46 protein-coding genes and 1 pseudogene (1 of these 47 running past the window's edge) are annotated in these 57,671 nt (G+C 48.6%); 26 read left to right on the top strand and 21 right to left on the bottom strand.

What is annotated here, in order from left to right:
* The 6 genes from CWB98_RS17215 to CWB98_RS17190 all read left to right on the top strand — a co-directional run.
* Positions 1–3,249: the 3' portion of a two-component regulator propeller domain-containing protein gene (locus CWB98_RS17215; protein WP_138545979.1), read on the top strand. The gene continues 618 nt to the left of window position 1, outside the view; only the last 3,249 of its 3,867 coding nucleotides appear in the window; the start codon falls outside the window, past its left edge; its stop codon occupies positions 3,247–3,249.
* An 82-nt stretch (positions 3,250–3,331) separates the two neighbouring features.
* Complete coding sequence (locus tag CWB98_RS17210; RefSeq protein WP_249364708.1) at positions 3,332–3,652, top strand: hypothetical protein; 321 nt, start codon at positions 3,332–3,334, stop codon at positions 3,650–3,652.
* 363 nt (positions 3,653–4,015) lie between these two features.
* Positions 4,016–4,708, top strand: coding sequence for an AzlC family ABC transporter permease (locus tag CWB98_RS17205; protein WP_138545978.1), 693 nt, complete (start codon positions 4,016–4,018; stop codon positions 4,706–4,708).
* A gap of 10 nt (positions 4,709–4,718) precedes the next feature.
* Positions 4,719–5,030 carry an AzlD domain-containing protein gene (locus CWB98_RS17200; protein ID WP_138545977.1) on the top strand — a complete coding sequence of 104 codons (312 nt, stop codon included), beginning with the start codon at positions 4,719–4,721 and terminating at the stop codon, positions 5,028–5,030.
* A gap of 53 nt (positions 5,031–5,083) precedes the next feature.
* Positions 5,084–5,335 (top strand): 2Fe-2S iron-sulfur cluster-binding protein, encoded by a 252-nt coding sequence (locus tag CWB98_RS17195; RefSeq protein ID WP_138545976.1) that lies wholly within the window; start codon positions 5,084–5,086, stop codon positions 5,333–5,335.
* 14 nt (positions 5,336–5,349) lie between these two features.
* On the top strand, positions 5,350–6,513 hold the full coding sequence (locus CWB98_RS17190; RefSeq protein WP_138545975.1) for a fatty acid desaturase: 1,164 nt from the start codon (positions 5,350–5,352) through the stop codon (positions 6,511–6,513).
* Between the two features lie 68 nt (positions 6,514–6,581).
* On the opposite strand, the gene CWB98_RS17185 is transcribed toward CWB98_RS17190, so the two are convergent.
* Complete coding sequence (locus CWB98_RS17185; protein WP_171045691.1) at positions 6,582–9,098, bottom strand: M1 family aminopeptidase; 2,517 nt, start codon at positions 9,096–9,098, stop codon at positions 6,582–6,584.
* Positions 9,099–9,363: 265 nt separating this feature from the next.
* On the opposite strand from CWB98_RS17185, the gene CWB98_RS24645 reads away from it, so the two are divergent.
* Complete coding sequence (locus CWB98_RS24645; RefSeq protein ID WP_138545973.1) at positions 9,364–11,364, top strand: S8 family serine peptidase; 2,001 nt, start codon at positions 9,364–9,366, stop codon at positions 11,362–11,364.
* 54 nt (positions 11,365–11,418) lie between these two features.
* Here CWB98_RS24645 and CWB98_RS17175 read toward each other — a convergent pair whose 3' ends face one another.
* Entirely contained in the window at positions 11,419–11,772 is a 354-nt protein-coding gene (locus CWB98_RS17175) for a winged helix-turn-helix transcriptional regulator (protein WP_138545972.1), read from the bottom strand.
* Positions 11,773–11,948: 176 nt separating this feature from the next.
* On the opposite strand from CWB98_RS17175, the gene CWB98_RS17170 reads away from it, so the two are divergent.
* Both CWB98_RS17170 and CWB98_RS17165 read left to right on the top strand, forming a co-directional pair.
* Positions 11,949–12,956, top strand: a complete 1,008-nt coding sequence (locus tag CWB98_RS17170; RefSeq protein ID WP_138545971.1) for an MBL fold metallo-hydrolase — start codon at positions 11,949–11,951, stop codon at positions 12,954–12,956.
* Between the two features lie 143 nt (positions 12,957–13,099).
* Complete coding sequence (locus CWB98_RS17165) at positions 13,100–14,527, top strand: MFS transporter (RefSeq protein WP_138545970.1); 1,428 nt, start codon at positions 13,100–13,102, stop codon at positions 14,525–14,527.
* Positions 14,528–14,573: 46 nt separating this feature from the next.
* Here the strand turns inward: CWB98_RS17165 and CWB98_RS17160 are convergent, their stop codons facing one another.
* The 3 genes from CWB98_RS17160 to CWB98_RS17150 all read right to left on the bottom strand — a co-directional run bounded on the left by CWB98_RS17160 (position 14,574) and on the right by CWB98_RS17150 (position 17,197).
* Positions 14,574–15,389 carry an MBL fold metallo-hydrolase gene (locus CWB98_RS17160; RefSeq protein ID WP_171045690.1) on the bottom strand — a complete coding sequence of 272 codons (816 nt, stop codon included), beginning with the start codon at positions 15,387–15,389 and terminating at the stop codon, positions 14,574–14,576.
* A 244-nt stretch (positions 15,390–15,633) separates the two neighbouring features.
* Positions 15,634–16,491 carry an NAD-dependent epimerase/dehydratase family protein gene (locus tag CWB98_RS17155; protein WP_138545968.1) on the bottom strand — a complete coding sequence of 286 codons (858 nt, stop codon included), beginning with the start codon at positions 16,489–16,491 and terminating at the stop codon, positions 15,634–15,636.
* 100 nt (positions 16,492–16,591) lie between these two features.
* Positions 16,592–17,197: a hypothetical protein gene (locus CWB98_RS17150; protein ID WP_138545967.1), complete on the bottom strand. Its 606-nt coding sequence runs from the start codon at positions 17,195–17,197 to the stop codon at positions 16,592–16,594.
* A 354-nt stretch (positions 17,198–17,551) separates the two neighbouring features.
* Here CWB98_RS17150 and CWB98_RS17145 point away from each other — a divergent pair, with 354 nt between their 5' ends.
* Positions 17,552–18,094, top strand: coding sequence for a nuclear transport factor 2 family protein (locus tag CWB98_RS17145; RefSeq protein WP_138545966.1), 543 nt, complete (start codon positions 17,552–17,554; stop codon positions 18,092–18,094).
* Positions 18,095–18,443: 349 nt separating this feature from the next.
* A pseudogene (locus tag CWB98_RS24735) lies at positions 18,444–18,617 on the top strand (Abi family protein); the annotation flags it as partial.
* Between the two features lie 24 nt (positions 18,618–18,641).
* Here CWB98_RS24735 and CWB98_RS17135 read toward each other — a convergent pair.
* The 5 genes from CWB98_RS17135 to CWB98_RS17115 all read right to left on the bottom strand — a co-directional run bounded on the left by CWB98_RS17135 (position 18,642) and on the right by CWB98_RS17115 (position 23,556).
* Positions 18,642–19,184, bottom strand: coding sequence for a cytochrome b (locus CWB98_RS17135; protein WP_138545965.1), 543 nt, complete (start codon positions 19,182–19,184; stop codon positions 18,642–18,644).
* A gap of 47 nt (positions 19,185–19,231) precedes the next feature.
* Positions 19,232–19,939 carry a helix-turn-helix domain-containing protein gene (locus tag CWB98_RS17130; protein WP_138545964.1) on the bottom strand — a complete coding sequence of 236 codons (708 nt, stop codon included), beginning with the start codon at positions 19,937–19,939 and terminating at the stop codon, positions 19,232–19,234.
* A 304-nt stretch (positions 19,940–20,243) separates the two neighbouring features.
* Entirely contained in the window at positions 20,244–20,423 is a 180-nt protein-coding gene (locus CWB98_RS17125; RefSeq protein ID WP_138545963.1) for a hypothetical protein, read from the bottom strand.
* Between the two features lie 510 nt (positions 20,424–20,933).
* Positions 20,934–22,754 carry a glutamine--fructose-6-phosphate transaminase (isomerizing) gene (gene glmS, locus CWB98_RS17120; RefSeq protein ID WP_054016145.1) on the bottom strand — a complete coding sequence of 607 codons (1,821 nt, stop codon included), beginning with the start codon at positions 22,752–22,754 and terminating at the stop codon, positions 20,934–20,936.
* Between the two features lie 31 nt (positions 22,755–22,785).
* Positions 22,786–23,556, bottom strand: coding sequence for a DeoR/GlpR family DNA-binding transcription regulator (locus CWB98_RS17115; protein WP_138545962.1), 771 nt, complete (start codon positions 23,554–23,556; stop codon positions 22,786–22,788).
* A 691-nt stretch (positions 23,557–24,247) separates the two neighbouring features.
* On the opposite strand from CWB98_RS17115, the gene CWB98_RS17110 reads away from it, so the two are divergent.
* The 4 genes from CWB98_RS17110 (at position 24,248) to CWB98_RS17095 (ending at position 28,737) form a co-directional block, all read left to right on the top strand.
* Positions 24,248–25,000 (top strand): LytTR family DNA-binding domain-containing protein, encoded by a 753-nt coding sequence (locus tag CWB98_RS17110; RefSeq protein ID WP_138545961.1) that lies wholly within the window; start codon positions 24,248–24,250, stop codon positions 24,998–25,000.
* A 147-nt stretch (positions 25,001–25,147) separates the two neighbouring features.
* The gene (locus CWB98_RS17105) at positions 25,148–27,115 is read left to right on the top strand and encodes a TonB-dependent receptor (protein ID WP_138545960.1); all 1,968 of its coding nucleotides are present in this window, start codon (positions 25,148–25,150) and stop codon (positions 27,113–27,115) included.
* Between the two features lie 137 nt (positions 27,116–27,252).
* Positions 27,253–28,158, top strand: a complete 906-nt coding sequence (locus CWB98_RS17100) for a retropepsin-like aspartic protease (RefSeq protein WP_138545959.1) — start codon at positions 27,253–27,255, stop codon at positions 28,156–28,158.
* A gap of 105 nt (positions 28,159–28,263) precedes the next feature.
* Positions 28,264–28,737 carry an aminoacyl-tRNA deacylase gene (locus tag CWB98_RS17095; RefSeq protein WP_138545958.1) on the top strand — a complete coding sequence of 158 codons (474 nt, stop codon included), beginning with the start codon at positions 28,264–28,266 and terminating at the stop codon, positions 28,735–28,737.
* A gap of 38 nt (positions 28,738–28,775) precedes the next feature.
* Here CWB98_RS17095 and CWB98_RS17090 read toward each other — a convergent pair whose 3' ends face one another.
* A complete protein-coding gene (locus CWB98_RS17090; RefSeq protein WP_138545957.1) occupies positions 28,776–29,081 on the bottom strand; it encodes a DUF6482 family protein in 306 nt (101 codons plus the stop codon).
* 643 nt (positions 29,082–29,724) lie between these two features.
* Between CWB98_RS17090 and CWB98_RS17085 the strand changes: the two genes are divergently transcribed.
* The 10 genes from CWB98_RS17085 to CWB98_RS17035 all read left to right on the top strand — a co-directional run bounded on the left by CWB98_RS17085 (position 29,725) and on the right by CWB98_RS17035 (position 40,922).
* A complete protein-coding gene (locus CWB98_RS17085) occupies positions 29,725–30,603 on the top strand; it encodes a 2OG-Fe dioxygenase family protein (protein WP_138545956.1) in 879 nt (292 codons plus the stop codon).
* Positions 30,604–30,619: 16 nt separating this feature from the next.
* Positions 30,620–31,018: an ACT domain-containing protein gene (locus CWB98_RS17080; protein WP_138545955.1), complete on the top strand. Its 399-nt coding sequence runs from the start codon at positions 30,620–30,622 to the stop codon at positions 31,016–31,018.
* Positions 31,019–31,031: 13 nt separating this feature from the next.
* Complete coding sequence (locus CWB98_RS17075; RefSeq protein WP_138545954.1) at positions 31,032–31,721, top strand: B3/B4 domain-containing protein; 690 nt, start codon at positions 31,032–31,034, stop codon at positions 31,719–31,721.
* A 13-nt stretch (positions 31,722–31,734) separates the two neighbouring features.
* On the top strand, positions 31,735–33,078 hold the full coding sequence (locus CWB98_RS17070; RefSeq protein ID WP_138545953.1) for an ATP-grasp domain-containing protein: 1,344 nt from the start codon (positions 31,735–31,737) through the stop codon (positions 33,076–33,078).
* Positions 33,079–33,189: 111 nt separating this feature from the next.
* Complete coding sequence (locus CWB98_RS17065) at positions 33,190–34,350, top strand: MFS transporter (protein ID WP_138545952.1); 1,161 nt, start codon at positions 33,190–33,192, stop codon at positions 34,348–34,350.
* Positions 34,314–36,578: a carbohydrate binding family 9 domain-containing protein gene (locus CWB98_RS17060; protein ID WP_138545951.1), complete on the top strand. Its 2,265-nt coding sequence runs from the start codon at positions 34,314–34,316 to the stop codon at positions 36,576–36,578. The genes CWB98_RS17065 and CWB98_RS17060 overlap by 37 nt, the downstream gene beginning before the upstream one ends.
* 539 nt (positions 36,579–37,117) lie before the next feature.
* Entirely contained in the window at positions 37,118–38,386 is a 1,269-nt protein-coding gene (locus CWB98_RS17050; RefSeq protein WP_138545950.1) for a LysM peptidoglycan-binding domain-containing protein, read from the top strand.
* Between the two features lie 24 nt (positions 38,387–38,410).
* Positions 38,411–39,202: a hypothetical protein gene (locus tag CWB98_RS17045; protein WP_212751146.1), complete on the top strand. Its 792-nt coding sequence runs from the start codon at positions 38,411–38,413 to the stop codon at positions 39,200–39,202.
* Positions 39,203–39,207: 5 nt separating this feature from the next.
* Positions 39,208–39,861 (top strand): glycoside hydrolase family protein, encoded by a 654-nt coding sequence (locus CWB98_RS17040; RefSeq protein ID WP_138545949.1) that lies wholly within the window; start codon positions 39,208–39,210, stop codon positions 39,859–39,861.
* Positions 39,852–40,922: an AraC family transcriptional regulator gene (locus CWB98_RS17035; protein WP_138545948.1), complete on the top strand. Its 1,071-nt coding sequence runs from the start codon at positions 39,852–39,854 to the stop codon at positions 40,920–40,922. The genes CWB98_RS17040 and CWB98_RS17035 overlap by 10 nt, the downstream gene beginning before the upstream one ends.
* Here the strand turns inward: CWB98_RS17035 and thpR are convergent.
* Complete coding sequence (gene thpR, locus CWB98_RS17030; RefSeq protein ID WP_138545947.1) at positions 40,889–41,410, bottom strand: RNA 2',3'-cyclic phosphodiesterase; 522 nt, start codon at positions 41,408–41,410, stop codon at positions 40,889–40,891. The two genes, CWB98_RS17035 and thpR, sit on opposite strands and share 34 nt — an antisense overlap.
* 80 nt (positions 41,411–41,490) lie before the next feature.
* A complete protein-coding gene (locus CWB98_RS17025; protein WP_171045689.1) occupies positions 41,491–42,219 on the bottom strand; it encodes a helix-turn-helix domain-containing protein in 729 nt (242 codons plus the stop codon).
* A gap of 290 nt (positions 42,220–42,509) precedes the next feature.
* On the opposite strand from CWB98_RS17025, the gene CWB98_RS17020 reads away from it, so the two are divergent.
* Positions 42,510–43,814, top strand: coding sequence for a serine hydrolase domain-containing protein (locus tag CWB98_RS17020; protein ID WP_138545945.1), 1,305 nt, complete (start codon positions 42,510–42,512; stop codon positions 43,812–43,814).
* Here CWB98_RS17020 and CWB98_RS17015 read toward each other — a convergent pair.
* The 8 genes from CWB98_RS17015 to glmU form a co-directional block, all read right to left on the bottom strand.
* Positions 43,748–45,514 carry a hypothetical protein gene (locus tag CWB98_RS17015; RefSeq protein ID WP_138545944.1) on the bottom strand — a complete coding sequence of 589 codons (1,767 nt, stop codon included), beginning with the start codon at positions 45,512–45,514 and terminating at the stop codon, positions 43,748–43,750. The genes CWB98_RS17020 and CWB98_RS17015 overlap by 67 nt on opposite strands.
* Before the next feature lie 94 nt (positions 45,515–45,608).
* Positions 45,609–46,655, bottom strand: a complete 1,047-nt coding sequence (locus tag CWB98_RS17010) for a helix-turn-helix domain-containing protein (RefSeq protein WP_138545943.1) — start codon at positions 46,653–46,655, stop codon at positions 45,609–45,611.
* A 38-nt stretch (positions 46,656–46,693) separates the two neighbouring features.
* Entirely contained in the window at positions 46,694–47,236 is a 543-nt protein-coding gene (locus tag CWB98_RS17005; RefSeq protein WP_249364707.1) for a hypothetical protein, read from the bottom strand.
* A gap of 96 nt (positions 47,237–47,332) precedes the next feature.
* The gene (locus CWB98_RS17000) at positions 47,333–50,479 is read right to left on the bottom strand and encodes a lantibiotic dehydratase (protein WP_138545942.1); all 3,147 of its coding nucleotides are present in this window, start codon (positions 50,477–50,479) and stop codon (positions 47,333–47,335) included.
* Between the two features lie 10 nt (positions 50,480–50,489).
* Positions 50,490–51,704 (bottom strand): lanthionine synthetase C family protein, encoded by a 1,215-nt coding sequence (locus CWB98_RS16995; protein WP_138545941.1) that lies wholly within the window; start codon positions 51,702–51,704, stop codon positions 50,490–50,492.
* A 182-nt stretch (positions 51,705–51,886) separates the two neighbouring features.
* Positions 51,887–54,031, bottom strand: coding sequence for a peptidase domain-containing ABC transporter (locus tag CWB98_RS16990; protein ID WP_138545940.1), 2,145 nt, complete (start codon positions 54,029–54,031; stop codon positions 51,887–51,889).
* Between the two features lie 30 nt (positions 54,032–54,061).
* Positions 54,062–55,306 (bottom strand): HlyD family secretion protein, encoded by a 1,245-nt coding sequence (locus CWB98_RS16985; RefSeq protein ID WP_138545939.1) that lies wholly within the window; start codon positions 55,304–55,306, stop codon positions 54,062–54,064.
* Between the two features lie 156 nt (positions 55,307–55,462).
* A complete protein-coding gene (gene glmU, locus CWB98_RS16980; RefSeq protein ID WP_138546046.1) occupies positions 55,463–56,824 on the bottom strand; it encodes a bifunctional UDP-N-acetylglucosamine diphosphorylase/glucosamine-1-phosphate N-acetyltransferase GlmU in 1,362 nt (453 codons plus the stop codon).
* Positions 56,825–57,671 lie beyond the last annotated feature (847 nt).

The following is a 57,671-nucleotide window of genomic DNA, read 5'->3' as shown; positions in this document are numbered from 1 at the left end:
ACCCTCTGGCTTGGCAGTAAAACCGGCTTATGCCGCATCACCTTGCCTGCTGTTAAAATCCCGGAGCAGGCAAACTGGCACCAGCCCCTTAAAGGAGAAACGCAGGCGGCGTTCAATGGTCAGAATGTGTTTCGTCTCTTTCAGGGGGCCAATCAATCCATCTGGGTGGGCACCACAGATCACGGGGCCGCCTTTTTTTCTCCAGACTCCTTAGAAGTGACGCGGATTACCCATCGCCCCAATGACCCGAACAGCCTCAGTCATCACTGGGTGAACGGCATTGTCCAACCCAGCGACAAGGAAATCTGGCTGAGTACCTCCGGAGGTGGGATCACTGTGGTAAATGCCCACAATGGCACCGTGATCCGCCACATTCGTCACGACCCGCTCAACCCCTACAGCATCAACCTTGATTCTATGGGGGCTATGCTCGTTGATGCATCGGGGTTAATCTGGGCAGGCACCTGGGGCAATGGGCTCAATCGACATAACCCACATAACAGCGCGTTCAGAACCTTTGTCAGACGTCTATCGTACCCACATTCACTCAGTCATGTGGATGTAAGAAGTTTTGCCGAGCTGAATAATGGAGAGATCTGGGTCGGAAATGCGCAAACAGGGATCGATGTCATTGACCCTGAGGTGGGTGTTATAACCAGCCACCATCCGGATCCTACCAACCCAAGTAAACTTGCCGAAGGCTATGCCAGGGTGATACGCCAAACCTATGATGGCAGCATCTGGGTTGGCACCGCCAATAAAGGGCTACACCATTTCTCCCAGAAAACTCAGCGCTTTACGCGTTACACCAGGGCCGATGGCCTGCCTGGATATCAGGTCGTCACATTACAGGAAACGCCCACAGGGCAACTCTGGGTTGGCACAGGTGAAGGGCTGGCTCTGATGGATATCAGCACACGCCAATTACAGCCACTGACCCCCTTTAACAATCACGAGATTTTGCAGGGCAAATCCGTACTGACCATGGCCTACGTCGCCCCTCAGCAGTTATGGATTGGCACACGTAATGGTTTGTTTACACTGGATTTAAAAGAAAAAACCATCACTGAGATCAGCGCTCAAAATGGTACCACGGACACGCTGTCAGACAATTATATCAGCAGTTTACTCGTCGATAGCCAGGCACGGCTTCTTGTTGCCACCCCGCATGGACTCGACAGGCTGGTTCGCTACGACCAGGGGCTTGCCGAGTTCGAGTCTCTGGATCAACTGGTGGATCGCCCCACAGGCACCGCAGGCAACCTGCTGGAAGATGCACAAGGGCGGATCTGGAATGGCTACGGCTGGCTGGACCCAGACAACCGCCGATTTGAGGACCTGGGTGTCGCCGATGACTGGGACACCGGCACCATGTGGACAGGGTCATACGCTAAGTTGCGTGACGGCACACTATTATTTGGAGGCACAAAAGGTATCCTGCTACTGCGCCCTGAACGCTGGGTACCCTGGACTTACCAGCCTCCACTGGTCATGAGTGAACTTGCCATTAACAATCAACCAGTTACCGTGACTGATAAATTAATCCTGCCTCCCGATGCCCGCAGTTTCTCTGTCGAATTTGCGGCGCTGGATTACACCGCCCCACAAAGCAACCGCTATGCCTATCAATTAACGGGATATGATGAAAACTGGATCCAGGCGGATGCCAGCAAACGCCATATCACCTACACCCGATTGCCACCCGGGCAGTATCAGCTCAGGATCAAAGGCACCAATCGCAAGGGGCAATGGAGTGAACACCAGATCAACCTGAGTGTCACTCAGTTACCAGCCTGGTATGAAACTCTGTGGTTCCGAATAGCGGGTATACTTCTGCTCGCTGTACTACTCTATCTGGCCTACCTGTGGCGGATCCGTGACCTAACGCAGCAACAGATCGCACTCGATGAGCTGGTGCACTCGCGCACTGAAAACATTTCTATGTTGGGTACTATAGGCAAAGACATCACTTCCACCTTGGATCTGTCTTCCGTCCTTGAGCGGGTTTATAAACATGTCAATGAGTTAATGGTTGCAGATGTGTTTGTAGTTGGGATCCTCGATGAGCCGAATCAGCGAATTTCTTGCCAGCTTGCCATTGAAAAAGGCCAAACACTGCCCGCCTTTGAATATGCCCTGTCCGACACCCAACGCCCGGCAGTATGGTGTATCACCCATCAAAAGGAGCTCCGGGTTAATCAGATATCGGAGCTTACTCGCTATGTTAATCACATAGCACCGCCGGTCAGCGGCGCCGAGAGTGAATCTCTGGTCTATCTGCCATTGATTATTGATACCCGGATAATAGGCTGCTTAACTGTGCAAAGTTTTCAGCCGCATGCCTTCAGCGACAACGACGTACAGATGTTACGTACCATAGCCAACTACACAGCCATCGCACTGGCCAATGCCGACTCTGTTGCCCAGCTGGAAAGCACCTTTGCGCAACTAAAAACCGCCCATGAAGACCTCAAAGTAACCCAACAACAGTTAGTCCAGCAGGAAAAAATGGCGGGACTTGGTCGACTGGTCTCTGGGGTTGCTCATGAGATCAATACGCCTTTGGGCATTGGCATTACCGCAGGTTCTTATGCCAGCAAGGCGCTCTCGGAATGCGAGCAAAAGCTGGCCTCCGGCAAACTGACCAAAGACAATCTAGAGCAGTTTATGGCTTTGCTGAAAGAAAGCCTGCAACTGCTCGAATCCAACCTGAATCGTGCGGCTCAGTTAGTTAAGAACTTCAAACAGGTGGCTGTCGACCAGTCCATTGAAGAGCTGAGCACCATTAATCTGCCAGACTACCTGAACGACGTACTGACCAGTTTGCACCCTAAATGGAAGCATACCCAGGTCTCAGTGCAAACCGACTTTCCCGGTGAGGCAAGTATATCGACCTACCCTGGCGCCATTGCCCAGATCCTGACAAACCTGGTGGATAATGCCATTAAGCATGGCTTTGATGAGGGCAGCCAACCCGGCACAGTCAGCATTTCGCTCACCGCCAGTGAGGATCAGATCACCTGGATTGTGTCCGATGACGGTGCAGGCATGAGTGAAGATACCCTCAGCAAAGTCTTCGAGCCGTTTTATACCACCCGACGCAGCAACGGTGGCACCGGACTTGGGATGCACATTGTCTTTAATATCGTCACTCAAAAGCTCAAAGGCACCATAGAGTGCCACAGTGAGGCGGGTCAAGGATGTCGCTACACCATAATCCTCCCAAACACCCTCGAAAGAGCCGAATGACACCGTTTGCACCCACTTGACGACAAAAACACGGCACGCTAAAACAGTAACAACCTACTTACCCGGATAAAAGGACTCCCCAATGAATACCAAATTGATATTAGCACTTTCGCTGTTACTGCCACTTGCACCATCGGCAATGGCGGCAAAAGGAGTGGGCATGGTTGAACGTATCTACCCCACCGAGACCAGAGTTAACTTTCGACTGAAAGGAGATGAATGCAAAAGAGACGCAAGCAATGGTAACACCTACTGGTACTACGAACTGTCTGATGGTGCTGCTGACATTAATACTGCCATGCTGCTGTCAGCTGCTGCAACCGGGACAATAATCAAAATTGGCTACCCTTCCTGCGAGCCAGACAAAAGTCAAAAAATCCATTATTTGTATCAAGACTATTAACCCCGTTGGCCAGGCAACATAACAGCTTGCTTGGCCCTCCTTTAAAGCAGCTCAGGCTCCGAATAAACGCCCCAGCAAACCACTTGTAAGTATTTATTTAAATTAAATTTTTCTTACAAACCACAAAACTAACAACACTTCAAAAAACACAATAATAAATATATTGCAACATTGAAAATATTTTGTTTTATTTCTGGGTAATTATTGTTGCACTCGGGTTCTATTCAGGGTACATTTTCCCGCAAAAAAACAGCAAAGATCATCAACCTCAGCGAAATAAAGCCGTTCAGTCATGATCGTGGTCCGCTTAGGTTGTTACATTCATAAACAAGTTAGGTAGACACCATGAGCACGGAGCGAACGATGAGTACACCGCCAGCCAGATCACTCAGGCTGGCCGCATTTTTTGATATTCTACCCCTGTCTATTGCCGTCATCCCCTGGGGCATTTTATGTGGCTCACTGGCAATACAAGTGGGGCTGAGCCCTTTACAATCCCAATTAATGTCACTGCTGGTGTTTGCCGGTGCGGCACAACTTTCCTCTTTAACCATAGTTGGTGCCAGCGGTGGGATCGCCACTATTTTGGGTAGTACAGCGGTGATCAGTTCACGCCATCTGCTGTATTCCGCCACCTTCCGTAACAGTGCCATCGCACTGCCACTGCATCACAAAATGCTTATGGCCTTTTTGCTCACCGATGAAATGTTTGCGGTCACGGAAAACAAACGCAAAGAGCTGGGTCGCTTTCCGCTGGATTATGCGCTGATTTCGGGGGCCACTTTCTATGTTATCTGGAACCTGTCTACGCTGGCGGGCATTGTGGCCGGCACCAGCATTCCCAACCTCGAAAGCCTGGGGCTGGAGTTTGCCATTGCCGCAACCTTTATCGCCATGGTGGTACCCAATATAAAATCGTCCCCCGTGTTAGTCGCAGTCCTGGTATCGGCGTTTTGCGCGGTGCTGTTTCACAAACTCGATGTACCCAATGACCTGCTGCTCTCCGCACTAATCGGCATGGTCGTGGGGTATAGCCTGGACAAAGAAGCACTGTAGGAGCGCAATAATGAGTTATGACCTGATCCTGTTAATGGCCTTGATCACCTTTTTCATGCGTTACGCCTTTTTTATGGAAAAGCTGCCCATCAAACTCGACCTGAGAGTGCAACGCTTTTTGAGCTTTACCGCGCCCTGCATTCTAACCGCCATGGCGGCACCCATTGTATTTGGCGAGGTGGCGTTCTCGACCGAGGACATCACCAACCCCTTTTTACTCGCCGGTATTATCGCTGTCGTATTAAGCCTGCTGGTAAAAAATACCTTATTCGTTGTGCTGGCCAGTATGGGGGTGTTCTTTTCTCTAAAAACCATGCTCTGACAACAACTTATTAAAGCCACTTTAAAACACAGCATTAAGCTAAAGGAGATAGTATGTTTTTTAAAAGAAGCAAAAAGTTCACGATAAAAGTGAACAATTCACAGGTGCAAGGAAAGGAAAGTAAGACCATCCTGGATACCATCTTGCGCTCCAATGAAATCAATTTCAAATACAGCTGCGGCTCGGGCGAATGTGGCCAGTGTCGCTATCACCTGGTGTCAGGTGAAGTTGAAAGCAACCCCAATGCCGGTGGTTATCTGGCATGCCAAAGCTACCCAAGATCAGACATTGAAATTATTCAGTAGAGTGAACTAAGACAATGAAACTAAATAAAGAGCAGAGTGCGTTAATCAGAGAGTCATACAACCGTACTCTTATTCCAAAATCGGTCGCCACCTGGCTTACCGGCAAGCCATGTGCCGGGCAGAAGCCACTATTTAAACTACACTGGACACTGTACGTTGCGTTTGTGCTGGCAATTTTCTTTCTTTCCTATATTGGCGGCTTTTACAATCAGGTTGCCGGTCAGAGCATTGGCATCATGTTACTGTGCTGGGCTGGTCTGGTATTTTCTACGCGCAGAATGGCGGCGGTTATTCTCCATCAGAGCGTTCACGAAAGGCTCAGTGGTAACGGCCTGTTTGATAAATTACTGGGCGACTTTGTGACGCTGCTAATGCTGACTCAGGATTATGAGACCTATAAAGTCGACCACTGTAAGATCCACCATGGTCCATTGACCTTTGCGACTAAGTATGACCCTATTGTGCAGTTTTTCTCGGTATTTGGTATAGATTTAGGTGCAAAAAAGCAGAACCTGTATCTAAATTTCTTTATCAGTATTTTTTCGCCAATCTTCCACCTGTCATTCTTTATTACCCGTCTGGGCTACAATATCAGCGCTGAGCGCAGCATCCGAAGCCTGCTGTCTATCGCCTACATTGCTGCCTTGCTGGCCGTACCTTATTATCTGACCGGTGGCTTCAGCGCTCTGTTCTTCGCCTTTATCGTGCCTGTGGTGTTCTTATATCAGATCAGTGCCTTCATAGAGATTTGCAGCGAGCACGCCTGGTTCGAAAATAATATTAAGAGCACAGAAGATCTGCTGGAAGACCCTTACTTCTACAGCGATATTTCGTGGGGACGCTTTTGTGGTTCTAAATATCCGGAAAAAGGCTTCATCAGCAAACTGAAATGGTATTTTGTGCAACTGTTTTATCATCTGCCTGTGCGTTTGTTCATTCTGGTGGGCGACTTACCTCAGCACGATTACCATCACCGCAAGCCACTCTGTTTTGACTGGGTAAATGCACGATATAACCGCGAAAAAGCGCTGTATAACCTTGCTGACGGTGAGCCTGAGTACATAGATATCTGGGGGATCCATAACGCCATCGAGCATGTGTTCGGGGTTGTGTCAGAAAAAGATCCTAATTACATCTCAGACTTCAATAGCTATTCAAAAGAGGCCCGGGGATCTTAACCTCTGGCTATCCGGAACAAGTGTGGCGGCTCTCTTTATCGCTGCACTTGCTCCAGTTAAAGAACACCTTACATAGCGGCAATATCATCCCGGGCTTTGCGGGTATCACGATGACAGCGGCGGATATGCTCCTCTACAATCGCCAGTTTCTTTTCCAGACCAGGGATCGTGAGCCAGTCAGCAAAAGTGCGTCTGAGCAGGGCGCTGTCTTGTTCGGAACATCCAGTGATAAAGTTATACGGGAACCACTGTAACTGGTCATCGGGGATCCGCGCCTGGATTTGTGCCTTGTGTTGCTGCAGATACTTGGCTGCAACGGGTCTCAGTAGCGGTTGGAATGCCGGAAACTGAAAGCGATAGTCGATCACAAAACTGCGTGTGGCCTCACTGAGCAAAAAATCATAAAACAGCGACACTTGCTGTGCATTGGCCACATACCCCAGCGAATCCAACAGATCTTCCTGTGTCGGACGGCTAAGTGTGTTGAACAGCTTTAATAAACCCTGATATTCGTCGTTACTGCTATTTTTGGCCAGTACCCGTAACACACTCGCGCGATGCCGGAGCTGATCGAGCGGCCTGCTGGCCGCATACTTACGGGCAAACCGGATCGCCTCGGGTGATTTAAGATACATCCCATAGAGCTCAAGCCAGCGACCACCTGTACTTTGCGTGAGCAGCGCCTGCCATGGGCGCTGCATGGGTAAATGCTGTGCCAGAAAACCCGCAAACTGTGGCTGCAAATGCGCGGGGACCTGGGCGACAAACGCATCTTTGAGTATATCCAGCGCTTTACTGGCCTCCAGACTATCGGCAGGCTGAGTGCATAATAACTCAATCAGCCCCTGAATATACCGGGTATAGTCCAGCAGACCCATTTTGGTCAGCGCTTCCTGGTTGTCCATATCAGCCAGCCTGTCGGCCATTGTGCGCCGCTCTATGGGAAAACGCGGGTTACCGGAGCGGTCGATATGACGAAAATATCCCACGCCTGCCGGGTCGATAAGCACGGCGTCCTGGGCGTCCGCGTCCACCTGTGGCAATAACATCGACGCTTCAGACAAGACAAGCCGCAGGGTTCTGACTTCATGACCATTCCAGAGCTTAAGCTGCAAGGGGATCGTCCAGCGTCTGTCTGCATCGACATGAAAGCTTTGCTGTGACAGCACTAACTTGTCATTTAGTTTGCTCAACGTGACCAACGGATAGCCTGATTGAGTCAGATAAGCGTCGACTATTTCAGCAACGCGCAGTGACTTGGGAAAGAGCCCGGTAAAATCGGCCGTCGTCGCATGACCGCCCTGATGTGCATCGACATATTGGCGCATCACCTGCCTGAGTGTGGCGTCACCAACGTGAGCCTCTAACATATTAAGCAGTGCCCGACCTTTGGTATAATATAACCCGCCGATACCTTCATTATCTGCCCGATCTCTGACGATGCGTTTCAGTGCCGGTGCACTGTGATTATCACCAATAAATGCGCTGTTCTGCGGAGTATAGGTACAGGCATCGTTGTCCGGGTAATAATTCGCCACCACTTTGGCGGCAAAGAACTCACTGAACGATTCATTCAGCCAGTAATCGTCGTACCATTGCATCGTGACATTATGGCCAAACCAGGTGTGAGCGACTTCATGGGCAATTAACTTACGAAAACGGCATAATTCTCCCGCACTGGCATCCGTACCGGGCAGTTGGTTGGTGTTCAGCGCAATCAGGCTGACATTTTCCATCCCCGCCAGCGTGCCTATCGGCGCGATAAAAAAATCGAGCCTGTCATAAGGAAACGGTGAATCAAGATACTCAGACAGGTAACTGATCGATTGATGGATAAGCGTACCCAGCTCAGCCGGTACGCTCTGACGCACATTTTTTGGCATATACGCCGTGGCCGGCACGCCCGCACCTTTAAGCTCAGTGGCATTAAACTCGCCGACCGCCAGTGCCAGCACATCGGTGTTGATCTTCGGTGTTGGCGCAAACCGGATCAGCTGCCTGCTGCCCTGTTGCAGCGTTTCAATCGGGCGTGTATTGTGCAATGCCTGCAAACCGGCAGGGATGTCTAAAGTCAGGGTGAACTCAGTTTTGATACCCGGATCATCGACAGCCGGAAACACTCTGCGTGCTTCCATCTCCTGAAACTGGGTAAACAAAGTAGGTGGTCCCTCGCCCCTACTCACCTCATATAATCCTTGTACCCTGCCCTGTTCCCCAACCAGACCGGTGAAGCGTATGGTCAGCTCAGCGCTTTCTTCAAGCTTAAAAGGTAAATTATGGCGCACAATATCAAACTCATCCGCGGCGATCACAGGGAGTAAAACCTGCTTGTCCTGATACGTCAGCTCAACCTGCTCAAGCGTTAGCCCAAGGGAATGATAAGCAATATAATCAACAGGTTGAGAAATTTTATATGTTAATTTTGTTTCTCCGCTAAAGGTGCGCTCGCCCGGTGTAATGGTGAGTGTTATCTGCTGTTGAGAGACTGAAAGTGCCTTTGCGATACGATAGTCCGCAGCCAGTACAGAATGCGCAAACAGCACCATCAATAGCACAAGAGATGCCACGCCTGATTTATAAGTCATTGTTATTATTTGATCCTTCCATTGTGATGTATTGATACTACGCCAAACCATATCGTCATAAAAGCACCTCAGCATGAGCGCGTACCCAAAACATTCATCATTTTTACGTATTTGTGTCATTTACATTAACAATGGGTTGCAAATGAAAACACCAAGGGGTAATTTGGTCCTTATTGGGGTACAAAATAAACAACAAGCAGGAAACCATTGCAACGGATGCAGCAAAAATAACAAGTAGCAACAACAAGAATCAGTAGGAAGTAACATGACCAAGACATTCAGACTCACCTCGTTAGCCCTTGCCTTATCGGCCCTGTCGTCAACCGCCGTCACCGCACAGGAAACCAAGCAGTACATTCTTAAACAAAGTGATTTAGCCATTTTTGCACCGCAAACAAGCCGCTTTGCCCGCGCAGCTATTGCGTATGACTTTGCCGCTGAGCCTGCAGCAGAAGTACTGTCGAACGATGATAATGGTACTGTGGTCACCATGGAGCTGACTGCTGAGCAGGTTGCGAAACTGAAAGCATCTGGCCAGTATGCCTACATTGAAGAAGATTATGAGTATGTACCTTTCTCTTCCACCAGCAGCGCGGAAGTATCACCATATGGCCTTGCTGAAGTTCAGGCACCGCTCCTGCAAGACACCAACGCAGATCTGTTTAAGGTCTGTGTGATTGACTCTGGCTATGATCTGGGCCACCCGGACCTGCCGCAAAACGCCACCGGCTTTACCGATCTGCCAGGCGGTCTGACCTGGTATCAGGATGGCTCCGGCCATGGTACCCACGTTGCTGGTACCATAGTGGCGCTGAAAAACGGCCAGGGTGTAGTGGGTGTGCTGCCCAATGATAAAATTGGCGTACATAACGTGCGCGTATTCGACAATGACGGCAAACAAGGTTTAACCTCTCGTATTGCCCGCGCCGTTGATAACTGTGTTGAAAATGGCGCTAAAGTCATCAATATGAGCTTAGGTGGTGGCAGCCCCAGCCAATATTTTCAGGAGCGTCTGCAGGCAGCCTACGACAAAGGCGTATTACTGATTGCAGCAGCCGGTAACGGCGGCGACGCGACCCTCAGCTACCCTGCCAGCTATGACACTGTGGTATCGGTGGCCAATATTGACGAAAACCGCGTTAAAAACAGCTCATCTCAGTACAATGCGCAGGTCGAGATTGCTGCACCTGGCACCAACGTTTTATCAACGGTACCGCGTGGCACCGGGGTTGCAGCAGGCGTCACCGCGAATGGGGTGTTTGTTAAAGGTGGCGGTATGACCAACTCGGTAGAAGGTAAGGTCAGTGCCGAACTCGTCGACTGTGGCCAGGGTCTGAGCGCCTGTGCGGCCACGCAAAGTGTGTGTTTAATTGAACGTGGTGGTGCATCCTTCAAAGACAAGGCGGCAAACTGCCAGGCCGGTGGTGGTGTGGCAGCCATAGTCTATAACAATGCCCCGGGTTCCTTTGGCGGTACGCTGGGTGACGGGGTACACGGTGTGACTATTCCGGTGATTTCTCTGTCTCAGGAAGACGGCACAGCCCTTCTGGCATCTGTGGGCAGCACGGTCGAAGTGCAACTTGAGGCTATTCTGGATTACGATGAAAAATCGGGTACGTCAATGGCCAGCCCGCATGTAGCCGGTGTTGCTGCTTTGGTCTGGAGCCAGCACCCAAGCTGTAGCAATGTCGATATCCGGAATGCCCTGAATGCCACTGCCATCGACTTAGGCTCGGCAGGTCGCGACCATGAATATGGCCATGGCTTGGTGCAGGCCAAGGCGGCGTCTGATTACATTACAACCAATGGCTGTAGCGGCACGCAGGAAAACCAGCTTCCGGTTGCCAGCTTTACCGCCAGCTGTACCGACCTTGCCTGTGGATTTAACGCCAGTGCCAGCCGTGATCCGGATGGACAGGTTGTTGCTTATGACTGGAATATCAACGGCTTTGCAACCACAGGTGTAAATGTGACCCATGCTTTTGCCAACGCCGGCAGCTATCAGGTATCACTGACAGTAACGGATGATACAGGTGCTACGCACACGGTCACCCAGTCAGTCTCTGTCACAGATGGCAATAACAATACTGGCTGTACCGGTCTGGAAACCTGGTCTGCCAGCAAGATTTACCGTTCAGGTAATGAAGTTGCCTACAATGGTCGCAAATATCACAGCAACTGGTGGCACCGTGGCAAAAACCCGGCACAAAACTCCAACGTGGGTAATGCCTGGAAAGTCTGGACTGATTTAGGCACTTGTAATTAAGCCTTTTCCGACAACTTATTGAGAGTAAAAAAGGCGACACTGAGATGTCGCCTTTTATGGCTTCTGCCGCCGTTGCCGCTGGCCCCACTCACATAGCATATCCAGAATTGGCCTGAGCTCATCTGACAACCCAGTACTGCTGTATTCCACTTTGGGCGGCACTTCTGCATACACCTCGCGAGAGACTAACCCATCTGCTTCCAGCTCTCGCAATTGCTGGGTCAGCATCTTTTGTGTGATTTTAGGAATGCGCTTTTTCAGCTCACCAAAACGCAGCGTATTATCGCGCAGGTGAAACAGAATGATCACCTTCCACTTGCCGCCGATCACGTTCATGACTGAGGTCATCGAACAGCCACCTAAATTAATGTCATTTTCTTCTGTGTGTAACGCCTTGTTTTTTGTCATTGGTTACCCCGGCCATACTAACTTACAAACTGGTGCTTACTTGATCTGAGTATATCTGAACTCTATAGTTTCCAAAAGATACTAAGGGCCATTTTGATACTTTTAAGTCTCGTTATAAGCACAGAGTGTGCTGACTGGCCCTGAGAAACGTAACACGATTGGATCAGGAACCCCCCATGAACACACCAAAATATGCTTTATTCGGCGCACTGGCGATGCTTTCAACCTTCACAACTCAGGCTGGTGATTTTATTTACAAGCCCGCCTCTGCCACTGAGATAGCAGTACACCATCAGAAAGTGGCTGGCAGCCACCGCGAGCGTTTTGTGAAACCTTATGAAGTGCAACGCCTGAGTCAGAACATCTACTGGATATCGGTTGCCAACTACAATGTCACCGCGGTAGTTGGTCAGCGCAGTGTATTGCTGATCGACGCCCCGCATGGCACAGGCAAACAACTGCTGGCAGCCATCAAGTCTTTCACCAACAAACCGCTGCATGGCATCGTCTATTCTCATGCCCATGCTGATCACGTGGGCGACTCACGGCTTATCCAGCAAGCACTGGCCGATACTCCCATTGAGATTTACGCCACCGCAGAGGTGCGTGATGCGCTGCATTCCCATAAGGTGACTGCGCCTGCCCCAGTCACTCAGCTCATTGGCGACACGTTTAACTTTGAAGGCCACACATTTAAAACATTTAGCAACTTTAATGGCCATACTCAGGACAACACCGCGTTATTAATTCAGGATCAGGAACGCACCATCATTCATGCCATCGATCTGGTTCACCCGGATCAACTGGAGTTTCGCAGTTTCTCGAACGTTGAAGACGCCATTGCCTACAAAAACGACATAGATACCCTGATGACACTGGACTGGGACGTGATGGTCACTGGCCACAGTAACCTGGGCTACAAAGCCGATGTCCAGTTTGTGCAGGACTATATTCGGGATGTGCAAACCTTTATCCATGCGGGACTGGCCAAAGCCCAGTTTGCCGAGCACTTTAAGGGCGAATCGCCATTCAGCTGGTACGCGGGCTACACAAATGAAATCATTGACTTTGCACACGCCAAAATGGCAGAAAAATACCGTAAAGGCAGAGAAGAAGAGTTTGATATTGTGGCCAAATCGCACGTCCGGGTGATGTTTTGGGCGATGTTTGCCCGGGCGCTGTAAGACTGTCGGTGTGTCGGGGGCCCGTGCCCCCGCACACCTTGAAATAAAGCGTCCGCACTCCCACTGCCAGCCCCAAAGTTTGCTAGTCAAAGCGCGATTCTTCATCTACTATGTGACTGTATTGACGCATAAATAATAATCAAATGAAATCATTCCCGTCGCTCTATTTTACCAATCTGTTTTTGATCGGTGGCACCGGTTTACTGACCACCTATCTGGCTTTGTACCTGGGCAAACAGGGGGTCTCCACCTTCTGGATAGGTTTACTGACCTCGTGCTATTACCTGGGCCTGTTACTGGGTTCCAAACTGGGTTATCACCTGATCAAATCAGTGGGGCATATCCGGACCTTCGCTGCCAGTACGGCCGCGGTCACAGCCTGTGTGGCTGCCCACGGGGTGAGCGATAACATTTATCTGTGGCTGGCACTGCGCTTATTTGTCGGGCTCGGGATGATGTGTAATTTCATGGTGCTGGAAAGCTGGTTAAATGAACAGGCCGCGCCGGAATCCCGTGGCCGGGTGTTCTCTTTTTACATGATCACCTCCTATCTGGGCATGGTAGCAGGACAATATGCACTGTCGCACTTTCCGGAGCTTGGCTATGCACCTTTGTTTTTGGTATGCATGGCACTGTCGGTGGGGATCATCCCGATTTCAACCACTCGCCGGATCCACCCTAAACCGCTCAAACCCATTCAGGTCAGTTTGTTTAGTTACATTCGCAAGGTGCCTCAGTCAATCACTGCGATTCTGTTTGCCGGGATCATCAATGGCAGTTTTTATGGCCTTGCCCCGACCTTCGCGCATTCATCAGGCTTTAATGCCCAGGAAATCGCCCTGTTTATGTCGATCACCATTTTTGCCGGACTCCTGGCACAGTGGCCAATGGGGGTGATCTCCGACAAAATTCGCCGCAGTATTCTGCTGCGTAGCAATGCTGTGATCATTGGCGTAGTAAGCCTGTTGTTGTTTTTGTTACCTACAACACAGCACACCGCCTATGTGTTAAGTTTTATCTTTGGCCTGTTTGCATTTACCTTATATCCGCTGTCATCTGCACTGGCAAACTCGCGCGTTGATGACGAAGATCGAGTTGGCGTTTCTTCGGCCCTGCTGGTTGCCTTTGGCGGCGGCGCCGCGCTGGGGTCGGCCATGAATGCACAGCTAATGGCGCAGTTTGGACACCAGGCACTGTATGCCTCCATAGCCCTGCTTACTGTGCTGATGTTTACTCTGCTTACTTACATCAACTCACGACAAAAAGCCGAACAGCCAGAACCCAGTGATTACGTGGTGGGTACGTCCGATGTGACTAACTCGCCGCTGGCCGCCACCATGGATCCGCGGATTGAAGAAACCACAGCCCACGAACAAATGCTGGTTGTGGATGAAGATGAGGCTGGCGACACACAACCCCGGGATTATGATCCTCAGGACCATGAAGCGGATGACGTACCTTGCGAAGACGACACGCCACCTGACAGTGCCACTGAGACACCTGACAGTGCCACTGAGACACCTGACGACATACACAGTGCACCCATTCCCTCCGTCAGCAATAAACAGTAAATTCGCGAGGCCAGTCTAACTGGCCTCATTAACTTTCCATTCTTGCTTATTTGTGGTTTTTAACCGTTTTTTCGGCGCTTTTTGCTTCATATCTCAAGGTTTTATGCTGGGGTGATAACATGGCCGCTGTCGGCAAATTTGCTGTCAGCCAGCCTGCAAAAGACGAAATGTTATCGGGCGGGATATGTAAAAACACAACCTGCCCAGCATTTAGTTTACTAAGTAATGATGCATAGTGAGGCTGTCGGCTCACCAACAGGTCGTAAATAAGCGCCACATCGATGCGCTGCTCGTCCAGTTTTAGCTCTGTAATTATGTCGTCGGTCAGCTCCCCATCTCCCACATGCAGCACTGTCCAGCCATTGATCTCGACGAGATAGGCATAATTTTGCACGGTATCGGCATGAGGTGCCATATGGGGAAAGTGCATCATAGTGACCTTAACACCATTCAATTCATAACGTTGAGACTGATATGCGGTGAGCACCCGAGTGTGCAGGCGCTCTGCATCAACTTGCCCGTTCAATGCCTCCACCACCTGTGGAGGGCCTAGCATCATAGTTGACGGGTGGCGCTGTAAATAACGCAATGCACGGGCTGGAGTAAAGTGATCGTCGTGCTGATGAGTGGCCATCGCCACTGCCGCACTGCGACTGTGCATGGCATCAAACTCCGAGTTCGACAGGGAAGTAAAAAACGTATGGGGACCAAACAATACATCTATCAGCACACTGTGCTCCCCGGATGACACCCTAACGCCGGCATTGCCCGCGTGCTCCAGCATCAGGGACGAGGCATGTCCCACCAGACTAGCAAGCAGTAAAGCACACCCCGCCACACTTTTGACTACACGACTATTCATGACTTGTTCTCCATTCAGTTGCTCGTAATATCCAGGCCACATCGGGCGCTGTCGGGCAAACTGTAGAGATCATTCAAAGCCATGTCTTAACGGCATTCTATTTTTGCCTGATAAGAAATTGAATATAAAACTTATCTATATCAAACAAAGAGAAAGACCAGGTCTCAGCTAAAGCTGAGCGGCTTTACATTGCAACCCTGTACTGTCACTGTGCGCCATAAAGCCAAACCCGGAACTAACTTGTTTAATGCGCTGGCAAAAAAGGTCTGGGTTGCCAGCCTAACTCGCGGATGGCTTTGTCGCTAGAAAACACCTGCTGCAGTGCATAGCCTTCTGTCCAGGTGCCATATATTTGCGCCCACTGCGCCGCTTGTCCGCACACAATCGGTTGCTCAGACAGTGCCTGTAATAAGCTTGCCAGCGGAGCGCTTGGCTCTGCCGATCCTATGTACTCTTCACCTTGCTTGCCGCGTTCAAGCACCAGGCGATACAGCTCAGCCAGGTTAGTGCGCTCAACCAGTGGCCAGGTTTGCGTTTCGTCCGCAGGTAACACGGGGTGGCCACAGCGCTCTATTTCCCAGCTCAGGATGGGCGGTAAATAGTGCTCTTCCTCACACACCACGTTGACCGGGCTGACAACGCGTAAGTCGATGCTTTCTTTATCCGATAACCAGGCGATGTTATCCAGCATCCACTGAAAATCGGCCACCGAATGCTTTGGCGTGGTTTCGGTGATCACCGCATCATGACTGCCATAGGCCCAGCATCCAGCGGTATAGACAAGTATAAGTGGCGCAGTGCGTGTTAAGGCATGCTCAGCCACCGCCTGCATCAGCGTCGCATCCATCTCACCCATCTTGTCATCAAAAGTACAGGCGGTATGGATAAACGCATCACAGCTCGCAAGCTCGCTGAGCCAGGATTGCGGCTCGGTCAGTGACCCCGTCACTGCCGTTGCGCCCAGTTGCACGGCTTTATCAGCGCTTGTTGCATTTCTGCATAACACCTTGACCTGATAACCGTGCGCTATCAACTCCTGAACGACGGCACTGCCGATATTACCTGTTCCGCCCGTCACAAATACCGATTTGTGTATGCTCATCTGTTTCTCCTTTCAGATTTAAAAACATACACCCACAGTAGCGCAATATGTACCCAAATTTCTACATTTTCGTATTGGTTAAAGCGCACGCGGCGCCGGTTCACGCCACCTGAGATCCGGGCGCCGTATCAGCGCGAATCACCCGGCTGGCCCACACAAACGCCAGCGCCAGTAACCCATTGGTATAAAAGTCCAGCGATAACCCTACTTCAGCCCCATACAAGATGCCCACCAGCAACATCAGGCTCCAGCATACAACGGGGATCGACAAAGCCAGGCCCAGAGCACGCGAGGCAGGGCCCCGCAGGCAGGCAATCGCATTGCAAATAAAGGCACCGACCATCGCAATCATAAATATGCCTATCAGCGCCTGCATACCAACACCTCTGCTGGCATCGCCCAGCAGCGCACTGGCGATTACCCAGCAGGCGCCAATGCTCAGCGCGACCAAAGACGACAGAGCAAACCCGGCACCCCACTTGGCCAGCCTTGGCGTATGCAACACAATACGCGGATACAGTGCATACAAGCCCAACACACTCGCGCCCAGGCCGATAATCGCCGGAATTGCGGGCCACAAAATAGAAAGCTGGTATCCGGAAAAGTGGCGTGCCCATAAACACAGGGTGTTGATCAACATGCAGCCCCCTGCCATCAGAAAAAATCGGGCGTCCCATTGTTTAGTTGTGTGGTCAGTGTTTTTCATTATCTTCCTCGTATTAGGTCCATGAACTGGTGAGGGTAAACAATGCAGGTAAAATGCGCTCATGTCGTTTGAATGGGCCCGTTCGAACTTTTTATTTCAATTATTTTCATGACGTTACACCACTTTCTTCATCCTCTTTTATCTCTGTGGCTTATTCAGCGGTGCTTGTCAGGGCGCAATACGGTGCGCCATAACGCACGCTTTAACACCCCGATTGTCACAGCCTATGTGCGACATGGGTTACCAAAAAGTGCCCAGGTAAGTAATTTGTGCCTTCTTGCAAAGGTAGTTACTAATAATTACTATGGTTACCAGATGAGACTTAAACCTGAATTTACAACTAAGGAGCACCCCATGTTGAAAACCCTAAGTGCAGCATTACTTTTACTGGTCAGTACCGTGACATTTGCCGCTGGCAAAGACGCCCCTAAAATCCAGTTTGATCAGTTAAAAAAACCAAACTGGAGCGAGCAGGAATTAAGCAACGCACGCCTGGTCACCGACTTTGTACAAAACCTGATGAACGACCACAACTTTGACTATGTATTGGAGCACTACAACGACAGCGCCTACGTGCAGCACAACCGCAACTTACCGGATAAAATTCCCGGTTTGGTCGGCTTTTTACAAGCGTTTGTAGAGGATTACCCGGACTACAGCTACGACGTAAGACACATCTACACCGACGGCGACTTCGTGATTTTTCACTCTCACGCCACGCTGGATAAAGATCACCGCGGCAATGACCAAAAAGGCATGAACATCATCGACACCTGGCGCATCGAAGATGGCCGCATTGTTGAGCACTGGGACTCAATCCAGGCCCTGGACCTGTCCATGCGCATTTACTCACTTTTCAGCGGTGGCGATATTCAAAATGATAATGGCGTGTTTTGATAGAGAGTGTTGATGGAAAGTGTTGGTGGAGAATGTTGATGGGGTGAGTGTGGAGTAAGCACTGTCGTTTTTTATGTCAGCTTTAACATTCAGAGTGAAATGACACGGTCCAACTGCAATATCGAGTCAAATTAGATCAGTATTTGGCCTTGAATCTCATGGACCCGGCGCCACAACCCATTGTAACGATACCCCTCCCGCTTCTCATTAGCACAGCGTACCGCGAGGGGTTACTCGTTTATGGGGTATAGAAATGCGCAACAGCCCGAAGGTCCGGTATAGCAAACCTCCAACAACTTACACCGCCCGGGTAAATCAGCTCCAGGTCCGAGGTATAATTGTTTAAGACATAATTGAAGCTGAGTTTTACTTATCACAGCTAAACGACTTCAGGCTTGCAGCCTGCTTTCTACTGTTTGAACAAAACCATCCAAGTCACACATTCCAAGCTCTCGCCTCATTCAGTGATCTATTAAACCTATCTATATTTGATCGGGAGCTTAGGTTGTTGATACTAGAGACAATTGAGCGATTAGCGGTGACTACGTTAGGTCATTCTTCGAAGGATGCGGTCTTTCAACCAGAATTGGTGATATACAACCGCCGCCAAATGCAAGGCAATGAAGAAAATCAATGCATAGCTTGCGTAGATGTGGACGGATGTCATCAAGACGGCAAGGTCTGAATGCGTACCAAAAACCGGTGGAATAGTGATGACAGAAAAATAGCTGAATGCCACCCCATCTAACGCCGAGCCAAGCCACCCGCTGATAGGTGTGATAAGCGCCAGCACATACAAAGACAAATGCGCAGCAAAAGCAACTTTTTTGAGTTGCGCTGTACTATCAACGCTTGCTGTGGGGCTATTTAATGCTCGCCAGATAAGTCGTGGAAGCATTAATATTATGACTGTCAGGCCAAAGTTGGCGTGCCACCCAATGAGTTGCTCGAACTGTTCCCATCCAGAGTCGGTATCAAGATCAACCCAAATCCACCAGATGCCAATAGCCATTGCTGGCATAATAAAAAAAGCACTTGCCCAGTGAAACACTTTCGCCAGTTGCCCATACCCCTGATTATCAATTTTCAATGTCGTTCGCCTTGTTAATTAGGTTGATAACCAGTCGGCGGCCGCACTTAGTGTTGTCGGCTAAGTAACCACGTTATTCTGTTCATCAACGGTCGTATCAAAAATTCCGCGAGCATGACTGCATACAGCATGCTTTGCATCGAGAACAATATGTCATTCAGGGACATTGAATTGTTGGAAGTTTGGCTCCCGTAAAAGCCAGCCTCGACCACTTCGGTCAATGTCCAGATAACGCCAGCGGTGTAGCAATACACAAGTGCACGCCTTAGTACAGGCAAATGCGCCTGAACCAGCAGCTGATCTTGTGGCTGTTTGAATATCCAAATAACCGTACCAAACGCATTCACTGTTGCTTGAAAGCCACTACTCATCATAGACAACCCAAAAACCGTCAATCCGATGAATAACGCATTCATCGGATTGATGAAAATCTCTGGGTTCTTCCATTCCCATGCGACCAGCAAACTGCACAAACCCACGATACTTAATAAACCGATCATGCCACCGTAGTTAAGCGTGCCATCACCCACTTTCTCAGGATAATCATGCAATAATTCGGATGGCGTCATGTTTAAGGCTGCCGCAATAGCCAGCTTTGACTCCACTGAACATTTGCCGTCCTTTTCAATGCGCTGAATGGTCCTCAGACTTAAACCTGTTACGGACGCTAGTTTTTCCTGAGACCAGCCATTTTCAACGCGCATTGATTTGAGCTTGGTTGGCGACAACCTCGATTTAATCGCTTCTTGCATCATAGTTACCTCACTGACCTTATTTTTATAGCTAACAAGAGTATGACAGCGTTACGACAAACATACGTCATGGGCCGTCAAATAGAACATTCAAGACACTAAATAGAAGAAAATGGGGGAGTTACATCTCAGTATGGCCAATCTACCTGGACATAATATACCGCTATAACTAATTGAAATTTCAGCACAAGTAGAGTGAAAGTGTGATGCAAATGTATTCATTGATGGAATCACTGTGAGCGCTCAATTGCAGCGAAGCATCAACTAATTCTGGCCAGAATGAATTTACCGTTGTCCTATTGAACCCTCATAAATTTATCTCGACCACTGCCTTCACCAAAAGGCACAATGCAGCAATCAATAACGATCCTCCCCGGCAAGCAGACTCTATACAACGTCCCTTAGCAATTAACTTACACGCCTCATCAGCGCCTTTTTTACTCATTACACCACTAACTTCAATCTTGCCTTTATCTCGTAATTTCATATGAGGACACCTTAAAAATTCATTTAATGGACACAAGCCACTCTAGCAGAGTCACAAAGATGAATTTGCTGTACAGCAAAACCTTAAAAGACCACACAACAAAGGGATTCCTCGGTGGAAAATACCGCTAAGAAATCCACTTACCAGCTCTTGGCTTGATGACATCATTATTCGTAATTGGAGCAGGGAAGTATTTTAACCTGGGTTAAAAAAACTAAGCAGAACTGGTATGAACGTGAAAGGTGAGATGGCAGAGGCTAACTAACTACTGGTTTACTTCTGGGGGTTAGAAATCATGTACAGCAGCCTGAAAGGAAAATTGCGGCTCCTCTTAGACACACATGAAATAAAAGTATCCGTGCGTTATGACATCTGAGAGGAAAACCGCAATATGAGTATGAAACTTTATTACCTAGGATGATACTTTAATACTTAGTATGAATCTTAATTCCTAAGCGAACTGAAAAAGGCGCTTTCGCGCCTTTTTCAGTTCAATCAACCTAACCCTACTTACTCTACGGTCACTGACTTGGCCAGGTTACGTGGCTGGTCGACGTCGGTGCCTTTGATCACGGCAACGTAGTACGACAGCAGCTGTAGCGGGATTGTATAGACAACGGGTGCGATGATGTCTTCTACGTGATTCACGTTCATTACGCGCATGGTGTCGTCTGATGCGAAGTTGGAGTCTTTGTCTGCGAAGACGTAGATGATACCGCCGCGGGCACGGACTTCTTCAACGTTTGACTTCAGCTTTTCAAGCAGCTCGTTGTTTGGCGCGACGACGATGATCGGCATGTCGGCGTCGATCAGGGCCAGAGGGCCGTGCTTTAGCTCACCTGCGGCGTAGGCTTCGGCGTGAATGTACGAGATTTCTTTAAGCTTAAGTGCGCCTTCCATTGCGATTGGGTATTGTGAACCACGACCCAGGAACAATGAGTGGTGCTTGTCGGCGAATTCTTCTGCCAGTGCTTCGATGCCTTCGGCCATGTTCAGTGACTCTTCCAGTTTGTTTGGCAGGGTCTTGATGGCGTTAACAATTGTGCTCTGGTCGCGGCCTTTTTCCTGTGCAATGGACGCAGTCAGCATCAATAAGCCGACTAATTGCGTAGTAAACGCTTTCGTTGATGCAACCCCAATTTCGGCACCGGCTTTGGTCATAAAGGCCAGGTCGGATTCGCGTACCAGTGATGAGCCCGGCACGTTACAAATGGTCATAGAGGCCATGTAACCCTGCTCTTTCGCCAGGCGCAATGCCGCCAGGGTATCGGCGGTTTCACCAGACTGAGAAATGGTCACAAGTAAGCTGTTTTCGTGTACGAACGACTCACGGTAACGGAATTCAGAGGCGATCTCGACATTACAGCTTACGCCAGCGTATTGCTCAAGCCAGTAACGCGCCACCATGCCTGAGTGGTAAGAGGTACCACAGGCAATGATCTGCACGTGTTTAACGTCTTTGAAGATCTGGTTAGCCTGATCGCCAAATGCATCTACCGACACCTTGTCACCGTCTAAACGCCCTTCCAGCGTATTGCGTACGGCCATTGGCTGCTCGTAGATCTCTTTAAGCATATAGTGACGGTATTCGCCTTTGCCCGAGACATCCTGAGAAATGTTTGATTCAACCACTTCACGCTCAACCGGCTCGCCGTTGATGTCGTAAATTTCAACCGTATCGCGGGTGATGCGTGCTACATCGCCTTCTTCCAAGAAGATGAAGTTACGTGTTACGGCAAGCAGCGCCAGCTGATCAGACGCGATGAAGTTTTCGCCCAGACCTAAGCCGATAACCAGCGGGCTGCCAGAACGTGCAACGATGATTTCGTTGTCGTTGGCTTTGTCGAATACCACAGTGCCGTAGGCGCCTTCGAGCTGCTTAACCGCGGCTTTAACCGAGTCCAGCAAAGAGTCGTGCTGCTGACGCAGTTGGTGGATCAGGTGTACCATGACTTCAGTGTCGGTGTCAGACAAGAAGGTATAGCCATCGTCTTTGAGCACTGCACGTAGCGACTCGTGGTTTTCAATGATGCCGTTGTGAACCAGCGCGATTTCGTTATTTGAAATATGTGGGTGAGCATTCACTTCGGTTACACCACCATGTGTAGCCCAGCGAGTGTGCGCAATACCTGTGTGTCCGCTGACACCGGACTCTGCAACGGCCGCTTCCAGATTAGCCACTTTACCCACTGCCTTAACCGTATTCAGGGTACCGGCTTCGCTTAAAGCCACACCCGCTGAATCGTATCCACGGTACTCAAGACGTTTTAAACCTTCGATCAAAATACGGTTAACAGGACGTTCTGCTACCGCACCAACTATACCACACATAAATTCTCCATTATTTGCACGTTGTGTGTTGTCACTCTACCTCTGCACAGATCAACTGCACGCCACGGGCCTCGATCGCCTGGCGCAAGTCTGCGGCCAGGTTGTTGTCGGTGATCAAGGTCGTGACCTGATCCCAGGGCAATTCTAAATTCGGTATTCTGCGGCCGATCTTTTCAGATTCGACCAGTACAACCACGTCACGAGCCGCTTCGGCCATGACCTGACTTAATCCCACCAGCTCATTGAACGTGGTGGTGCCCCTTGCTACATCAATGCCGTCGGCACCGATGAACAAGGTATCAAAATCGTAAGAGCGTAAAACCTGCTCGGCAACCTGCCCCTGAAAGGACTCCGAATGGGGGTCCCAGGTGCCACCGGTCATCAATAAAGTCGGCTCGTTTTCCAGTGCCAACAAGCGGTTGGCAATATTAATGGCATTGGTCATCACCACCAGCCCGCGCTTTTGCGCCAGCTCCGGGATCATGGCAGCGGTAGTACGGCCGCTGTCGATGATAATGCGATGGTGATCTTTTATCAGCGTAGCAGCGGCTTTGGCAATGGCCACTTTGCGCAGCGTATCGCGTACGTCGTCGCCTTTGGCAACAATCTCTTGCGGCAGTGCCACAGCGCCACCATAGCGGCGTAATAACAGGCCGCTTTTTTCCAATGCGGTTAAATCCTTTCGAATCGTAACTTCTGATGTGGCAAATTCACTGGCTAAGGCTTCCACACTCACTTCGCCCTGCTCGTTTACCATGGCAAGAATTGTATGTCTGCGTTGCTGTGTATTGCGTTTTGTCATCGTAGTTTTATATATAGTTATAAGTTTCGTTTCGAACGTTGTGAAATTATAGTCGAAACTTACGGTTCGAAACAAGTTAAATTTTGAGCATGGCTTTTTTCTTATGGAAGAGCCCTTTTTTAGTTGGGTTGTTAAAGACGGAGATAGTGGAGGAAACAGGCTGGATAACAGCAAAAAGGTCGGGTGACGGGAGCAGCTCGCCTTCGGCTTCGTGGCTGTTTTTTGGCACCTGACGGTGCTTTTATGGTTCCCGGCTCGGTGGCCGGGATGACGGAGGAAGGAGCTGGGTGGCGAAGGGAGAATAGGCATAAACTGGTACCCTACACTCGTCATCCGCACTTGATGCGGGATCTACTCGCCTTCAGTTTCGTGGCTATTTTTTGGCACCTGACGGTGCTTTTATGGTTCCTGGCTCGGTGGCCGGGATGACGGAGGAAGGAGCTGGGATGACGGAAGGAGAAGCCGGATAACGGCAGTGAGGAGCCCGGTGCTGGAAGTGAGAAGCCGGATGACCGAGGAGAGATTACGCAAAGAAGAAACCTGGCGATGGAGAAAAGAAACGGGCTGGCAAAAGAGGGACGGGATATCGGGGCATGTGTTTATGACGCTTGAGTGATAGCAAAGCGGTTTGGCTTCACAACCGTTAGCAAAGTGCTAAAATACGCCAGTGTATCAAATATGGGGAAGCGTGGTGTCGGCTCGGATCAGACAAGAATGGCTGCTGTCGTTGTGCGGGTGGACGCTGGTGATTGCCTTTCTGACCCTTATAGACCTATTGCACGACTGGTCAGTGCCCGAAGAAGAGCGCCTCAATAATCCACTTTGGTGGGCGGTGCAGGAATGGGGCTTGTGGTATTTACTGTCTCCAATGGTTTTTCGTGCCCTTTCTTGGCTTGAACCAGCTCCTAAGGTAAATGTTTCCCATTACCTCAAACTCATGAGTGGTGCGTATTTAAGTGCCATGTTACTACAGGCATTGTTCGATCTGGTGGCACTTGACGACCCGGTTGCTTATACCTTGTATTATTTTGCGCCAGCCCACCTGCTGGTGCTGTTTGTGATCACCATTTTGTGGCACACCCAGTTGCGCATCATTGCCGAGCCAGATCAGGAGCATCCGGTGCTTTGGGCTGATCAGGGGAAAGACAAAGCCCCGGTGCCCTTTGACGACATTACTCATGTTACGGCCGCCAGCAATTATATGGAGATCCATACCAGTACCCGGCAATACCTGAAGCGCGGCACCTTAAAAGAGCTGATGGCTCAGCTGCCGTCTCAGTTTATCCGCACTCATCGTTCTCATGCGGTTAACCTGTATGCCATTGACAGGATCCAGAATAAACCTTCTGGCAGTGCTGTTATTCAGCTCAAAAGCGGCGCTCAGGTTGCCCTGAGTAAGGGCTATAAACAGGCAGTGAAAAACCAGCTGGCGCAAAGTATCTAAATTTGCGCCAATCTATTCGTCCCACCTCCATCGGGACCAGTAAACCGCTCAGGTTCATTCGTCCCAGTCAGCCACATCTTACCCCTAAGCTTTTGTTTATCTTGATTTGAAACTCGTATCATAGGGCAACTTTTCAAGGAGTGTTGTATGAACCGATTCAAACCTGCTTTACTGCTCTCGTCGCTGATCTGCGCAGTCGTCGCGCCGGCTTATGCGCAGGATCAGGCCGATAGTGTGTTTAACGAAGCGGCCCTTGCCCAGTTCAGTGCCCAGCATGCACTGGATCTGCTTAATCAGCTGCCCACCTTTGTACTCACAGAAGGCAGTAACGAACGCGGACTCAGCGGTGCCAGCAGTAATGTACTGATCGATGGCGTGGTTCCGTTATCCAAATCCGACTCAATTGAGACCCTGCTGCGCCAGCTGCCGATCAACCAGATTGCAGGGCTGGAGTTATATATCGGCCAGCATCCATTTAGCCAACTGAGTGAATATACTCAGGTCGTAAACATCCTTATCAAAGATCAGGGCACCTCATTAGACTGGCGTGCTGAGCTAAGCTCTCAGCATAGCCACAATGAGCTGAGCGAAGCTATGCTGAGTATGCAAACTCGCCATGCTAACTGGCACCACAGCGCCAGTGTGAAATGGGTGAACAACCACGCCTACACCTCTGGCGAGCTGGCGCAATATGCCAATGTGCAATCAAACCAGGCAACCGATAGCGAGCGGGAGCAATTTGCTGAGCGGGAACACGGTGTGCAGCTGGCTTTGATCAGCAGAACCCAGCTGCACAATGGCAGCCTGCAACTCAATGCATCAGCACAGCAAACCGACTGGCTTACCCGTTACCGCTGGACGCCGGCTTTGCCAGCCCCTGTTAATGGCACCAACGACATCGAGCAGGCAGATGAATATGAGCTGGGCTTTGACTGGCTTAAAAAGGCAAACAGTGACTGGCAATTTCAGCTCACAGGCCTTGCCAGACGAGCGCAATCAGACTTGTCTATACAAGAATGGCAGGCACAAAATTTGGCCAATGTCTCATTTAATCAGCAAGAACGTGCGCGCGAGCAAGTGCTCAGGCTAGCATATAATAATCCGTCACATTACCTGCAGCCGAGTGTCGGCATAGAAGGGAGCTACAACTCAGTCACGGCAAACACCATAAATGAAGGCCAAACTGAAAACAGCAAGGTCAATGAAACACGGTTTGAGCCTTTTGTGGCGGCCAGCTGGCAGGTTGCACCACAGTGGCAGTTGTCGGGCAAGCTCGCACTGGAGCAGGCTACCCTGAAATCCGACCTTAACGGCACGCAATCACAACAACATCGCCTGTTAAAGCCGCAGCTCAAACTGGGTTACGACCTCAGTGCAGACTCACAACTGACATTCAGTGCGCAGCATCAGGTTGAACAGCTGGACTTTGGACTGTTTCAAAGCACTCAGAGCAGCGGTTTTGCGCGCACACAAAATGGCAGCACACAGTTAAAACCCATGCAGTACACTGAGCTGATGCTCACCTGGCAATATGCCCGGGCCGAGTGGTTTGAGTTTACCCTGAGCCCGCTTTATCAGTGGCAGCAGGACATTCACGAGTATCAGGTACAAAGTAATGGCAATGGCGCCATCGTCAATGCAGGGCGGGCACGCTATTTTGGCCTGGATACCGAGTGGAGTATTAATACCCATTTGCTGCTCAGTCACAGCCGTGTTGAGCTAAGTTATGCCTGGCGAGATGCGCGCTATACCGATCCGCTGAGCGGCACGCGTCCCATCACAGGCATAACACCGCACGAGTTAATCATAGGGTTCCGACGAGATCAGGCCAGCTTATCCTGGGGTATAGAAGCGTTTCTGCCTACTCGATTTCGCGAGTACTATCATGATGAAGTATTTACCGAACGAGCCCATACCCAGCTTAGTGCTTTCGCACAAATGAGTATCTACAGCGGGCTGGCTCTCAGAATAGAGTTGGATACGATAAACACTGCCAGATATGACTATTATCGCGACTTTTATGACACAAACAGAAGCCAACCCTTGCAAGCCCGCGAAGTGCTCTTCGAAGCCAGCAAGCCAGAACTCACACTGACGCTCAGCGGTACACTGTAGCAGCAACACTGCCACGCGCTATTAAAGAAATCATAAAATTCACAAAATGTATATATAATTACCCAAAAAGGTTAATTTTGTTGATAAATATCTTATCAAGATGCTAGCATGCCAAAAATTATTAAAAAGGAAGTTTAATGATGATGCAGAAGTTTTTACTGTCGTTGTTCATCTCACTGTCGTTTTACTCACACGCCAATGTTTCCCCCTGGGTGGATTTTGAATTACAAAATGGTCATATTAAGTTCCCCGTGACTGTAGAGGGTAAAAAAGGGTTCGCAATTCTGGATTCCGGTGCCCAATCCAATGGGATCAACAAGCATTTCATTAACAAGCACAATCTGTCATTGTCCACAGGTGAGCGGGTCTGGGTGAAAGGGGTTTACTCAGAAGAGCAACGGCCAACCTACAACGAGGTTGCAGTGACCTTATTTGGTAAGGAATCCAAAATGAGTTACTTGCTGGAAAGCTCTCTGGGCCACCATAGTAATGCACTCTTGTTTGGTGCCAATTTTTTCCGTGACTTTATTACGCAAATTGACTATCCCAACAATAAAATCCGCTTGATCAATAAAAAGGTCGCAAAATTACATGAATTTGAAAATGTAGAAACTCAAAGACATAAGGGAACCGGGTTACCTATCGTTCGCCTTGAAGTATCGGGCCGCGCCATCTGGATGCTGTTGGATACTGGTAATGCAGGCGGGATCATCGTTAAACGTAGTTTAGCTAAAAGCTTAGGCTGGCTTGAACTGGAAAGCGAAAGTCACCAAAGCTTTGGTGCAAATAGTGCCGGTCAAATGCACTCAGCACTGGCCGACAGCGTCAAGTTTGGCCCTTTTGAGTTAAACAATATACAGATAACCTACCCAGCAGAAGGCCAGAAAATTCATTTGCTGGAGCAATATCAGAGCGGCAGATCACGGATCCGTGGGAAACGGGTTCAGGGTATTGTTGGCACAAGTCTTCTGCAACACTTTTTACTGACACTAGACTATGAACGCGGGCACCTGCACGTAGACTTGCCACAAACCGCTGATTAATAACACCAGCGAGTGTAAGCTCACAAACCAGTCACAGAGGCCGTGTCTAAGTGCGCAGTATCAACTATGCTTATAGACCATGGTAACCAAAAACGAGGAGATCCCATGACTCATCGTATCAGTGCCTACTTAGACACACACCTCATTCCCTATCGCGTCATCGAGCATGTTGAGAGCCAGTCATCATTTGGCTCTGCTTACCTCAGCCAAGTTCCTCTACCGCAGCTGGCGAAAGCCGTGATGCTGGAAGACCACGAAAGTAAACGCCTGATGGCAGTGTTGCCTGCAAACTATAAAATTAGCCTGAGCAGCCTGAACGACGCACTTAAGCGGCGCTTTCACCTGATGAAAGAACGTCAGGTGTACCGTTTGTTTCCGGACTGCAGCCCGGGTGCAGTGCCACCCATCGCCAATGCTTATCATCTGGATACTGTCTTTGACGATTTACTCCTCAACCAACCCCATGTTTACATCGAGTCTGGCGACCATCGCCATTTACTGCAAATCGCCCAGGAAGATTTTCGTCAGCTGATGGAACACGCCAAACACCTACGTTTCAGTCACGAAACATTTCATTGAATACGCTGTGTGCCTTGTCCTATCGACAAGGCACACACTTAAAGTGATGCTTTATTCAGCGGCATAACAAACCGGCAGTGTCCATCGCTGACATTGCCAATCATCTCGTCGTAGGCCGTTTCCATATCAAAAGTGGCTTGCGTAGCGCCCAGCTCTGCCAATACCAGCTCGGCTTCGCGCAATGAATTGTAGGTCAGGGTTTTACCCTGGCGGTCGGTCAGTAAATGGTAATTACCCAGCGGATCCAGTCCACCGGCCAGATAGTGATTGGAATCTGCATAACTTAGGATCACAGCGTCCATATGGTCCTGTTCAAGCTCATTTTTTAGTTCGGAACGTAACATAAAAGCCCCCTGACGGTACTCAGTCAGCACAACGTGTTGCCGTGCGTAACAATGCAAGTTTAGCTCAATTTACGTACAGGTTGAGCTAAACGATCAGCCCAGCCCGACAAGAGTGGCAAAATTCCCCAATTTATGTCGGCTTATGACAACTGACGCCCTGAATAGCAAAACAGCATAGTGTCACTATCCATCCCCGGCTTGAAGGACACCAGAACCTGCTCCCATCTACTGGGCTGCGCTCGATTTTTTAACCTGTATGCATCAACGCTGAGTGGTAGCTGGTATGACGTCATTGCAGCTTATAACTGCGGCGATGAACGTTTTGCCAGAGCTATTTTCGCTTTAAATTTTGGTGAGTGATTTCTGCATTTCTTATTCATAATTTATTTCAATTTGCATTGACATAATAACAACAAATTATTCATCCATGCGCGAGTGTTAAACTTATGGACCTTTTTCGTTGACACATGAGCAGCAAAATGTATCATTGGCCCCGTTCTAAGAACAGATATTAAAACTAATACTTATCAATACCTTGAACGTTTTTTACTCATCCTAAAGCGTTGATAGAAGATGATGTAAGGTATATCAAAAGGATATTTTTAAATCTAAAACATACAAAAATGCAATAAAGGAGTTTGCAATGTTAATAAGAGAGCTAAAGGTCCCTATCGAGGTCATTAACACAGCTGATTTTGGTGTCGATATAAACACGCTATCAGCGACTCTACGCAATGCCTACGAACATGATTATGAGTGGGATAACTACCTCTTCCGACAAAAGAAAATAGAACTAATTAAGCAAAATTTAGCCCCGGAAGAGCTGGCGAAGTATGACGAAAACTTTTGGGGACAGTACTATAGCGGCATCATGCCTGATTCAGATCTGCGTGCGGTTCTGGAAAAATGCCCACCCAGTCTGTACGCAGAACTGGATAAGCTAAAACCAACTCGAAAACGTCTTATCGCTGAATTCAATATCACTCATGATGGTAATGACTTTGTCATCAAGCGAGTACCCGCGCGAGAGTTTGGGCAGGAAGATGCGCTTACCAGTACAAACCTTCAAGACTACCGCCTGGTCAAAAGAAAATTCAAAGAACTTCCTGACAAGCTTGATACTGAGTATTTGCATAAAACGATAAAGTACCTTGCGAATCAACTGTACACAAAACTCAATGGGCAGCAATGCAACTTTAACATTATAGTCCATTATACCCTTGTTTATTGTTACCCAGAGGAATCTGCAACAAACTCTCCAGAGGGAATACACCAGGATGGCATGGACTATATAGTCTCAGCTATGGTTGTAGAAAGGAATAATGTCGAAGGTGGAAAAAGCATTATTTATGGCTCTGATGCAAAGACTGAAGTATTGAACACCACCCTGCAACCAGGTATGGGAATACTACAGCCTGACAGAAACAGTGATCTCTGGCACACCGTAACCTCAATCCGCACCAAAAATAATAATGAAACAGGTTATCGCTCTACCATAGGTTTCGATATTCAATATATCTGAATGTCGAATACATAATATGATTCTAATTAAAGCCAATAAAGAGTTTAAAGTTTGCAAACTTAGAAAAGGCTCAATGGATGCATCAACCTATTTAAAGCTAGAAAAGCATCTGTTTGCAATCATTTCTGAGCAGCATTGTATTACATGCATTGTTGAAGAAGGTTCTACAGAAGAAATTGATATGCTATCCAGTGAGCAAGGTTGGGTTTCCTATCAAGTGGAGGGCCAGCTTAGCTTTGAACTATCAGGTGTATTAGTATCCCTTATATCACCTCTCTCTGAGTCAGATATAAGTGTATTAGTTACATCCTCTTTTGACACTGATTATATTTTCGTGAAACAAGAGAACACAGCCAAAGCTGAATCATCATGGAAAAAGTCGGGTGTCAAAATAAGAAACCAAGAGAAAAACTAAACAAAGGAACTTTATGTCATATAAACTACACTTAGACAGCAAAATAAAAGAATCATACAAAGGATATAGTATGACAGTTCTTTATGTTTCTGGTATCGAAAAAAATGAAAACTTCAATTCATTAGAAATACTAAGAGAAGAAGAGTCTGATCTAAGGGAAAGGTTTGCTAATAAAACCTTCACAGATGAAAAAAATGTAGTTGATTGGAGAGCTACATTTAAAACCTTTGGCGTAAAACACAGAAGTGCGGTTAGCTCTTTTGAAGCGCTTTCTCAAAGAGTATTAAAAGGTCTGGATTTACCAGACATAAATCATGTAGTAAATATATATAATGCTATTAGTATTAAATACTCTTTGCCAATCGGTGGTGAAGATAGGGATGCACTGCTTAGCGATTTAGTTTTCACAAAATCGACTGGAGAAGAGCTTTTTATCGTCGGTGAAGGGGAAGGTGCCCAGACTTCTCCTAAAGAAGGCGAGCCGATATGGCTTGACTCAGCCGGCGCAACCTGCAGAAGGTGGAACTGGAGACAATGTACGCGCACTCAGCTTACGGAAAATACTAAAAATGCTTACTTTGTATTGGATAAGCTGCCTAGCTATCCCCAATCAGAGCTGGAAAAAGCTAAAACAGAGTTAATCGAATTACTAAAGTCATACTCTCCAAACATAACAATAGAAGAAGAGTTACTCGAATTTTAAAAGGATTATTTATATGAAAAATATTATTTATGTCAATGTGCTGGGCGGTCCCCCTTTCCAGTATGTACTATCTAAGTTAACCAAAGAAGTTAACGTATGGGTCGTTCAGACCGAGGATATTGCAGAAGCGGAACTAAATGACTTAAAAAGCTTGATCAATCACTTAGTGATGCCTGAAGACATACCAAATAACGTGTCTTTAATCACATTCCTCTCGGATCTGGCCCGCGAGATCAGCGCAGAAGCCATCATTACATTTGATGAATTTCACTTAGACGAAGTATCTCAGGTCAATGACAAACTGGGCCTAAAAGGACCTGGAAGCTCAGTAACCAATTCCTTGAGAAAAGATGTAATGTATACATTTTTTGAAAAGCACGGGTTACTAAACAGAAAGTTCTTTGCGTCTTCAAATCCGACAGAAGTGCTCAATCACCATATTGACTTTCCTTACCTTATTAAGCCATCAAACTGTGCCGGTTCATTGGGGATCTCCCTAATCAATAATCAGGAAGAAGCTGATGACTTAGAAAGTATTTTAGGTAAAACAACGCAGCTCATTGAAGAAACCATAGATACCATGCCCTACAAGTCACACTTGAAAAGCCAACCGCTTATCAAAGAGGGAATGCTGGTAGGTGACTCATCATGCTGGTTTGGTGAAAACAGCCCGTATGCTGACTATATTAGTGTTGAAGGGGTGGTGATCAATGGCACGTACCATCCGGTGGCGATAACGCAAAACCTGCCCATGATCTATCCATTTACCGAAACGGTTAGCATGAGCCCATGTACTTTGTCAGTGGACAAACAGAAGCTTATCGTAGACAAGATCAAGCCCTGTATCGAATCCTTAGGCTTAGATTACTGTGGTACACACACCGAAATAAAACTACTTGCAAATAATGAGATTGCGATTATTGAATCAGCAGCGCGATTTGCAGGGTGGAGTATCATTCCGCAGATCGAAGCATCTTTTGGTGTAGATATTATCTCTGAGTATATGGACATCGTTTATAACAAAGAGTCACAGATAAAATCGGACTTTTTCAACACACTGGAAAACAAAAAAGCATACTCAGCAACAATCAGCCTGCTCCCAGCTGACGAACACTCTCAGCCTTGGAAAGAGCAAATTGTTTACCGACAAGCACCGGATCTGACGAGTGTCATCGCGCCTTCTTCCACCTGTCAATTCACACCTTATATCATGGAAAATGACGTAATTTATCCAATGTCAGAAATGTCAGGTGCCTGGAACAGTTTTGGTAAAGTGTTCCTTGTTGCCGAAGATGAAGAAACACTGCTCAGCGACATAGAATCTATTAGAAAGAACTTAAAAACCCTGATCTCATAGACTCCACATACCAATTTTATGTACTACTTTGCCTGATATCCTCTTGTAAAGTAGTACATATCACTCTCGAACAACTCATAAAAACCACCTAGATAAACATGGAATAAGTGGATGTACCATCATATAAAAGATCTATCTAGTAACGAAAGGAAAATACTTACTAGCCAATCTATTTCTACCATCGGGGACTTTATGGCTCTCCCCGCACTTCTTATTATAGCTTATGAAAGAGGTGAGCAATTCGTATCCTTGCTACTAATAATTTACTTTCTGCCAAGGTTCTTTCAGCCTATATTTGGGATCATAGCGGACAAATATGATTTAAAAAAAATAATACTGTCTTCTGAACTACTGAGAGGCTTAATATTTATAGTATTATTCTTATACCCATCTGACTACCCCATATACCTATGGCTAGCTATAGCTGGAATAAACTCAATGCTTGGAAGCATATTTGATCCTGCAAGATTGAAGCTAATGACAGAGGTTTCAGATGACTTCCCCTCTTTTAATTCTATATTTAACTTTTTCTATTCAGCCGGAGGATTGCTATCTATAGCAATCTCAATTTGGTGTGAAGCCAATTACGAAACAGAAGTTATATTTCTACTAAACGCAGCTACATTTTTTATATCATTTATTGTTCTAGCACCAATGAAAATTGAGCTGATAGAGCCAAGCTATGTCAAGTTTGATATAAAAAGCATCGCTACTGGCTTAAAGTATTTTAGGCCGGGAAGCAGGTTGTCAGTGCTTTTAATTCTAATGATATTTATTGATTTCTACACAGGCGTTTTTTATGAAAAATTCCCTAGTAAAAGTATAGAAATTGGATTCTCAGAATATGGCCCATATATTTTCTCAGCATTAATTTGTTTAGGCAACTCAATGGGCGCTGTACTGATTAACACAGCCAGCAAAAAGCCTGCACTTAGTTATTCATTTATGACTGCACTGATAGTTTCTGTTTTTATATTCTTTTCCCAGTCGAACTGGTTTCTTAGCTTTTTCTTCTGCACTGTGTTTTTCATTGGTCAGATGATTTTTATTGGTGTATCTGAGGTTTTTATAGAGCAAGATGTGCCTCATTCCTCCCGGGGGCGAGTCTTTGCAATCAATGAAAGCCTGCCTATCGCTGCATTGATGATAGGAAGTTGGTGCTCAAATATATTTTCGAGTAACCAACTATTTATTGCCACGATATCCATGTTAGTTATTTCTCTTAGCATGATGATGTGGAGAAAGCATCAACAAGAACAAAAACCAGTTTAGAAGTGAATGAAATTATGAAAAATACATTACTAGCTTTATTTTTCTCCGGAGCATCTTTTGCAAATGAAAGTTTAAGCGAGGTGCCATATCAAGACATAAAAATAAATATCGATGGTGCTCTCTCTGAAGCAGCATGGAAGGATGCACTTAAGATTGACTTGAACTATGAAGTTTCCCCGCGAATCAACGCTCAACCAGATGTTAAAACAACTGCAAAGATCATAAGTAGTAATAGTGGCATTTATGTATCCTTTGAAAGTGAGTATCAAAACACCGACAAAATAAAAGTTTTTCTTAAAGAACGAGACCTGCTGGACAATGATGAAAAAGTAGGTATTTCCATTGACGCGTTTGAAACAGGCAAGATCGCATACAAGTTTTTTGTGAACCCTCTTGGTGTTCAGGAAGACTCGTCGTTCAGTGAGATCACCGGTGAAACCAAAAAGGACTGGGATGCTGAATGGCTATCTTCAGGGCAAGTGCTTGATAATGGTTACACCACAGAAATATTCATTCCTTACAATAGCTTATCTATGCCTGAAAATGAAGAGCAGGTCTGGAACATAAACTTTGAACGGATTTACTACGACAGCATTATAAAAACGTTTTCAAACTCGCCAGTTAAACGTGAAATATCATGTGACATCTGTCAGTACAGCTCTTATCGCGTCACTGTAAAAAAAGAAAGCGACGGATACCTTAAGATTATTCCCAGCCTGGTTGCAAAAAAAAGCACTCTACGGGACGCCGGGGATAACATCATCGATGAAACGGATGATTACGAGCCTTCTCTTGACTTAAAGTGGCGGATCAACTCTAGCCATACATTAAATACAACCATAAATCCCGATTACTCTCAGGTAGAATATGACGATGCACTTTTGGAAGCCAATGCAAAATTTGCGTTAAACCGACCAGAAAAACGTACATTCTTTCTGGAAAACAACGAGTACTTTCTAACCAGCATAGATGCCGTAAACACCAGAAGTATTGTTGCACCGGACTACGGTCTGAAATTCACAGGCCAGCACAAATCGCATACCTATGGTGCTTTTGTTGGTGAAGACAGTGAAACAAATCTACTGATCCCCGGTAATACGGGTGATGAAGAGGTCCGGCTCGTTGACGAGAACCAGGAAAACATCAAGAGCACTGCAGCTGTGGCTCGTTACAGAACAGATCTGAATAACAATCTGTCGGTAGGCACAATCTTAACAAGCCGCAGTGGAGGCGATTACAGTAATGTAGTAACAGGGGTCGATACCAACTGGTATATTTCAGACTCGTTACTTTTAAAGTCACAGTACCTCCATTCCGAGACCAAAAATCCATTCAGCGTTCAGTCCGAATTTAATAAAGACAGAAAAGAACAAGGCAAAGCGTACAAAGTAATCCTTGATTACTACACCGAAGATTGGGAATCCTTCATTGACTACAGCTATTTCTCTGCCGACTTCAGGGCTGATTTAGGCTTTGTACCTATGGTGGACTACAAAGAAGTAAACAGCGGTCTATTCAGAAACTGGGTATTAGAAAATCAGCATATATCCAGCTTTAAAGCCGGTATTGATGGTTATGTTACACACACAACACAAGGTGACTTTCTTGAGAAGAACATCAACTACTCAGCCGAGCTAAGCGGCAGTAACAACCTAGAAGTCACCGCGCTTTACCAGGATCAAAGTGAAAACTTTGATGGTGAAGTGCTGCACTTTGAAAAGCAATCGATAAACGTTGATATTGCGCCACTTTCCAACATCTTCACGTCGTTTGAATACATACAGGGCCAAGCCATCGATTACGTCAATGGCTACCTGTCAGACTATGACCTAAAAAGCTTAAAACTGAGTTGGTATCCGAGTAAGAATATAGAAATTACCTCAACCTATATCAACGAAAACCTTGTCTATGAGGGATCGAATACTCTCGATGCAAAGGTGTACGATATCAGACTGAACTACCAGTTTAATCGAGAAAGCTACCTGAGACTTACCTGGCAAAACTATAGGAATATCAGAGATCTCGCATTGTACTTAGACAAAGACCATTTCCAAGAAAAGGAATCCAATTCGGGACTACAAATCGTTTACGCCTATAAAACCAGCATAGACACTGTGTTCTATGTGGGCTATTCAGAATTGCATAGTTACAACCCAAATCTGGACAAGGATGTACAGCTGAATAAGAACTTATTTGTTAAGTTTAGCTACGCGTTTGACGAATTCTAAGGTCTGTAGATAATACGTTTAAAATGTTGCGTGGCTCATTTATCCACAGTGATCTCGGCAAGGCACGCACTTAAAGAGACGCTTATCCTGCGACATCACGAATCGGCAATGGCCGTCACTGACATTGCCGATCATTTCGTCGTGGGCTATTGCCATATCAAAAGTAGCCTGGGTGGCACCCAATTCGCTTAGCACCAGCTCGGCTGCGCGCAGGGAGTGATAAGTAAGGTTTTTCCCTGGCGGTCGATAAGCCAATAATAATTGCCCAGCCCACCAGCGAGATACTGGTTTGAATCAGCGTAACTGAGGACCACTGCCCCCATACGATTCTGAACCAGTTCATTTTTTAGTTCGGAACGTAACACTATTCCCCCCTGACAGTGCAAACAATTCAGACCTGGCGGTATTGACCCTCTGACTTGCGTGTAGCTCAATTTTCGTAGAGTTCAGTCAGAACGAACAGCTCCCTCTAACAAGAGTGGCAAAAATCCCCAACTTATATACAATCAGAACAAACAATAATAACGTCAAATAACCACATGCCAGCCAAAATCCTTGTCCTGCTGATGACCCTGATGTTACTCAGCGGGTGTCAGTCTACCCGCTCAGATACCCGCTTTGATGACCACCTGACGACCAGTCATAGTATATCGGCTGCAACAGTCGTACCGGACAGACCTTTACCCGCACTGCCAACCCCGCACACCAGCGATGACGTCTGGCAACGTATTCGCATGCAGCTGAGCTTTGCCACATCCACTCACCCAAGAGTGCTGAAGCGGGTTAACTGGTATCTGCAACACCCGAATTATATGCACACCATCAGCGAGCGGGCCCAACCCTACTTGTATTATCTGGTGACGGAGGTGGAGCGCCGAGGTCTGCCCATTGAGCTGGCATTGATGCCGCTGATAGAAAGCGATTTTAACGCTCAGGCCTACTCAGCAAAGCATGCTTCTGGGCTGTGGCAGTTAACCCCGTTAATCGCAAAGCATTATGGTGTCACAATCAACCCCTGGTTCGACGGGCGACAGGATCTGATCCAGTCCACTCAGGCAGCTCTGGATTTTTTGGTTTATTTACACAAGCGTTTTGACGGTGACTGGTACCATGCCATTGCCGCTTATAATACTGGTGAAGGCCGGGTTGCCACTGCCATCGCCAGAAATCACAAAGCGGGTAAGCCGACTGACTTTTTTTCGCTCAAATTGCCGAAACAAACCCGACATTATGTACCTAAGCTGCTAGCCGCCGCCACCCTGCTGAAACAGCAGCGCATGCATTTTCCGGCCATAGACAATCAGCCAGCTTTTACTCAGCTGGCACTGGGTAAGGCGGTGATCCTGCCAGACCAACACAACTGGGCAGAGCTGGCAGTGTTCAATCCGGGCTTTCGCCGCTTTCCGGTGCTGCTTAACGGGCCGGGCCACGTGCTGGTGCCAACAACCCGCACGCAGGAGTGGCAGCTGGCAGCCGCTGATTTTCAGGCATTACCAGATACTCGCTGGCAAAAGATGGTGGTGCGCCGTGGCGACAGCCTGAGCAGGATAGCGAAACAGCATGGTTTGTCGGTTGCTGAACTGCGCCAGTTTAATCAGCTCAGCAACGATATGATCCGCATCGGCCAGACTTTGCTGTTGCCATCGCGATCAGAAACACTGGATTACGTGGTTAAGCGCGGCGACAGTTTGTGGCGGATCGCCAGGCAGTTTGGTGTCTCGGTCAAGGACCTGAAACGCTGGAACCGACGCGACACCAACCGGCTGAGGCAGGGAGAAACCCTTGCTATTCATCTCACGGCCCCATAAAACAACACCAACAGGACTTGCCGTATGACACAACAGGACACCACATTACCCGACATCGATGACAGTGACGAGCACCCGCCCGGACATGAAGTTGACAGGCCCGAGCCTGCCCCTCACGTCAAACCAAAGCGACTGTTCCGGCCTATACAGCTGAAGCTGTCGCGCTCCAAAATGAATACTGTGCTGGCACTGTGCGCCATGCTGATCTCGGCCGCGTCTTTCTATGCCACCTATATGCAGGCCAAGGCCGCACAGGAGCAAGTGGCCGCGGCAGAGCGCCAGCTTGAGGCCGAAACCTGGCCCTGGCTGCAATTTAGCTACAGTAACTTTGACCTTGAGGCAGAAAGGCCCAGGATCACCATTGGCATTCTGAACTCGGGCACCGGCCCCGCCCTGATTGAATGGGTGCAATACCACTACCGCGGCCGGGCCTATGACTCGCTCACAGCCCTGTTCGATGCCTGTTGTAACATCAGCGCGTACCGCGAAGCCCTTGATACTGCGCAGCAGGACGACAACGAAGTCAATGTGCTGGCCAAGTTTGGCTGGTATATTACCAGCCGGGCCGAACACTCATTGCTTGCCGACGGCGCCACGCTCCCCCTTTTCACTATGCAAAAAAGCAATTTTAACAATCGCTTATGGGACAAAATTGATGATATATCGGAGCAGGTAGAGGTCTTTACCTGTTATTGTTCGCTGCTCAAACAATGTTATATTTCTTCCGTCGAGTCACATGTGTCACCCGTCGAAGATTGCACCCAGGGCAAACTGACCCTGGCGCAACAAGATAACACGACCACAGAGGAGCATTAGCGAGTTTGCTGAAACGCCTTTTATCAAAACATCACACATCATCGCCCGCCGTACGGCATATTTGCCATTTTGAGGGCGTAATCGATCACTTATATCTGGATACCCGGGGCAACCCCACCATAGGCGTGGGCTTTCATGTCGCCAGTCAGGATGCCTTTACCCGCCTGAGCCTGCGCGACAAGCGCACCAACAAGCCCGCCAGTCGGGCACAAAAACAGCAAGAATACACGACATTAAAACGACTACCCGCCGGAAAAACGGCTCGCTGGTATGAACAGCACTGCACCTTGCACTTGCCCCACAGCGAAAGTATGCGGTTGCTGCAGCAACAGATCAGCAATTTTGAACAGGAACTTACGCGCCTTATCTGCCCCGCAAATGGCTATACCCGACCGTATAATAAGCTGCCCTCCAGTGTTCAGCTCGCACTGCTGGATCTGGCTTATAACCTGGGCATCACCAATCTGAGTAGTCGCTGGCCAAAGCTCAAGACAGCCCTAAAACGTGAAGACTGGCAACAGGCGGCAAACGAATGCGCCCGCAAACACGTCAGCAAAGCTCGCAATCAGGCCACCCGACAGCTATTTCTGCAAGCGTCTAACAATGACAGCCTGGTAGCCCGGCTGCTCAGGCGGCTGTGGCGTAAATTATGGCGCTAGTGACGCTCGCGGATCTGTTGTTTCGCTTTAGTGCCCTCGGCTTACTCATTGCGCTGGTGCTGTTTAACTGGCCCCGCCTGACTGGCTTTGAGCGCCTGCTGGCAGTTGCCCTGGCCACCAGCCTGGCGTGTTTTCTGCTGCTTACCCAGCCTTTGCCTGAGTGGCGCTTTAACCCGTTACGCAACCTGTTTCTTGCAGCTACAGAGCTGCTGCCACTGGTGTTGTGCGCCTGTGCCTGGTATCTGATCACCCTGCGTGTACCGCACTGGCTGACGCTGAGTTGGGGACGCTGGCTACTGGGGTGTGCCGTTTTTATCAGTAGTTGTGTCTTTCTGGTCTACGGAAGTAATACGTACTGGCATACACTGATGCATGCATTTTCAGCCTTAGCAATGTGCGCCACCCTATATTATTGTCTGGCGAACTTTAATGATGACCTGGTCCATAGCCGACGTCGCCTGCGACTGCTCCTGGCCACATTTGCCCTGCTACACTGCCTGGTGTTGGTCGGGTTTGAACTCAGTGCCAGTCTCATTCGGCGAGATCCCGGCTATCTGCTGGCCAATGCGGTGTTTATTTTTTGTCTGTTGATACTACTCACCGGATTGTCCCGACCTGCCGCAAAGCACAACGGCAACCCCGGTCGTCAGGCCGCCCAACAAACACTGCCCGTACCTGCCCACTGGCTAACCACTTATGAGGCTTTACAAACCCTGCTTATGCAGGGCATCTATCGTGAACCCGAACTTACCATTGGCTTGCTGGCCAAGCGCCTTGATATACCCACTCACCAGCTGCGCACCCTGATCAACCAGCAGCTCGGTTTCAAAAACTTCTCGCAATTTATCAATCAGTATCGACTGGCGTATGCAGCCGAACAATTGCGCGACCTGGCACACGCACGCACGGCCATTCTAAGCATCGCTTTCGATGCCGGGTTTAACTCTATTGGTCCGTTTAACCGCGCCTTTAAACGCGCTTACACCCTGACGCCCGGTGATTACCGCAAGCAACACCTGAGTGGTGTTCAGACCAGGTCAAAAGATTGCACGGGTTCATAAATGAGCCCACGGCTGTCACATCGGTAAGAGTGGTAGAGGTGAAACTGCGTCACCGAAAGGGTAAACGGCGTAATGGATGAGCGTACCTCAGGTTCGCCTTTGTGCCCTCTCAGCAGGGTAATATGAGGGGCAAAAGGTAACCGATCACAATGCAAACCCTGTGCGGCCCCCATGTCACGTAATGGCTCTGCAAGTGCACTCAACTGTGGTGGTTCAGGCTCCGGACGTAAAAAGAAAATCCCATTACCTGACCAATAACCGGTGCGTGCAAAGTTCAGCGTAAAGGTGGGCACCTTAAGCTGGCGGGCAAACGCCACCATGTCTGTTTCCTGTGATGCTTCTACCTGACCAAGAAAAGCCAGTGTCAGGTGCCAGTTCTCCATTTTAGTCGGTGCTTTGCGGGCACGCACTTCAGTACGCAGCCAGGCATTAATGTGCGCCTGGCTGTGTGTATCCAATCTTATGCCAAAAAATAAGCGCCTGGCCATAACTCACTCCTGCTACTGATACGCTGAGTATATCGCGCTACGCACGTATTTTCCCGCCTAAGCAGTATATGACGACCTGGCTAGTGAGCACGGGCGTAGCGACGTTCAAGTAACAGGGCCAGTAAACCTGCGACAAACAGCACGATACCGATAAACTGCATCCAGGCATTACCGGGACGAGATACATGATGTACACGCTCAGGCTGCACTTCAAAATACCGGCGACCGTTATCGACCTGTACCACAAAAGCACTGCCGCGATAGTCAAAACTGTACAATAACTCCGGCGCCTGACGCTTCTGATACATCAGTCGCAGCGCATCATAGTCGGCCCGGTTCTGTTTATCCGCGTCACTGACGTAACGATGCCAGCGCGTGTACAAATCGAGAGGCTCTTCGTCTCGTAACTCCCCATAGGAGTGGTATTCATACTGGCGCTCAGGGAAAAAGAGCGCGCGATAGCCACTGTAAAATAGTGCACACCCCAAAGAGATACACACCAGTGCCATGAGTATCCAGCTACGCCGCCGTGCCAGCTTATGTTTATCCAGGTTTTGGTACCAGGCTTCAATATCCGGGATCTGTGTCAGGCTCTGCTTGTCGCCCTGCTCAGCAACCCCTTGCATAAAGCTCCCTAAGTCCAGATCCAGTGCGGCCAGCAGTTTCCTGAACACCTCATTGGAAGGAATTGAATGATCGTTCTCCAGTTTAGACAGGTAGCTCTGCTCAACCGTCATTTGTGAGGCCAATTGCGGCTGGCTCAACGCCCTTTGTTGTCTGAGTTGTTTTATGTATTGTCCAAGTGTCATGACTAGGTCCTTGTGTTGTTTATCTTGCGGCCAGTCTTGGTAAGTCATGGATTAATAACAAGATGAATATTCAAGCATACGCAGGAATATTACGCCATACCAGCCTCAGACAAGATTAACCCACTGCAAAACGGGTCGTTTTTTTGCCCACATGGCCTGACCGGATCCACCTGTTTAGCCACTGATTTAGCCACCATTTCAGAATCGGCCAGCATTTTTCACTTTAGACAAGATTTAAAAGCTTAATTCTCAGATAGTTAAGTTAGTTTATCGAGAATTAAGGATCGCCAATGAAACGCCTGTTCAGTCTGCTGACATTACTGCTCCTAACCGCGCTGGCCTATTTTGGCTGGCCCGTCTATCAGTTTTATGCCTTCAATCTGGAAAAAGTGCCGGTGCTGGCCAGCGCTGCGCCGCTCCCCCAGGGCCCTTTACCACACCAGTCACATCACGCACCGGCGCTCGGTGCATTCAATACCCGGGCCACTGATATTCTTAAGACCACCAGAGCGGCAAGCAACGCGCCCGGTATTTCTGCTGCCATTGCGCATCGTGGTCAGCTTGTCTGGCAGGGCACGCTCGGCTATGCCGACATCAAAACCAAAACCGCGCTTACACCCGCGCATCAGTTTCGCATCGGCAGTACTTCTAAAGCCGTAACTGCCACACTCATGGCAAAACTCATGCAGGAACAAAACTTTAACCTGGATACGCCGCTACAAGACAGCCTGACCCCACTGCCCAACCCGGCGTGGCAGGATATTACCCCGCGCCAGCTGGCATCACACAGTGCCGGTTTACCCCACTACAAAGGCAATCAGGATTTAATCGGGCTGTATCATTCGCTCAGCCTGAATACTCAGTTTGATCGAGTGCAGGATGCCGTTGCACAGTTTGATCAAGGACCGCTGCGTACCAAACCGGGTGACGCATTTTATTACTCCAGCTATGGTACCGTTTTGCTGAGTGCTGTACTGGCACAACATGGGCAGGGCGCCTATCTCGACTTGCTGCATCAGCATGTACTGACGCCACTGGGAATGAATCAAAGTGGCGCAGAGTCACAGGCCGACAAGCTGGTCACCTTTTACTTCAATCGTCGGGGGCAGGACGCCCGGTACATTCCCTGGCGCCCGGTTAACCTCAGCCATCGGCTGGCAGGAGGTGGCCTTGTCAGCACACCCAGTGACCTTGTGCGGCTCGGCTGTGGTTATCTCGACCCCCATTATTTGCACCCGGCGGTGCGCAAACAGATCTGGACACCACAGCGCCTGAATCATGGCGAGGTCAACCCGCAAAACTACGCACTGGGATGGCGTCGTCATGAGTACCAGCATAACGGCCAGCCCGCGTTTACTTACTATCACCACGGCGGCGTATCGCGAGGATCGCAGAGCATGTTAATTGTGGTACCTCGCCACCAGCTTAGCGTAGCGGTGAATATCAACAGTAAAACCAAGCCGTTTTGGATCTTCGGTGAAGCGGCACTCAAGCTGGCGCATACTTATGTGCAGCAGGCAGAGCAGGATCAGCGTGAGCCGTTGGACACTAAGGTCAGCGCCGCATCCAGCACCGCATCTTTATTAGCAAAGTAGCCCTTTGCCGTCAGAGCCACCGGTAGGTCCGGTGCCAGCCACACCCGACTGTCTTCTGCTGCTCCTTGTTGATGAAACTGCGATGAGATCACGCCAATTTGGCCACTGTAGGGCAAAGTAAACCAACCCGCCTCACCAATGGCGTTAGGTCGGGTGCCCGAAGGCTCGCCGACCAGGACAGGGCTGGTCAGCTTACTGATCCTCACCAGCAGGTCGTGACCGGCTGAGAAGGTATTGCGTCCAACCAGAATGATCAGCTTACCCTCAGGTACCAGAGCCTCAAATAGTACTGCGGTGGCTATGGTACTGGGCAGCAAAAAGCCATTTCCACCGCTGTTATCACGCAGGTCCAAAATAAAGTGCTCCGCCTGCCCGGCCAGCAGGGTATCGCGTAGCTCCTGGTTAAAAGCATCCAGCGACACATCCTTGCGCTCACGTACGGCATTAAAGTTCACATAAAGTGCCTTGTGTTCAGGCAACAATTTGGACCAGTAAGGCTCTGAATGCGGGTGCTGGCGTGGCAGCTTTGGAAAGCCATTAAACTGCATAGCGCGCGGCGTCAGCGTCAGCTGCTGTGTTTGCAGCTCACCTCCACGAACCGTCAGCGTGACTTTGCTTGCGTCTTCAACCACCCCAAGCCCCTGCAATACCTGAGTCAGGCTCAAATAGTAAGGCCCCAGCCACGCTTGCTGCATATTATTATCGCGCGGGTTAACCTCCCCGGTTTTTTCCAGCGCCTGTAATGCCGGTGTGTTTCCTATTTTTAGAACCTGCTTGCCAATGAGGTGTTGATAGTCTGAGTCAGCTGCCACAATAAACAGCCCTTCTTCAAACAGATAAAACTGCACGGGTAACTGCTGAGTGTTGCCCGCCTTACCCCAGGCCGGAATAATGAAGTTGTGACCATTTTCCAGCATGCCGAGCAGCTGCATCAGCTCAAATACGACCTGCTGGTCACTCAAAGCGGGAATGCGCTTATCAATCTGCGCGACCTTGCGCTCAAAGTCCTGCTCGCTCATGCGGTGAAAGGCCGACACATGTAAACGCCTGATTTCATCGGCCAGATAATGCAGATCATGACGCCAGCGTGCGTCTCTGCCAAACTCCCCGGCGGGCTCTGCGCCCACTAACTGACGAAAGTCATCATCCTGTGCAAACGCCACAAAATGCGGATTCGGCTTACGACTAAACAGACTGCGACCCGTTAGTGCCGGTTTGTCGTCCCAGCGCGCCTCGAGTGCCCGCTCAAGCCACAACATGGCATTACGCTTATCTTTAAGTGCACCATACAACTCTGCTAAGGTCACCATCATGTCATTGGGATTGTCATGCCATTTCGGCAAACGCTTTAACCGCACGCCTAACCGCAACGCCCGTTTAAGGGGGGCGATAGCTGCCTGCCACTGCTGTTGCTGACGATACCCCAGGCTCAGCAGGTACCAGGTAACACCATCGTTTTTATAGTCTGTGGTCAGCTCGGTGGCCAGTTTAACCACCGCAGGCCAGTCTTCACGTTCAACCAGGGTAAACAGCTGCTCTTTGCTGTGGTAATAACCAACCGGATCGCTTACCTGATTAGGCAACACGGGAATTTGATATGCATCGTTATGATACCCGGGTGTACCACGTGACGGGGTTGCATGTGACTGCTGACAACTCACAATGATGAGTCCGAGTAGTCCAAAAACGGCTTTATACATTTGGTTCTCCTCTTAAGTTAAGAACCAATGTATTGAATAAACTACTTTTATTCGTCCAGATTCCGGATCCTGAACGAATAAAAGTGGAATTTGGTTAGTTTTTCAGCGCACCATGTCGAAAACGCGTCGGCGTCATTCCCGTGCGGGTTTTGAAGGCCTGATTGAAGGTCGACTTGGCATTAAACCCATTGTTCATCGCAATATCGAGCACCGACGCCCCGGCATAAGCCGGATCAGCCAACTGTTTTTCAATCTGCTCAAGCCTTACTTCATTGATATAGTTAGAGAAGTTATGTCCAGACACCGAATTAATGGCCCACGAAACCTGCTTCACACCCAGTGACAGCTGATCTGCGATATGCTGAATACTCAGTCGGGGCTGACAAAACAGCCCCTGCTCCCGAACCTGTGCATCTACCGCTACAAATATCGACTGCGCCAGCTGCGTGTCCTGTGCAGCGTCATCACGCTGACTGAGGGTTTGATATTGGGCCAGGCGATTAAACAACTGCGGCTGCTTTATCACGCCAATCAGCAACACAGACAGAATAGCAAAGAAGCCCACTTCATGGGCTAAATACCAGTAGGCTTTCCAGGGCATGGGCGTGATAGGCTGCACATTCATGCGCACAAAATCCGTCACACTCAGCACGATATACACGCCAAGCAATCTGGTCAGCCAGGTGAGATCCATCGTTGCCGCATCGGCATGTACCTGATACACCGTGTCGCGATAATCACGCAGCAACTTTAAAGACGCCACCAGATAGCCCAGCAGCATAATGCTGCCCAGCGCAATAAGCGGCTGAACATAGTCGGTCAATCCCAGCGACACCAAAGGTAACAGCAGATGGCGGGCAGACTGCAAGCCATCTGTAGATGCACCGACCAGGTTGCGGACACTGAGATACCAGACTGGCCCCATGGCCACAGTAAAGGCAGGTGTGATGACATACCCTGCCAGCGTAAAACCAGCACTTTCAAGCACGTTGGCAAGGCAGAGTAAGGTCTGAAAAACAAAGAATAATACCAGGCAGCGGCTATGTGGATTTTGCCACACCAGTATTACGGCAAAGCACATTTGCCAGGCAAAGATCAGCTGAAACACAGTCAGCCCTGAAATACTGAGCGAGGTGAACACGTTTAACTCTTTATTGTTGTTATAGTTGGCTGCACCGGTTACTTAAACTGTACCGTTTCATTGCTGCGCACATAGGTACGCAGCTCCGGCTCTGTCCATTTTCCCTGTTTAAGATACTGGGTTGATACTTCAAAGCGATTATCCTTAAAACGGCTAATGGATTTCACCTGAGTTATGCCATCTTTATTGCCAGTCACGTCCTCAAAAGCAACAAACTCAGTAGGGCTGAGGACTTCTATGGTGCCGTGGGTATAGAATCCCGCAGTGGTGAAGTAATAAAAAACCACCGCATTTTTGCTCTTATCCCAGAAAATCAGCGACTCGCCACCATACATACCTGCATTGATAGAATGTAAAGTGCGCACCGCTGTGCCATTGAGCGCTCGCTCCCAGCGGCTGATATCACGCATCGGTGGCTTGCCCGCCGGTACCTCAAAATCCGCCTGCCAGGTCCCCAAAAACGGCTGAAACACAGCCAGCTCTTTGGTAAGCGGCGCTGATTTTTTGTCCTCAGCCAGCACCTGAACATGCCACACAAGCAGGACCAGCAAACTAAGCCAGAGCGTTACTGTTCGGGTCATAACACCATCCTTCATTTTGTTATTACTCAAGGGTAGTCAAAGGACCCCACAAACACAAAAAGCGCACCACAGGCGCGCTTTTTGCTGCTCAATCACTTAATCGGCTTTTTTATCCGCCGAGAAGTACTTACGACGGAGCATATCGTGGATAACCAGTTCCTGCTCGCGGCCATAGGCCTTGAACATACGGTTATTGTGCATGTGCAACAAAGACCCCATCAGCGTATCTTTGGTACAATTAAGTTTGCCTTCGTCGATCATACGGTTGAGAACCCCAACCACAGGCTCTGCCGCCTGATACCACTGTGACAGGATCTCAAACAGTGCCTGCTGTGCTTCGTCGGCTTGCGCATCTGTTTGTTTGGTCAGCAATGCAAAGTCCTTGTCCAGCTGCGCTTCATAGTCACGGTAACGATTACCCAACTGCTTACGCAAAACACTGGTTTCATTGAACTCTCTGCCAAAGCCATCGCGTAACTGACTGACCAGCGCAAAGCGAGTGGCTGCATCGTATTCAAACAGATCCAGTAACTTATGAGTCTGTGCCAGAGCCATCCGCCAGCGCATGTCTTCACCGTATTCGTCCACCAGCGCGCAGGTTTTCGCAATGAGTACACTGTCGTACATAAACAGTGACTCAACCAGTGCCATCGACTCTGGTCCACCATAGCGCTCAACCTCACGCTCATAAGTCATCAGTTCTACTTTGTGTAACTCGCCACTTTCTACTTTCGGATCGAGTAACGCATTCAACTTGGGCAATAGCTGACCACATAACAACCCGGGGTCGCCATGGAAGCGCAGACGCAGGTGCCAGTCTGGATCACCATAACGAATGAAGAACCACTTGTCGTACAGTTCGCCATTTTGCTCAATCAGCGGCAATAGCTCTTCGGTCAGCAATTGCTCGACCAGCGAGTTCCCTGAGTAAATCTTCAGGCTCAGCCATTCCGAACCGGCGCTAAAACGACGCTTCAATGGCGCAGCCGTGATATTTCCCAAAGGATCATCACTGAAATGACGATGCACATCAGCATGCTCATTGATGAACGGAATAATCACTTCGTTGCTGTAGTGGTTACCCTGTGCATCCACAACCCGGGATGGATAATGATTGCTGAGCACTTCTTTAAGCTCAACACGGCGGTGACCTTTGGTTTCTGCAAGTAAAATCGCAAACATATCCGGGTTACGCAGGTCCAGTTGAAGCACATTATCAGCCATAGCAAAGCTAACTTGCGGGTCAAGCTGATAAGTCTCAAGTAGCGTATCCAGTTTAGTACGATCAAACTGGCCTTTTTTACTGATGGCTTCAAGCTCTGTTCGGTCAATGCGCCAGATTTTTTCACTCAGGATCAGATTATCCAACATCAGGCGTGGTACAAAGGTGGCACGATCCAGGCTGCCTGGCAGCTTAAATTGTGGCGGTCTGCCATCCTGATGCTGCAACATACATAAGAATTTATAGGCACTGAGGCTGCGTGCAGAGTAGTTGTGGGCACTGGACAAGCGCGGTACCACTTGTTTGTTCAGGCGTTTACTCCATAATTTCACTTTTTGGCCTTCAACCCAGACATACAGGTCGCTCAATGGGATCTGGTACTCGTCGTCCAGCGCACTGTCAGCCAGGAAAACGATTTCGTACTGACGCAGATGCGGGCGTGCAATCACATTTCCCGGACGCCCCTCTGGCATATGGACAACTTCAGCAAAAATCACATCATCGCTGTGTGCCTGTTCAGACGCCAGGTGCGCGACCACATTGTCTTTAAGCCCGTCATCCAGGTGACAAAAACGACCCAACAGGTTAGCCGCTGACGGACCATAACAGCCATTGAATTTATAAACCGGATTGCCGCGGTTATCCTGATACAGGCTGACCATAGTCGCGAAGGAGAAAGGAAACTTAGAAACGGCTTCTTTATTGCTAATTTTTTGCTTCAGCTCTTTACCACGCAGCACTACACAGTCTTTAGTGCGGTTTTGGGGCTGACTCAGTGCGTCTTCGACAATACCATCCAGCACGCTGACTTCGGGGGCGGTCTGTTGACTGCTGCCGCTACGGGCAAGATTCAGGCCCGCAACCAGAGGTGCCTCATAACCCGTTTCCGTTGAAATACCTATACCCGATTCATCATCCAGAATTTTATCGAGCGGCACAAACTGCCCCTCAAAACGTGTATTGAACTTGGTTATGAATTGGCTTAATGCATTGCCCTGACCCGACACGCTCAGGCCGGCGATCAGTTCTAACTGCTTTTGCAGGCGCAAAACTTCCTGTCCTGACAACTGACAATCATTAAACTGGCGATAAATGTCACTCTGGAATAGCTTGTTTTCCTGCACTTTCACCGGCAAGCTTTGCAGGTGCTCCAGCAATTGTTTATATGGTTTAATTTCACCGGTTTTTTGGCTATCCAGTGTATCAATCTGCGCCAGTGCGGTCGCCAGTTTATCAGCCGTATCAAGTTCATTGATGGCAGTGATCGACTTCAGTAAGGCACGATCCGGAGACTCACCGGTCAGCGGCAGCGGAATGTCTGCCAGCAATACACCTTCGTCAATCAGGTCTTGAATATAGGCTTCGACTTCTTCGCGTTCGGCCTCAGCATACTGCTCACTGAATTGCGCCACCAGGGCATTGAAGCTCTTGCCATCGCGAGCAGCTGCCAATACAAAACGAAAATATTCATCGCTTTCTACTGCGCTCAGACGATATTGCATGGTCTCTTCTGACAAATATGTCTCAATATATCGACATTGATCGGCAATGAAGTAATGCGAGGTATTCGGTTTGTAAGTCAGTGTATCTGAGCGGGAAGCATGCTTAATAAAGTGCTCTTTAAGTGCGTTCAGATAGAACATATCGAGCCGAGTTTTACGGCTGTCTTCGGCGAGGTCCGCGACTGTCAGTTCTGTGCTATCGGTGATGCTACCCTGATGGATCCCAGAAAACAGACCAAATGGCGTTGGTCGAGAGCACATGCGTACCATATATTTAATCAGGGCATGGGCCACTTTTTTGCCCTGTTTAGATTCTGGTTTAGTTCGCCACTGATCGATCCGCTCAAGTAATGACGGACTTGCAAGGTAAATGGCTTCTTCAACTCCTGGCGTGGCAAGCCAGGCGGCCAACAGCACATTGGTGTCGGCATTCTCTTCGCCAAACTGAGCCAGCTGCTCCAGCCCCAGACGGGGCGTACGAATTACAAAAAAATCTTCATTTTTTAGCTGTTTAGACATCACTTACTCCCTATGCCATTAACAAACAATCAACCCAGCCTGTATCATCATCAAACAGAGAAGTCAGAGCCATACCAATACCTGCATAACCCATCAGGAAACCAAAGTCCTCATGATATTGTTTATCTATGCCATTGAAGGAGTAGAGAGACTCTACACCACGCTCTGCATACTGTTGCAGTGAGTAATCAACCCAATACTGCATCGCCTGTGCAAAACGAGGGTGAGGCATTAACTGGTTCAGGATTTGATAAATCAGTGCCATACCATAGTAGCCATGACAGACACCGGCATCAGTAATATGGCCAGATTTTTCATCGCGCTCGGCAGCACGCAAGCCAACCTCCAACGCCCGCTCGACATAGCTTGGACGGTCCAGTGCCTGACCAACACGTGCTAATGTCATTGCAATGGTCAGGTCCCCATAACACCACCCCAGGCGCGACTGGTGTTCGCCACCGGCACATGAGCCAAAGCAGGAATGTGAGTTGCTGTCCGGACTTTGTTGTTCCAGCAACCAGTCGCAGCCACCCAGCAGCAGTTTAGTCACACGCTCTTTCAGAGCGGGTATATGAACCGCGGGTAATAACGCCGCAATGATACCGGGTACGCCATGTGCAAGACCCAGGTTATACTCAGGCTCTTTGGGCTCGTCTGTATTAAAGCGGTAGACCGACTCTTCAGGCTGAGACCAGGCGATATGACCATTGTCAAAATAGGTCGCGGTGCTTTCTAACCCATTGACAATCACCTCATATAGGGCAGTTTGGTCAGACTGTTTGCCGCGACGAGCTGCATACGGTGCAAACCCGGAGAGCCCCAGCACCATTTCGATTTCGCCTCGCCAGGGGTGATGATCCAGAGACTGACGAAACAGTTCGTCAATGTCCTCTAGGAGCTCTGGGTCGTAATTTTCAGGATCAGCCTGATTCAGGTATTCAAGCAACCATGCCTGGCCCGCCAGGCCGTTACTTAATTCAAAACTTTGTTGATCCAGACCTTCCTGTAATTCTTCTAACTTCTCAGAAAACAGGTTTTCATCAACCAGGCTCGAGTCATATTCATACGCTTTATACAAAAACAGTAGCTGACCTGCTAAGCCGCTCAAAAGCCCATGAGGTACCTGAGTATCACGGATGTGGGCACTGACCCTGTCAGCCATAATGGACAGAATGGTGTGGATAGTGTCGCGCTGTTGCGTCGACAATGCAAATTGCTCCGGCATGTTCATCCTTAATCTAATCGTCTTTCTTTATTGTTATCGTGTCGTCGATGCAATACGCGCATCATTGATGCACGCATTGCGATCTGTACCTTTGTTATCTTTTCGACGTTAACCCAAATTCTCCGCCTGCTCAACCACCGCCAATCATATTTTTTACATAACAAAAACAATCAGACAGGTAGTTACTCACAAACAGATTCCTCTTCCAGCTCTTGGGCGTCAGGCAAGTCGGCCTTTTTCAGCCGAATTTCCCGATCGGCTGAGGCAATGGTTTCTTTACGGTGCGCAATAATCACCCGGGTGATATCCAAACGAGATACCGCTTCATTGATATCAGATTCAAGATTGGTATCCAGGTGACTGGTTGCCTCATCCATAAACAAAATCTTTGGCTGTTTATACAGGGCGCGGGCTAAAATGATACGTTGCTTCTGGCCACCCGAGAGGCTCGATCCCATGTCGCCGATCAGGCTATCGTAATTCATCGGCATCTGGCTGATATCATCGTGAATCGCAGCCAATTGTGCACAATATACGACGCGTTCCATATCAATCGGTGTGTCGAAAAAAGCGATGTTGTCGGCGACCGACCCCGACAGTAGCTCATCGTCCTGCATCACCGCCGCAATTTGCTGACGATACTGGCGTGCACCGATCTGCTCCATGGGTACGCCGTCGATGAGTACTTCACCACTTTTTGGCTGGTTCAGGCCCAGCATGATTTTAAGTAAGGTAGACTTACCGCAGCCTGAGGGACCCGTGATTGCAACCGATTCACCTGCGGAAATGGTCAGGTTCAGATTGTTCAGAACATTGGGGGTTGCATCAGAATAAGCGAAACAGATATTACGTAGCTCGATGTGACCCTCAACTTGATGCTGCTTGACCTGCTCTGGCTGCAGAATTTCTTTGTCAGTCAGTGCGATATCCGCAATACGATCAAAGTGCAGACCAACCATTTTAAACTCAATCAACTTTTCAATGAGGTTGGCCGTTTTGTCCATAAACTGGCGCTTATACGACATAAATGCGAACAGCATACCAGTACTGAAGCCCCCATCCAGGACCAGATGCGCCGCCAAAAACACCACCAGTATGTTTTCAATACCAAATAGAGCTCGGTTAATAGCATCATAGCCAATCTGGAAATTCCCCAGACGAATGCTCTGGTTGATGGCATTGGCATAGCGGTTTTGCCACTGACCTTCGCGCTTCACCTCTGAGCCAAACAGTTTGATGGTCTGAATGCCCCGTACTGTCTCCATAAAGTTAGAGTTTTCTTCTGCACGTGCCATGATTTCCTGTTCGCTGATATTACGAAATGGTTTATACATAGCAATACGTACTATGGCATACGCCACGACGGCCGCTAATACCACCGCCGACAGAGTTGGACTGTAAAAGAAGATCATCGCCAGCGTAATGATCGCCATCAGACCATCAATGATGGCTTCGATCACTCCGGTAGTGAGGATTTGCTTTACCTGCTGCAATGAGCCAAAGCGCGACACAACATCACCCATATGGCGTTTTTCGAAATAGGAAATCGGCAATCGAACCAGATGGTGGAACAGGTTTGCCCCAAGCTGAATATTCATCTGATTACCAAAGTGCAGCAAAGTAAATCCTCGCAGCGCATTGGTGGCTATTTCAAATACCAGCACCAAAAAGAAACCGGTGGCGAGCACCGTCAAGAGGTTGGTATCCCCCGTCAGGATCACATCATCGATCACCAACTGAATATAATAAGGCGCCGCAAGGGTAAAGACCTGCAGTATAATGGACAGCAAGAAGATCAGTGTCAGCGAGCGTTTTAGTCCAGTGATACGACTCCAGAAATCTGAAAAGTGCAGACTGGGTTTCTTCTCTTTCTTTTCAAAACTTTTTGTCGGTGTGAGCTCAAGGGCAACGCCCGTAAAATGCTTTGACGCCTCGGCCATGGTGAAAGTTTTCTCACCTGAGGCCGGATCATGGATCACAATGCGCTTTTCATTGGCCTTTTTAAGCACCACAAAGTGATTCATATCCCAGTGTAAAATACAGGGCGTTTGCAACGCATCCAGGTCTTCCAGTTCGATGCGCAGTGGCCGTGAACTCATCTCCAGCTTTTCTGCAAAGTGCATAATATCCAGCAGGGTTGCCCCTTCAATAGATATGCTGAATTTTTGTCTTAATGTGGTCAGATCGCTGTGGTAACCGTGATACGCCGCGACCATGGCCAGGCTGGCGAGGCCGCATTCAGCCGCCTCAGATTGTAAAATAATAGGCAGTGACTTCCTTGACCAGAACTCTAACTGCTGTACCGGTGATTCGTCTTCAACGTGCATAAAAAGCCTTTTTATTCTTGTAGTTGCAGCCTACAGCTGTCCTTTAATACTAAACACGGGATCAAATAACCAACGCAATAAGGAGCGTTCTTCAACGATGATGTCAGCATCGAGCATCATCCCCGCCCGCAGCGGCGTCGCTTTGCCATAGGCCGTGATCTGCTGCTCTTCAAGCGCAACCACCACTCGATAAGCTGGTTGCTGTATCACGCCTGGTGTACTGGTTTCTTCTGGCAGGATCACACTGTTACTGACCTGTTGGATGGTGCCGTTATAAATACCAAACTTCTCATACGGAAAAGCGTGGTACCGCAGTTTGGCCTCCTGGCCTAGGTTTACAAAGCCAAAAGAGGACGTCGGCACATAAATGATTGCCTGCATTTGGCTACCCTGAGGCAGAATACTGAGCAAATTTTGCCCTGCATTGACACTTTTACCCACTTTCCCCAGCAGACCTGTGACAACACCCGCTTTGGGGGCACGCAACTCACCCAGACGTTGCTGTTCAACGGACGATAATTGGATTTGCAGGTCCGCCTGCTGCGACTCTAGCTGGCTCAGGCGTTCATCATGTTGGAGAGGCAGTTTTTCCAGATCGGTGTCGTGCTGCTGAATTTGCGCAGCAAGTGTGAGCCGCTCAGATTGAATACTGGATGCCTGCTGCTGTAACGATAGCAAGGTATCTTTTTGTCGCTGCAGCTCCAGCTCAGAAATATAGCCTGTGCCTTTGAGCGTACTGATCTGACCCACCATTTGCTGATTCAGCTGTAACCGCTGTTCAAAGGTACTGGCCTGGGTATCTAGCTCTTTCAGACGTGCTTCTGCCGTGGCTTTCTGTTGTCTCAGCTCAGTAAGTTCCAGCACATGCTGACGCTTTTGCTGGCTGATCTGTTGCTGTAGATTGCGTAATTGAAAACTATATTGATTGAGTAATGCCTGATTGAGCTCTAATGACTGAGTACTGTGCTTGGCAGATGCAACCCTGAGCAAAGGCTGATCAGCTTCTACATAGTCTCCTTCAGCCACCAAAACCTCAGCAATGATACCCGTCTGAGGCGCAACAAGTTTTAATACTCCAGTATTGGGTTCAATGACTCCGGATACCCGCTCTTTACGCGAGTAGCTACCGCTGGCAAGAAATATGATACTTACAACTACGACGATCAGGATAAGTAAAGTCAGTGTCTTAAACACGGGCGGTTGAACTAAACTTACAGCTCCTTCTAGTCGGTGTCTTTTACTCTCTAATACTTCTTTTCTAAAGAGATTTTCCATAATTACCTAACACCCGATTGTTTGAGTTTTTATTGTTAAATTTTAATTAACCCCCAGTAATGTATCACTTTGGTCGCCAGAAAGGAACTCACTGTGCGATGTCTTCACAAAACAAAGACCCCAAATAAGAAACGGGAGCCTAAGCTCCCGTTTTTATTAACTCTTTTTGACCGGCCTTTGCCAGTTGTCAATATTGCGCTGCTTACCTCTGGCCACTGCGAGTGCTTCATCGCCCACTTTTGTGGTGATCACAGATCCAGCTCCAACCGTTGCGGTCTTACCAATCTCTACCGGTGCAACCAGTGAGGAATTGGAGCCAATAAATGCGCCGTCGCCAATGATGGTTTTCGATTTATTCACCCCATCGTAGTTGCACGTAATGGTGCCGGCGCCGATGTTTACTTTTTCGCCAACCTCCGCATCACCCAGATAAGTCAGGTGGTTTGCTTTTGAGCCTTTACCCAGGCGAGACTTTTTCATTTCGACAAAGTTACCGATGTGCGAATCCGTTTCCATTATCGCACCGGGGCGTAATCTGGCAAATGGACCCAAGGTACACGCATCACCAACAGTTGCTTCTTCTATTAACGTGTTGGCTTTAATCACAACGCCATTGCCAATCTTGCAATTTTTCAGGACGCAGTTCGGACCAATCACTACGTCATCACCCAGCTCAACCTGACCTTCAAAAACGACGTTCACATCAATCTGCACGTCCTGACCGGTTACGACTTCCCCACGGACATCAACGCGCATCGGATCTGCCAGGCTAGCACCATTGAGCATCAAGGTTTCTGCCTGCCAAGCCTGATAGGCACGTTCTAACCCAGCAAGCTGCACACGGTTGTTAGCCCCTTCAACTTCCATGGCATCATCCGGCTGAGCAGAGGTTATCTCGACGCCATCGTGGTGTGCCATCGCGACGATATCGGTAAGGTAGTATTCACCCTGAGCGTTATTATTGGAGAGCTGACCCAGCCATTGCTTTAATAGGCCACCATTCGCCGCCATAATACCGGTATTGATCTCCTGGATTGCCAGCTGCTGCGCAGTTGCATCCTTTTGTTCAACAATACCAACCAGCTTACCATTTTCACGGATCATACGGCCATAACCCGTGGGATTGTCGAGATTGACTGTTAATACTGCTAAACCTCGCTCAGGGGTAACATCCAGCAGGCGCTGCAAGGTCGACAGGCGTGTTAATGGCACATCGCCGTATAAGATAAGCACCGTATCATCATCTGCAATGTGCTCTTTAGCAACTGCGACAGCATGGCCCGTACCCAATTGTTCTGCCTGATGCACCCAATTTACAGCATTGTGTTGCAGCGCTTCCTGTAGCTGCTGTGCACCATGACCGTACACAAGGTTCGTAGTACTTGCACCCAAAGCCATTGCGTTATCAATTACGTGCTGCACCATCGGGCGGCCCGCAACGGGATGCAATACCTTAGGTAATTTTGAACGCATACGAGTTCCCTTGCCCGCGGCAAGTATAACTGTGGTCAATGCCATAACATTAATCTCTTCTAATTTGTTGTCTACCACGAAGAGCATAGGAGTGCCTTTCCATTGCGTGGGCAACCCGCTCCATTTAAGTGGCAATATTGTAACGCTTAAATCTGCGTATTGTCAGTAATGAATGCCCGCTTTCTTGTTGTGACAGTGTCAATCTCGCTCAAGCATACGGTAGCAGGCCCGCACCTCCCCCTTCCCCCAGAATCAGGACAAGACTACCTGTCATATTATACAGCTGGCCAACAATAATATTATATGAGTCAAAAATAAACATAAAAAACTGTAAAACCTGTAATAAAAGCCAGCTTATAAAAACACCAACCATTGCTATTATTTAATCACTGGCTAACGCCAAGAACAGAAAACCTAGTTATTTACACAATCATCCCGTGGAGATAAAGATGAACAATTCAAGCAACATTAAAAAACCTGAAATAATTAGTGACGGCTTGAGCTTTGATGAAAAAATAAAATTATCAAGTCATTTTTGTGAAACCAGGGTGAATAGAGCAATTTAATAAATCGGAGAAATATTATGAATAACGTATTAAAACTTCAAGCAGTACAGTCTGGCAACAACAACGCTGAAATTCAGGAATGGAGCACGATCTCTAACCACTGTGGTGGTGACAGCCTGAACAAATCACTTTAATCACAAATAAATCGGAGAATAATTATGAACAACGTATTAAAGCTTCAAGCTGTACAGTCTGGTAATAACAACGGTGAAATCCAGGAATGGAGCACGATCTCTAACCACTGCGGTGGTGACAGCCTGCAAAAACCATTTTAATCAAAAACCGGAGAAATAATAATGAACAACGTATTAAAACTTCAAGCTGTA

The organism is Pseudoalteromonas rubra (genome assembly GCF_005887115.1).
GTDB classification, from domain to species: domain Bacteria; phylum Pseudomonadota; class Gammaproteobacteria; order Enterobacterales; family Alteromonadaceae; genus Pseudoalteromonas; species Pseudoalteromonas rubra_F.
This window is presented reverse-complemented; position numbering and strand designations above follow the sequence as displayed.

Excerpts from the sequence above, each read along its gene's own strand:
- CWB98_RS17210 (WP_249364708.1), top strand. The coding sequence starts at position 3,332 with ATGAATACCAAATTGATATTAGCACTTTCGCTGTTACTGCCACTTGCA.
- CWB98_RS17205 (WP_138545978.1), top strand. The coding sequence starts at position 4,016 with ATGAGTACACCGCCAGCCAGATCACTCAGGCTGGCCGCATTTTTTGAT.
- CWB98_RS17200 (WP_138545977.1), top strand. The coding sequence starts at position 4,719 with ATGAGTTATGACCTGATCCTGTTAATGGCCTTGATCACCTTTTTCATG.
- CWB98_RS17195 (WP_138545976.1), top strand. The coding sequence starts at position 5,084 with ATGTTTTTTAAAAGAAGCAAAAAGTTCACGATAAAAGTGAACAATTCA.
- CWB98_RS17190 (WP_138545975.1), top strand. The coding sequence starts at position 5,350 with ATGAAACTAAATAAAGAGCAGAGTGCGTTAATCAGAGAGTCATACAAC.
- CWB98_RS17185 (WP_171045691.1), bottom strand. The coding sequence starts at position 9,098 with ATGACTTATAAATCAGGCGTGGCATCTCTTGTGCTATTGATGGTGCTG.
- CWB98_RS24645 (WP_138545973.1), top strand. The coding sequence starts at position 9,364 with ATGACCAAGACATTCAGACTCACCTCGTTAGCCCTTGCCTTATCGGCC.
- CWB98_RS17175 (WP_138545972.1), bottom strand. The coding sequence starts at position 11,772 with ATGACAAAAAACAAGGCGTTACACACAGAAGAAAATGACATTAATTTA.
- CWB98_RS17170 (WP_138545971.1), top strand. The coding sequence starts at position 11,949 with ATGAACACACCAAAATATGCTTTATTCGGCGCACTGGCGATGCTTTCA.
- CWB98_RS17165 (WP_138545970.1), top strand. The coding sequence starts at position 13,100 with ATGAAATCATTCCCGTCGCTCTATTTTACCAATCTGTTTTTGATCGGT.
- CWB98_RS17160 (WP_171045690.1), bottom strand. The coding sequence starts at position 15,389 with ATGAATAGTCGTGTAGTCAAAAGTGTGGCGGGGTGTGCTTTACTGCTT.
- CWB98_RS17155 (WP_138545968.1), bottom strand. The coding sequence starts at position 16,491 with ATGAGCATACACAAATCGGTATTTGTGACGGGCGGAACAGGTAATATC.
- CWB98_RS17150 (WP_138545967.1), bottom strand. The coding sequence starts at position 17,197 with ATGAAAAACACTGACCACACAACTAAACAATGGGACGCCCGATTTTTT.
- CWB98_RS17145 (WP_138545966.1), top strand. The coding sequence starts at position 17,552 with ATGTTGAAAACCCTAAGTGCAGCATTACTTTTACTGGTCAGTACCGTG.
- CWB98_RS17130 (WP_138545964.1), bottom strand. The coding sequence starts at position 19,939 with ATGATGCAAGAAGCGATTAAATCGAGGTTGTCGCCAACCAAGCTCAAA.
- CWB98_RS17125 (WP_138545963.1), bottom strand. The coding sequence starts at position 20,423 with ATGAAATTACGAGATAAAGGCAAGATTGAAGTTAGTGGTGTAATGAGT.
- glmS (WP_054016145.1), bottom strand. The coding sequence starts at position 22,754 with ATGTGTGGTATAGTTGGTGCGGTAGCAGAACGTCCTGTTAACCGTATT.
- CWB98_RS17115 (WP_138545962.1), bottom strand. The coding sequence starts at position 23,556 with ATGACAAAACGCAATACACAGCAACGCAGACATACAATTCTTGCCATG.
- CWB98_RS17105 (WP_138545960.1), top strand. The coding sequence starts at position 25,148 with ATGAACCGATTCAAACCTGCTTTACTGCTCTCGTCGCTGATCTGCGCA.
- CWB98_RS17100 (WP_138545959.1), top strand. The coding sequence starts at position 27,253 with ATGATGATGCAGAAGTTTTTACTGTCGTTGTTCATCTCACTGTCGTTT.
- CWB98_RS17095 (WP_138545958.1), top strand. The coding sequence starts at position 28,264 with ATGACTCATCGTATCAGTGCCTACTTAGACACACACCTCATTCCCTAT.
- CWB98_RS17090 (WP_138545957.1), bottom strand. The coding sequence starts at position 29,081 with ATGTTACGTTCCGAACTAAAAAATGAGCTTGAACAGGACCATATGGAC.
- CWB98_RS17085 (WP_138545956.1), top strand. The coding sequence starts at position 29,725 with ATGTTAATAAGAGAGCTAAAGGTCCCTATCGAGGTCATTAACACAGCT.
- CWB98_RS17080 (WP_138545955.1), top strand. The coding sequence starts at position 30,620 with ATGATTCTAATTAAAGCCAATAAAGAGTTTAAAGTTTGCAAACTTAGA.
- CWB98_RS17075 (WP_138545954.1), top strand. The coding sequence starts at position 31,032 with ATGTCATATAAACTACACTTAGACAGCAAAATAAAAGAATCATACAAA.
- CWB98_RS17070 (WP_138545953.1), top strand. The coding sequence starts at position 31,735 with ATGAAAAATATTATTTATGTCAATGTGCTGGGCGGTCCCCCTTTCCAG.
- CWB98_RS17065 (WP_138545952.1), top strand. The coding sequence starts at position 33,190 with ATGTACCATCATATAAAAGATCTATCTAGTAACGAAAGGAAAATACTT.
- CWB98_RS17050 (WP_138545950.1), top strand. The coding sequence starts at position 37,118 with ATGCCAGCCAAAATCCTTGTCCTGCTGATGACCCTGATGTTACTCAGC.
- CWB98_RS17045 (WP_212751146.1), top strand. The coding sequence starts at position 38,411 with ATGACACAACAGGACACCACATTACCCGACATCGATGACAGTGACGAG.
- CWB98_RS17035 (WP_138545948.1), top strand. The coding sequence starts at position 39,852 with ATGGCGCTAGTGACGCTCGCGGATCTGTTGTTTCGCTTTAGTGCCCTC.
- thpR (WP_138545947.1), bottom strand. The coding sequence starts at position 41,410 with ATGGCCAGGCGCTTATTTTTTGGCATAAGATTGGATACACACAGCCAG.
- CWB98_RS17025 (WP_171045689.1), bottom strand. The coding sequence starts at position 42,219 with ATGACACTTGGACAATACATAAAACAACTCAGACAACAAAGGGCGTTG.
- CWB98_RS17020 (WP_138545945.1), top strand. The coding sequence starts at position 42,510 with ATGAAACGCCTGTTCAGTCTGCTGACATTACTGCTCCTAACCGCGCTG.
- CWB98_RS17015 (WP_138545944.1), bottom strand. The coding sequence starts at position 45,514 with ATGTATAAAGCCGTTTTTGGACTACTCGGACTCATCATTGTGAGTTGT.
- CWB98_RS17005 (WP_249364707.1), bottom strand. The coding sequence starts at position 47,236 with ATGACCCGAACAGTAACGCTCTGGCTTAGTTTGCTGGTCCTGCTTGTG.
- CWB98_RS17000 (WP_138545942.1), bottom strand. The coding sequence starts at position 50,479 with ATGTCTAAACAGCTAAAAAATGAAGATTTTTTTGTAATTCGTACGCCC.
- CWB98_RS16995 (WP_138545941.1), bottom strand. The coding sequence starts at position 51,704 with ATGCCGGAGCAATTTGCATTGTCGACGCAACAGCGCGACACTATCCAC.
- CWB98_RS16990 (WP_138545940.1), bottom strand. The coding sequence starts at position 54,031 with ATGCACGTTGAAGACGAATCACCGGTACAGCAGTTAGAGTTCTGGTCA.
- CWB98_RS16985 (WP_138545939.1), bottom strand. The coding sequence starts at position 55,306 with ATGGAAAATCTCTTTAGAAAAGAAGTATTAGAGAGTAAAAGACACCGA.
- glmU (WP_138546046.1), bottom strand. The coding sequence starts at position 56,824 with ATGGCATTGACCACAGTTATACTTGCCGCGGGCAAGGGAACTCGTATG.